57 protein-coding genes, 1 pseudogene and 2 riboswitches (1 of these 60 cut by a window edge) are annotated in these 54,525 nt (G+C 36.6%); of the genes and pseudogenes, 46 read left to right on the top strand and 12 right to left on the bottom strand.

Annotated elements, in window-relative coordinates; genetic code table 11:
* Positions 1-128 precede the first annotated feature (128 nt).
* From J2S13_RS17020 to J2S13_RS04030, 6 genes are all read left to right on the top strand, one after another.
* Positions 129-281 carry a UCP019853 family protein gene (locus J2S13_RS17020; protein ID WP_503128652.1) on the top strand — a complete coding sequence of 51 codons (153 nt, stop codon included), beginning with the start codon at positions 129-131 and terminating at the stop codon, positions 279-281.
* An 841-nt stretch (positions 282-1,122) separates the two neighbouring features.
* Positions 1,123-2,124: an ABC transporter substrate-binding protein gene (locus J2S13_RS04050; protein ID WP_307256424.1), complete on the top strand. Its 1,002-nt coding sequence runs from the start codon at positions 1,123-1,125 to the stop codon at positions 2,122-2,124.
* A 68-nt stretch (positions 2,125-2,192) separates the two neighbouring features.
* Positions 2,193-3,212 carry an ABC transporter permease gene (locus J2S13_RS04045; RefSeq protein WP_307256423.1) on the top strand — a complete coding sequence of 340 codons (1,020 nt, stop codon included), beginning with the start codon at positions 2,193-2,195 and terminating at the stop codon, positions 3,210-3,212.
* Positions 3,187-3,981, top strand: a complete 795-nt coding sequence (locus J2S13_RS04040) for an ABC transporter ATP-binding protein (RefSeq protein ID WP_307256422.1) — start codon at positions 3,187-3,189, stop codon at positions 3,979-3,981. Before J2S13_RS04045 ends, J2S13_RS04040 begins: the two co-directional genes overlap by 26 nt.
* A 122-nt stretch (positions 3,982-4,103) precedes the next feature.
* Positions 4,104-4,355, top strand: coding sequence for a DUF2535 family protein (locus tag J2S13_RS04035; protein WP_307256421.1), 252 nt, complete (start codon positions 4,104-4,106; stop codon positions 4,353-4,355).
* Between the two features lie 182 nt (positions 4,356-4,537).
* Positions 4,538-5,380 carry a DegV family protein gene (locus J2S13_RS04030; RefSeq protein WP_307256420.1) on the top strand — a complete coding sequence of 281 codons (843 nt, stop codon included), beginning with the start codon at positions 4,538-4,540 and terminating at the stop codon, positions 5,378-5,380.
* A gap of 54 nt (positions 5,381-5,434) precedes the next feature.
* Here J2S13_RS04030 and J2S13_RS04025 read toward each other — a convergent pair whose 3' ends face one another.
* Positions 5,435-5,968 (bottom strand): PCYCGC motif-containing (lipo)protein, encoded by a 534-nt coding sequence (locus tag J2S13_RS04025; protein ID WP_307256418.1) that lies wholly within the window; start codon positions 5,966-5,968, stop codon positions 5,435-5,437.
* Between the two features lie 302 nt (positions 5,969-6,270).
* Here J2S13_RS04025 and J2S13_RS04020 point away from each other — a divergent pair, with 302 nt between their 5' ends.
* Positions 6,271-7,065 carry an SGNH/GDSL hydrolase family protein gene (locus J2S13_RS04020; RefSeq protein WP_307256417.1) on the top strand — a complete coding sequence of 265 codons (795 nt, stop codon included), beginning with the start codon at positions 6,271-6,273 and terminating at the stop codon, positions 7,063-7,065.
* A 21-nt stretch (positions 7,066-7,086) separates the two neighbouring features.
* Positions 7,087-7,671, top strand: a complete 585-nt coding sequence (locus tag J2S13_RS04015) for a YpmS family protein (RefSeq protein ID WP_307256416.1) — start codon at positions 7,087-7,089, stop codon at positions 7,669-7,671.
* A 138-nt stretch (positions 7,672-7,809) separates the two neighbouring features.
* Here the strand turns inward: J2S13_RS04015 and J2S13_RS04010 are convergent, their stop codons facing one another.
* Positions 7,810-8,547 carry a DUF4397 domain-containing protein gene (locus J2S13_RS04010; protein ID WP_307256415.1) on the bottom strand — a complete coding sequence of 246 codons (738 nt, stop codon included), beginning with the start codon at positions 8,545-8,547 and terminating at the stop codon, positions 7,810-7,812.
* A gap of 232 nt (positions 8,548-8,779) precedes the next feature.
* On the opposite strand from J2S13_RS04010, the gene J2S13_RS04005 reads away from it, so the two are divergent.
* The 5 genes from J2S13_RS04005 (at position 8,780) to J2S13_RS03985 (ending at position 11,598) form a co-directional block, all read left to right on the top strand.
* On the top strand, positions 8,780-9,004 hold the full coding sequence (locus J2S13_RS04005; protein ID WP_307256414.1) for a YozE family protein: 225 nt from the start codon (positions 8,780-8,782) through the stop codon (positions 9,002-9,004).
* Between the two features lie 278 nt (positions 9,005-9,282).
* Positions 9,283-9,942 carry a germination protein YodN gene (gene yodN, locus J2S13_RS04000; RefSeq protein WP_307256413.1) on the top strand — a complete coding sequence of 220 codons (660 nt, stop codon included), beginning with the start codon at positions 9,283-9,285 and terminating at the stop codon, positions 9,940-9,942.
* Between the two features lie 60 nt (positions 9,943-10,002).
* Entirely contained in the window at positions 10,003-10,179 is a 177-nt protein-coding gene (locus J2S13_RS03995) for a YozD family protein (RefSeq protein WP_307256412.1), read from the top strand.
* 201 nt (positions 10,180-10,380) lie between these two features.
* Positions 10,381-11,151, top strand: coding sequence for a sporulation protein (locus J2S13_RS03990; RefSeq protein ID WP_307256411.1), 771 nt, complete (start codon positions 10,381-10,383; stop codon positions 11,149-11,151).
* A gap of 132 nt (positions 11,152-11,283) precedes the next feature.
* Complete coding sequence (locus J2S13_RS03985; protein ID WP_307256410.1) at positions 11,284-11,598, top strand: YodL domain-containing protein; 315 nt, start codon at positions 11,284-11,286, stop codon at positions 11,596-11,598.
* A gap of 367 nt (positions 11,599-11,965) precedes the next feature.
* Here J2S13_RS03985 and yoyE read toward each other — a convergent pair whose 3' ends face one another.
* Together yoyE and J2S13_RS03975 are read right to left on the bottom strand one after the other, a co-directional pair.
* On the bottom strand, positions 11,966-12,112 hold the full coding sequence (yoyE, locus tag J2S13_RS03980) for a protein YoyE (RefSeq protein WP_307256409.1): 147 nt from the start codon (positions 12,110-12,112) through the stop codon (positions 11,966-11,968).
* Positions 12,113-12,124: 12 nt separating this feature from the next.
* On the bottom strand, positions 12,125-12,247 hold the full coding sequence (locus J2S13_RS03975; RefSeq protein ID WP_307256408.1) for a hypothetical protein: 123 nt from the start codon (positions 12,245-12,247) through the stop codon (positions 12,125-12,127).
* 124 nt (positions 12,248-12,371) lie between these two features.
* On the opposite strand from J2S13_RS03975, the gene deoD reads away from it, so the two are divergent.
* The 13 genes from deoD (at position 12,372) to J2S13_RS03910 (ending at position 26,123) form a co-directional block, all read left to right on the top strand.
* Complete coding sequence (deoD, locus tag J2S13_RS03970) at positions 12,372-13,076, top strand: purine-nucleoside phosphorylase (RefSeq protein WP_307256407.1); 705 nt, start codon at positions 12,372-12,374, stop codon at positions 13,074-13,076.
* 143 nt (positions 13,077-13,219) lie between these two features.
* Positions 13,220-13,990, top strand: coding sequence for a M15 family metallopeptidase (locus tag J2S13_RS03965; protein WP_307256406.1), 771 nt, complete (start codon positions 13,220-13,222; stop codon positions 13,988-13,990).
* Positions 13,991-14,099: 109 nt separating this feature from the next.
* Positions 14,100-14,402 carry a metal-sensing transcriptional repressor gene (locus J2S13_RS03960; RefSeq protein WP_307256405.1) on the top strand — a complete coding sequence of 101 codons (303 nt, stop codon included), beginning with the start codon at positions 14,100-14,102 and terminating at the stop codon, positions 14,400-14,402.
* 42 nt (positions 14,403-14,444) lie between these two features.
* Complete coding sequence (locus J2S13_RS03955) at positions 14,445-16,841, top strand: heavy metal translocating P-type ATPase (RefSeq protein ID WP_307256404.1); 2,397 nt, start codon at positions 14,445-14,447, stop codon at positions 16,839-16,841.
* A gap of 30 nt (positions 16,842-16,871) precedes the next feature.
* Positions 16,872-17,075: a copper chaperone CopZ gene (copZ, locus tag J2S13_RS03950; RefSeq protein WP_307256403.1), complete on the top strand. Its 204-nt coding sequence runs from the start codon at positions 16,872-16,874 to the stop codon at positions 17,073-17,075.
* 183 nt (positions 17,076-17,258) lie between these two features.
* On the top strand, positions 17,259-18,725 hold the full coding sequence (locus J2S13_RS03945) for a lmo1851 family serine protease (protein ID WP_307256402.1): 1,467 nt from the start codon (positions 17,259-17,261) through the stop codon (positions 18,723-18,725).
* A gap of 80 nt (positions 18,726-18,805) precedes the next feature.
* On the top strand, positions 18,806-19,726 hold the full coding sequence (locus tag J2S13_RS03940; RefSeq protein WP_307256401.1) for a CobW family GTP-binding protein: 921 nt from the start codon (positions 18,806-18,808) through the stop codon (positions 19,724-19,726).
* Positions 19,727-19,842: 116 nt separating this feature from the next.
* Positions 19,843-20,259 (top strand): MarR family winged helix-turn-helix transcriptional regulator, encoded by a 417-nt coding sequence (locus tag J2S13_RS03935; protein WP_307256400.1) that lies wholly within the window; start codon positions 19,843-19,845, stop codon positions 20,257-20,259.
* An 85-nt stretch (positions 20,260-20,344) separates the two neighbouring features.
* Positions 20,345-21,955, top strand: a complete 1,611-nt coding sequence (locus J2S13_RS03930) for an MDR family MFS transporter (protein ID WP_307256399.1) — start codon at positions 20,345-20,347, stop codon at positions 21,953-21,955.
* A 101-nt stretch (positions 21,956-22,056) separates the two neighbouring features.
* Positions 22,057-22,308, top strand: a complete 252-nt coding sequence (gene yoyC / locus J2S13_RS03925) for a protein YoyC (protein ID WP_307256398.1) — start codon at positions 22,057-22,059, stop codon at positions 22,306-22,308.
* Between the two features lie 391 nt (positions 22,309-22,699).
* Complete coding sequence (locus J2S13_RS03920) at positions 22,700-23,464, top strand: CAP domain-containing protein (protein WP_307256397.1); 765 nt, start codon at positions 22,700-22,702, stop codon at positions 23,462-23,464.
* Between the two features lie 352 nt (positions 23,465-23,816).
* Entirely contained in the window at positions 23,817-24,596 is a 780-nt protein-coding gene (locus J2S13_RS03915; protein WP_307256396.1) for an SDR family oxidoreductase, read from the top strand.
* Between the two features lie 207 nt (positions 24,597-24,803).
* Positions 24,804-26,123 carry a TrkH family potassium uptake protein gene (locus J2S13_RS03910; RefSeq protein ID WP_307256427.1) on the top strand — a complete coding sequence of 440 codons (1,320 nt, stop codon included), beginning with the start codon at positions 24,804-24,806 and terminating at the stop codon, positions 26,121-26,123.
* Positions 26,124-26,187: 64 nt separating this feature from the next.
* Here J2S13_RS03910 and J2S13_RS03905 read toward each other — a convergent pair whose 3' ends face one another.
* The 4 genes from J2S13_RS03905 to J2S13_RS03890 form a co-directional block, all read right to left on the bottom strand.
* A complete protein-coding gene (locus J2S13_RS03905; RefSeq protein WP_307256395.1) occupies positions 26,188-27,546 on the bottom strand; it encodes an MATE family efflux transporter in 1,359 nt (452 codons plus the stop codon).
* Between the two features lie 259 nt (positions 27,547-27,805).
* Positions 27,806-28,363: a GNAT family N-acetyltransferase gene (locus J2S13_RS03900; protein ID WP_307256394.1), complete on the bottom strand. Its 558-nt coding sequence runs from the start codon at positions 28,361-28,363 to the stop codon at positions 27,806-27,808.
* A 363-nt stretch (positions 28,364-28,726) separates the two neighbouring features.
* The gene (gene uptA / locus J2S13_RS03895; RefSeq protein WP_307256393.1) at positions 28,727-29,323 is read right to left on the bottom strand and encodes an undecaprenyl phosphate transporter UptA; all 597 of its coding nucleotides are present in this window, start codon (positions 29,321-29,323) and stop codon (positions 28,727-28,729) included.
* Positions 29,324-29,341: 18 nt separating this feature from the next.
* Complete coding sequence (locus J2S13_RS03890; protein WP_307256392.1) at positions 29,342-30,124, bottom strand: undecaprenyl-diphosphate phosphatase; 783 nt, start codon at positions 30,122-30,124, stop codon at positions 29,342-29,344.
* Between the two features lie 143 nt (positions 30,125-30,267).
* Between J2S13_RS03890 and J2S13_RS03885 the strand changes: the two genes are divergently transcribed.
* Positions 30,268-30,603, top strand: a complete 336-nt coding sequence (locus J2S13_RS03885; protein ID WP_370873946.1) for a four-helix bundle copper-binding protein — start codon at positions 30,268-30,270, stop codon at positions 30,601-30,603.
* Between the two features lie 96 nt (positions 30,604-30,699).
* Here J2S13_RS03885 and J2S13_RS03880 read toward each other — a convergent pair whose 3' ends face one another.
* From J2S13_RS03880 to J2S13_RS03870, 3 genes and pseudogenes are all read right to left on the bottom strand, one after another.
* Positions 30,700-31,080, bottom strand: a complete 381-nt coding sequence (locus tag J2S13_RS03880; protein ID WP_307256391.1) for a YmaF family protein — start codon at positions 31,078-31,080, stop codon at positions 30,700-30,702.
* A 149-nt stretch (positions 31,081-31,229) separates the two neighbouring features.
* Positions 31,230-31,643: a type II toxin-antitoxin system HicB family antitoxin gene (locus tag J2S13_RS03875; protein ID WP_307256390.1), complete on the bottom strand. Its 414-nt coding sequence runs from the start codon at positions 31,641-31,643 to the stop codon at positions 31,230-31,232.
* 30 nt (positions 31,644-31,673) lie between these two features.
* Positions 31,674-31,859: pseudogene (locus J2S13_RS03870) on the bottom strand (type II toxin-antitoxin system HicA family toxin).
* Positions 31,860-32,299: 440 nt separating this feature from the next.
* On the opposite strand from J2S13_RS03870, the gene J2S13_RS03865 reads away from it, so the two are divergent.
* From J2S13_RS03865 to ribH, 5 genes are all read left to right on the top strand, one after another.
* The gene (locus tag J2S13_RS03865; protein ID WP_307256389.1) at positions 32,300-32,470 is read left to right on the top strand and encodes a hypothetical protein; all 171 of its coding nucleotides are present in this window, start codon (positions 32,300-32,302) and stop codon (positions 32,468-32,470) included.
* A gap of 1,102 nt (positions 32,471-33,572) precedes the next feature.
* A riboswitch (FMN riboswitch) is annotated at positions 33,573-33,718 on the top strand.
* Between the two features lie 374 nt (positions 33,719-34,092).
* Complete coding sequence (gene ribD / locus J2S13_RS03860; protein ID WP_307256388.1) at positions 34,093-35,187, top strand: bifunctional diaminohydroxyphosphoribosylaminopyrimidine deaminase/5-amino-6-(5-phosphoribosylamino)uracil reductase RibD; 1,095 nt, start codon at positions 34,093-34,095, stop codon at positions 35,185-35,187.
* Between the two features lie 6 nt (positions 35,188-35,193).
* Positions 35,194-35,841: a riboflavin synthase gene (gene ribE / locus J2S13_RS03855; protein WP_307256387.1), complete on the top strand. Its 648-nt coding sequence runs from the start codon at positions 35,194-35,196 to the stop codon at positions 35,839-35,841.
* A gap of 77 nt (positions 35,842-35,918) precedes the next feature.
* Complete coding sequence (locus J2S13_RS03850) at positions 35,919-37,112, top strand: bifunctional 3,4-dihydroxy-2-butanone-4-phosphate synthase/GTP cyclohydrolase II (RefSeq protein ID WP_307256386.1); 1,194 nt, start codon at positions 35,919-35,921, stop codon at positions 37,110-37,112.
* Between the two features lie 12 nt (positions 37,113-37,124).
* Positions 37,125-37,592 carry a 6,7-dimethyl-8-ribityllumazine synthase gene (gene ribH / locus J2S13_RS03845; RefSeq protein ID WP_307256385.1) on the top strand — a complete coding sequence of 156 codons (468 nt, stop codon included), beginning with the start codon at positions 37,125-37,127 and terminating at the stop codon, positions 37,590-37,592.
* A 34-nt stretch (positions 37,593-37,626) separates the two neighbouring features.
* On the opposite strand, the gene J2S13_RS03840 is transcribed toward ribH, so the two are convergent.
* A complete protein-coding gene (locus tag J2S13_RS03840) occupies positions 37,627-39,453 on the bottom strand; it encodes a DNA ligase D (protein WP_307256384.1) in 1,827 nt (608 codons plus the stop codon).
* Positions 39,454-39,604: 151 nt separating this feature from the next.
* Between J2S13_RS03840 and ku the strand changes: the two genes are divergently transcribed.
* From ku to J2S13_RS03770, 14 genes are all read left to right on the top strand, one after another.
* The gene (gene ku / locus J2S13_RS03835; RefSeq protein ID WP_307256383.1) at positions 39,605-40,441 is read left to right on the top strand and encodes a non-homologous end joining protein Ku; all 837 of its coding nucleotides are present in this window, start codon (positions 39,605-39,607) and stop codon (positions 40,439-40,441) included.
* A 51-nt stretch (positions 40,442-40,492) separates the two neighbouring features.
* Complete coding sequence (locus J2S13_RS03830) at positions 40,493-41,167, top strand: phosphatase PAP2 family protein (RefSeq protein ID WP_307256382.1); 675 nt, start codon at positions 40,493-40,495, stop codon at positions 41,165-41,167.
* 69 nt (positions 41,168-41,236) lie between these two features.
* Positions 41,237-41,348, top strand: a riboswitch (TPP riboswitch).
* 68 nt (positions 41,349-41,416) lie between these two features.
* Positions 41,417-41,938 (top strand): energy coupling factor transporter S component ThiW, encoded by a 522-nt coding sequence (gene thiW / locus J2S13_RS03825; protein WP_307256381.1) that lies wholly within the window; start codon positions 41,417-41,419, stop codon positions 41,936-41,938.
* On the top strand, positions 41,907-42,710 hold the full coding sequence (gene thiD, locus J2S13_RS03820; RefSeq protein WP_307256380.1) for a bifunctional hydroxymethylpyrimidine kinase/phosphomethylpyrimidine kinase: 804 nt from the start codon (positions 41,907-41,909) through the stop codon (positions 42,708-42,710). The genes thiW and thiD overlap by 32 nt, the downstream gene beginning before the upstream one ends.
* A gap of 23 nt (positions 42,711-42,733) precedes the next feature.
* Positions 42,734-43,549, top strand: a complete 816-nt coding sequence (gene thiM / locus J2S13_RS03815) for a hydroxyethylthiazole kinase (protein ID WP_307256379.1) — start codon at positions 42,734-42,736, stop codon at positions 43,547-43,549.
* Positions 43,530-44,165 (top strand): thiamine phosphate synthase, encoded by a 636-nt coding sequence (gene thiE, locus J2S13_RS03810; RefSeq protein ID WP_307256378.1) that lies wholly within the window; start codon positions 43,530-43,532, stop codon positions 44,163-44,165. Before thiM ends, thiE begins: the two co-directional genes overlap by 20 nt.
* Positions 44,166-44,580: 415 nt before the next feature.
* Positions 44,581-45,075 carry a GNAT family N-acetyltransferase gene (locus J2S13_RS03805; RefSeq protein ID WP_307256377.1) on the top strand — a complete coding sequence of 165 codons (495 nt, stop codon included), beginning with the start codon at positions 44,581-44,583 and terminating at the stop codon, positions 45,073-45,075.
* Between the two features lie 407 nt (positions 45,076-45,482).
* Positions 45,483-45,683 (top strand): cold-shock protein, encoded by a 201-nt coding sequence (locus tag J2S13_RS03800; protein WP_307256376.1) that lies wholly within the window; start codon positions 45,483-45,485, stop codon positions 45,681-45,683.
* 346 nt (positions 45,684-46,029) lie between these two features.
* On the top strand, positions 46,030-47,397 hold the full coding sequence (locus J2S13_RS03795; RefSeq protein WP_307256425.1) for an aspartate kinase: 1,368 nt from the start codon (positions 46,030-46,032) through the stop codon (positions 47,395-47,397).
* Between the two features lie 563 nt (positions 47,398-47,960).
* Positions 47,961-49,145 carry an aminotransferase-like domain-containing protein gene (locus J2S13_RS03790; protein ID WP_307256375.1) on the top strand — a complete coding sequence of 395 codons (1,185 nt, stop codon included), beginning with the start codon at positions 47,961-47,963 and terminating at the stop codon, positions 49,143-49,145.
* 393 nt (positions 49,146-49,538) lie between these two features.
* Positions 49,539-49,871 (top strand): thioredoxin family protein, encoded by a 333-nt coding sequence (locus J2S13_RS03785; RefSeq protein ID WP_307256374.1) that lies wholly within the window; start codon positions 49,539-49,541, stop codon positions 49,869-49,871.
* Between the two features lie 718 nt (positions 49,872-50,589).
* Positions 50,590-52,773 (top strand): malate synthase G, encoded by a 2,184-nt coding sequence (locus J2S13_RS03780; RefSeq protein ID WP_307256373.1) that lies wholly within the window; start codon positions 50,590-50,592, stop codon positions 52,771-52,773.
* Positions 52,774-53,009: 236 nt separating this feature from the next.
* Complete coding sequence (locus tag J2S13_RS03775; RefSeq protein WP_307256372.1) at positions 53,010-54,158, top strand: iron-containing alcohol dehydrogenase; 1,149 nt, start codon at positions 53,010-53,012, stop codon at positions 54,156-54,158.
* 2 nt (positions 54,159-54,160) lie between these two features.
* Positions 54,161-54,525, top strand: the beginning of a protein-coding gene (locus tag J2S13_RS03770; RefSeq protein WP_307256370.1) for a GAF domain-containing sensor histidine kinase. Its footprint extends 1,297 nt past the window's final position; 365 of the gene's 1,662 nt are visible here — the first part of the coding sequence; its start codon is at positions 54,161-54,163; its stop codon lies beyond the right edge, outside the window.

The raw sequence follows: 54,525 nt of genomic DNA, 5'->3' as shown, positions 1-54,525 counted from the left end.
TCTCTTTTGGCCATAGTTGATTCTCCTCCGACTTTTGTTGAATCAAGTTTATATGACCTTAACAAATCTGTCCAACTAAGTGTAACCTATTCAGATTATGCATAATCAACACGCGTGATATTAGAGGTTTGTTATATGAGGATACAATTGATGCAGGGACAGTTTTTACTGACGAAGATGAATATTTTTCTGATTATCCTGAATTAGTAGAGAAATATGTTGAGTTGAGAGTTGACAGAATCAGTATAGAATTCTTAAAGACATCTACTAATAATAATTAAAAATAGGGAATGTACAAAAGAAATAAATGAATTTTATAATCTATTTGGTATTGGTGTGTTATTAAAAATAAAAATCATAGTAGTTTACTACTATGATTTTACTAGCGAAACTAAGCTATAAGATTAAGGGTGATAACAATGAGAAATGACATTTTAAACTTTTGAAGTGCTATTACCGGTAACAAGACAAAAACAAAGAATTTAAATAGGCTTGTTGGTTTAAAAATAGAATTAGTAAATTGCTTTATCTAGCTATCTTATAAAGCACTTGATTGTCTTTTAGGCAACAAATATTTTTTTGAAATTTAAACTTTGGGAGATATTGGAAAATATTTATGAAAATTCATAACTCATGATGATTGTACCGTCATGGTATTATGTTTCAATACTTGGAAAGCATGAAAAGTACGATAAACCGGGCGAGATGACATTTTACATGACAAGGATACTTATGACAGGGCATTGGCAACAAACAAATGAGATCGTACAAGCTCGTGGCGATAAACAATGTATAAATAAAAAGGCTGTGTTTAATTTGTAAGTTAAATAAGTAAGACTTTGATGTAATTTCCCCAATCCTTAATGGGCATTAAACTCTTACTGAATGAAGTTTCACTTTATCAAAAGAGGGAATAGTCTCATCGTTTTTTAATTGGATTATAAAAAGGTATAATTTGGAATAAAATAGTGGAATGCAAGAATTGAGCCCTCTGATTCTTCATTTCCAGAAAATAATTTAGCTTCTAATTATTCAGAATATACTTGATTTTGTAGTATATTTAGCGCATAATTTTAGTACATAAAAGCGTTTAAGTATTTTGGCGTAAAAGGGGGAAATTGTATGAAAGGGAAGTTGAAGTGGTTAGTATCGTTGGGGTTAGTAAGTTCGCTCTTTCTTGCTGGATGTAATGGGGGGGAGGACTCTGGAGATTCAAAAGAGGGCAATAATGACAAAGGAAAGACATATAAAATTGGAGTTTCACAATTTGTCGAGCATCCTTCATTAGATAATGCTTATAAAGGATTTAAAAAAGCTTTAGAAGATGAAGGTCTAAATGTTGATTATGATGTTCAAATCGCACAGAATGATCAAAATAATAATCAAACCATTGCCAATAATTTTGTAGGGGATCAAGTTGATTTAATATTTGCCAACTCAACTCCAAGCGCGACTAGTGCTTTAAATGCTACAAAAGATATTCCGATTGTCTTTACTTCGGTGACAGACCCAGTTTCTGCGGGGTTAGTGAAATCAATGGATAAACCAGGCGGGAATATTACAGGAACAACGGATTTGCATCCTGACTCAATTTCCAATACGATCCAATTTATGGCCGAAAATTTTGACGGTAAACGTGTTGGGGTTATATATAACGCAGGAGAGCAAAATTCAGTCGCTCAAGTAAATGAATTAAAGAAAATAATGGATAAGAATAAATTAAAATTAGTACCAGTGACCGTCTCTACTTCGGCTGAGGTAAAACAATCAGCTGAATCTCTAATTGGAAAAGTCGATTTAATTTATATCTTTACAGATAATACGGTTGTTTCTGCTCTTGAATCTGTTATCCAAGTAGCTAATAAAGAAGATATTCCATTATTTGTAGGGGAACTAGATTCGGTTCGACGTGGAGGCTTTGCGGCTTACGGCTTTGAATACTATGATATTGGATATGAAGCTGGGCAAATGGCTGCTAAAATTTTGAAGGACGGGAAGAAACCAAGCGAACTTCCTGTACAACCTCCTCAAAAATTAAAATTATTAATTAATAAGAAAGCAGCTGGAAAAATGAAGATTGAAATCAAAGACGAATGGAAAAAAACAGCTGAATTCGTAGAATAAATAGGGTAGGAGCTGACGTAAAATGCCAGCTCCTTTCCATTCGCTGTTACTTCTAAGGAGGAAAGATCATGTTTACAGCTATGTTTGGATCTGTAGAGGTGGGAATTATTTATGCCATTATGGCATTAGGTGTATACATCTCATTTCGAATATTAGATTTCCCTGATTTAACAGTAGACGGAAGTTTCGTAACAGGGGCAGCGGTTGCAGCGATGATGATTACAACAGGATATGATCCATTTCTAGCAACGGTTATTGCCTTGTTTGCCGGATTTTTAGCTGGATGTTTAACGGGGATTTTGCATACGAAAGGGAAAATCAATCCATTATTATCAGGAATATTAATGATGATCGCTCTTTATTCCATTAATTTACGAATTATGGGGAAGCCCACTGTTCCATTACTAGCAGAAGAAACCGTGATAACGAAACTACGAACATGGTGGGATTCAACTGGAATTGATCAATGGATGAATAATATTTTAGAGAATATAGGGTTAGGGGCTTTTATCCCTGCAACTTGGGGCATTTTACTTCTTATGATTGTATTAACGGGATTCATCAAAATCATTTTGGATCAATTTTTAAAAACAGAAATTGGATTGAGTTTACGAGCTGTAGGAGACAATGATGGAATGATTCGAAGCTTTTCTGCTAATACAGATTGGCTGAAGGTTCTTGGATTAGGATTATCCAATGCGCTTGTTGCTTTTTCAGGTGCGTTAGTTGCGCAACATGGTGGCTTTAGTGATGTTGGGATGGGAATTGGAATGATTATTATCGGTCTTGCTTCTGTCATCATCGGTGAAGCTGTCATCGGCAATAAAACCATTCGAAGTGCTACATTTGCTGTGATTATAGGAGCAATTCTATATAGGATTATCGTTACGTTAGCATTAAGGGTGGAATTCTTAGAAACAGGGGATATGAAACTTATAACTGCTGTCATCGTAGTCTTTGCTCTAGTCGTACCAAAAATGATTGGACAGCAAAGAGCGAGAAAAAGAAAGAAAATAAGAATGTTAAATGAAGGAAAAAATATTCGGCAGAGTGGTGATCAAGTTGCTTCAATTAAATCAGATTTATAAAGTATTCTACGAAGGGACCCCAGATGAAAAGGTCGCAATCAACTATGTGAATTTACATTTAAAGAAAGGTGATTTTGTCACAGTCATTGGGAGCAATGGAGCAGGAAAATCAACCTTAATGAACATCATTTCGGGAAAGTTATTTCCTGACCTTGGGGATGTTCAGATAAATGGTGTAACGATGACCAATAAATCTGAACATAAACGCGCAAGAAAAATTGGTCGTGTGTTTCAAGACCCGATGGCAGGTACGGCCCCAACAATGACGATTGAAGAAAACTTAGCACTGGCCTATAATCGTACGAAAAGACGGACATTACAGTATGGCGTCACCAAAAAAAGACGTGATTTTTTTCGCGAAAAATTAAAAATGTTACATTTAGGGTTAGAAAACCGATTGCAGGCGAAAGTCGGATTGCTATCTGGAGGGGAGAGGCAGGCACTATCTTTACTGATGGCAACATTTACAGAACCAGATATTCTTTTATTAGATGAACACACGGCGGCATTAGACCCCGCTAGAGCAGAGCTTATTACAAGTTTAACTAAATCTATCGTTCGACAGTTTCAGTTAACGACCCTAATGGTCACTCATAATATGCAACAAGCACTAGATTTGGGAAATCGTTTGATCATGATGGATAAAGGGCAAATTATTTTTGAAGCTAATGAAAGTGAAAAAAAGATGCTTACTGTTGAAAAATTATTGACTGAATTTCAAAGAATCCGTGGGGAATCCCTCTCTAGTGATAAAACTATATTAGTCTAATAAGGTAGTACTGGGTTTTTACTTAGCTTAAGAAAAATTTGAATTCAACAGAAATAGACAGACTTTGCAGATGAAAATAAGGTATACTATTGATAAACGGATATAAAAAGAGGATTGATATTTTGATACTCAAAACGATTGAGTTTCACACTGCAAAAGGTCAAAGGGTAAAAATTACAGATATTCCAGTATTGGAGGAGGATAACCCGTTTCATTTTTCTGTTCAAATCCGTTTGCAAATACTAGTGAATAAGGTTTACAACCAAGGAAATGGAAAAGAAACGCATTCCTTTCGAAATTATTTGAAGAAAGTGTTAAAATGGCCTGATTATGAAAAGCTCTTCAAAATCAATGAGTTAAAAAATAATGCCTAAAGTTACATTCGGGTGAAGCAAAGTCGTAAATGAAGGAGCGACTATTTTGTTTCACCTTTGTTTTTTTTTTTTTTTTTAATTAAAAGGAAAAATAGGAAGAATTGCATAAATGTTATTTGCACCAGCGACTTTTAACGATATAATGTCAAGAGACCCGAGTAGTATAGTTAGGAAGTGAAGTTGTGAAATCAGTGAAAATAGTAACGGATTCAACTGTGGATCTACAGCAAGAGGAGCTGCAACGTTTCAATATAACGGTTGTTCCATTAACGATTTATATAGATGAAGAATCCTATTTAGATGGTGTGGAAATATCTCCGTCCACTTTCATTGAAAAAATGAAACAATCGAAAGAATTACCGAAAAGCTCTCAACCTTCCATCGGTCGGTTTGTTGAAGTTTATAATGAACTTGGAAAAGACGGGAGTGATATTCTATCGATTCATATGACGGGTGGAATGAGCGGAACAGTCCAAGCAGCAGAAGCAGCCTCCAAAATCTGTGATGCCAATGTAACGGTCGTGGATTCCCGATATATTTCAAAAGCTCTAGCTTTCCAAGTGGTGGAGGCAGCCAACATGGCAGCGGAAGGAAAACAAATAAATGAAATCATTGCAAAGCTAGAAGAAATTCGGAAACAAACAAAACTTTATGTGGTTGTTGACACTTTAGAGAATTTGGTGAAAGGTGGCCGGATTGGAAAAGGGAAGGCTTTTATCGGGTCTTTATTGAATATTAAGCCCATTGCGAATTTAGATAATGGGGAGTACAATCCTGTAACGAAAGCGCGCAGCCATTCACAAGTTGTGAAGTTTCTTTCCAAAAAATTTGTTGAAGATATAAAAAATAAAAAAATTATGTCCGTTGGTTTAGTGCATGCGGAAGGGTTAGAATTAGCACGAAAATTAAAAGAGAAAATTATTGAATTAACTGGTTTCGATAAAATTGAAATTGAAGAAACAACACCGATTATTTCCACACATACAGGAATTGGAGCGATAGGGTTTATGTATTGGTTGGAGTAATGAGGTTTGTTTGTGTAAAAATAAAAAAACAGGAGACATTCTCCTGTTTTTTTACTAGCTTGGCATCGGAGTTGGCGTCGGCTTCGCATAGCCTTCTTTATATTGTTGATCGATTTGTTGACGAATGTCTTTTAATGATTTTCCATCATTATACATTAATACAGATTGGGCAGCAATTTCCAGACAAACTCCACATCTTGTACCATGATCATCCCATACAACTTTGTCCTGATCGATCTCATGCACGAAGCAATTCAGATTACTTTTATGTCCAACAGAATCACCGCACCCACAATAGCAAGGCATATATTTTAGCACTTCCGGATGCTTAGCTGCGGCTATGTAGATGGCCTTCATATTCTCATCCTTATCCTTTAAAAAAGATGGGATTTCATCAACTGAATTCGTTGTTTCCTGAATATCTCCACTTGCCATATCTTCATGAGAGCCGTGAGATTCATGTGAACTTGCCTCTTCATTTTCCGTATGATGCTCATCGCTTTTGGATTCATTAGATGTATTGCACCCTGCAAGGAGCCCCATTAATGAAAATAAAATGGCAAAATATAAAACGCTCCACTTTTTCATATAGACACCTACTTTTGTTTTTTTCATCATACCATGTTTTGAAAGTAAATGCTTTATTTACGTCGATTAAAAACTTGGAAAGTGAATTTGACAGCTGTTAAATCCGTTTTATTTCAAGGAGTGGAGAGTCGCTAAAAATAAAGATTAAAGATGGAGAAATAAATATTTCTTGTGTGTTTTTTCATAAACTTTCATAAAATAGAAGGAAAGGAGTTTACATCAATAGATAGGAACAGTTTTCTATTTCGTATTGTTCATGTCGTGCTATAATGATAATACTTTAAAAAAGCGGGGTGAACGTCTTGAGAAAAACCATCATTTTTCTCTTCGCTTTTGTAATGGCTCTGTCGGGGTGCTCATTGTCCTTTAATGAGGATGTAACAAAGCAACCAGATGAACCAAAAAATCAAACAGCATCTAGAAATATGATTCCGAAGAATTTGCATATTGTCTCTATCGGGGATTCGCTCACTCGGGGAATTGGAGATAGTACGAATCAGGGTGGATATATTCCTTATTTGCAGAAAGATTTAGAAAATTTAAACGAAGTCAATCGTGTACAAATTGAAAACTTTGGTGTACGCGGGAATCGGACAGACCAATTATTAGATCGGTTAGAAAAGAAAGAAGTACGAAATGCGCTAAAGAAATCCGATTTTGTTGTCATTACAATTGGTGGAAATGATGTGATGAAAGTATTTCGAGAAAATATCGCAAAGCTTGAGGTGGAAGTATTTGAGAAGGAACGTACTGCTTATGAAGAACGATTAAATAAGATCTTATCAACCGTGAGAAAAATTAATTCGGAAGCTGGAATCATTTTGATTGGTCTTTATAATCCCTTCGAAAAATGGTTCTCGAACATAGAAGAAGTAGATGATATTATTGCGGACTGGAACCAAGCAAGTAGAAATATCCTGAATCAATATGAAAGATCTCAATTTGTCATGATAGCTGATATTTTTCAAGATCAAGAAGAAAATTTACTTTATAAAGATCATTTTCATCCGAATGATGAAGGATATAAACTGATTGCAGACCGGGTTTTTCATAGTATTAAAGGTAAGAAACTCGTTGATTTAGTAACGAAAAATTAGGTGTGAGGATGAATAATAAGGATGAAAACGAAATGGAAGCGAAGTTTTTTCTTATTGCTAGGGATGAACCTCTTTATTTTGGCCATGATCATTATTTTGATATTTTTACCAACGAAAAATGATCCATTACCCGTCGATGTGGCGAATCAGGGTGACGACCCCGTGCAATTCCATGTGAATACGAATAGGGAAGATTTAAATAAAATTATTAACGCTTACATTAAAAAGGAAAATCAAAAAAGCCCGATTGATTATCAAGTCATCTTAAAAGATAATGTAGAACTTCACGGGGATGTAAAAGTGTTTTCTGAAGATGTTGATTTCAAATTAACGTTCGAACCCAAAGCGTTAAATAACGGCGATTTGGTGCTAAAACAGAAGGGGATTTCATTAGGTCAATTAAAATTACCTGTTTCTTATATTCTGAAATTTGCACGGGATTCCTATAATCCACCCGACTGGATTCGAATTATGCCAAATGATAAAATGATTTATGTTTCATTGAAAAAAATGGAGTTGAAAAGCGATATGAAAATTCGCGCTGATCATTTTAATTTAAAAGAGGATGATATCCGTTTTACTTTGTTAATTCCAACTGAAAAATAATAGAGGTTTTCTGAAAAGTCCTGGCCCCTTTTTCAACCGATATTCCCATTGTCTTGTGAGATAACCGAGTTCATCGGATGAAGGGTACCAGGTTTTTTTGTATTTAAGTAATTAAAATCGAAATATCTCCTTCAGTCATCATTTTTCTAGAATGACTATTTTAAACGATGGAAGCTCATGATGTTGAATACAGCCAATGAGGATAATGGTATAACTTTTTTGTGGATTCGTTTTGAATTTTGGAAGAGAAAAAATGTGGTTTTTACTACCCGCGACTTTCAAAATAAAATTCAATGTCATGGGAGTAATGGCTAAAGGTTCTGATAATTCTTTATAAGAAAGGTCTGGGAATACAATGTCTCCGTGTGGGACGGTTACATCTATGGCTGGTGCATCAGGAGATAAATGTAGAAAACGGACACTAGCTTCGTTTTTGGCTGTTTTCACTTGTAAATCATAAGGTAATAACTGAAGTTTTTTATTCATTCCGGTTGCGCCAATTAAGTAGTTCCCGCTTTTTATGGTGATTTTTTTACTAAATATGGATGTCGTGGAATCACCAGACGGGTAAATATCAATATAATAGTTGCCGTAAGGAACAGCCAACGTTTTACTTAATTTACCGAATGCGAGTCTTTGAACGACTGGGCGATTATTCACATAAATATCGATCAGCTCCGTCTCTGGTGCCGCATTTAGAAATTGAAGTTGGCTGTTCTCTCTCCACTGTAATCTAGATGGGCTTTGAATTGCACGATTTAAATAATAAAAATGTTTTATATAATAATCTAAATGCTTTTGTGGATTTGCATATTTGTAATAATCGGCCATGACATGATATTGATAAGCCTTCTGAATATATTGCTGTTGTTTCACCTCAAATCCTCCTTCTCTATAGGTTCCTGCCTATATTGTATGCGTTTTTCAAAAGTTGGTGTCTTTTTTATTTTTTGAATGGTGGGAGTCGATTCAAAAAGGAAGTTCGCCTGTTTTCAAAAATTCTTTCTATGTTATTTTTGGTAAAATTCCACTCTTTTCCCTTTACGAAATTTGATGAATGCTTTATATTGAAAAAAACTTTTTTGAAAGTAATGAAGGGGGATTTAAGTTGCGAAAGTCATTTTATCAATATTTAATGAAGTATCGCGAAACACCTGCGAAAGACGATCTGTCCCATTTCGCCAATGAAGTATTTAATGATCACGGTTTTCCTAAATTATCGGAGGAATATGATGAGCTAAGTACGTATTTGGAAATGAATGGTCATTATCTTAAAAGCATGTCTACTTTCGATGAAAGTTGGGAGCTGTATAAACAGGATGAAAGTGATTAAACCTTATACTTCTTGTGGCCTAAGGTTTAATCAGCTTGTTTTTCCCTTCTACTCTTAGATTGTGACAGACAGTGCGGCTTTTGCATATTGCCTGTTCTGATTTAGACAAAATTCTAATATTTTCTTGTTATACATTACCAGGATTGATTAATTTTTGTATTCCTTCTCCAGCTAGCTTTCCCTTATTTCCCAATTTTTATGGATAGAAAAGAAAAATGTGAGCAGCCATGCTGTCGTCGCATATATTAATAAAAAGGACAACGAGGAGATGGGAGGCTATGGGGGAGAAGGATAATCCAAAATTTAACATCGGCGATTCAGTTGTCATTATTATTTACGGAACGGTTGGTGTCGTCACCAATATCATGAAAGTTGAAGGTGAAATTGTGTATGAAATTAATCACTGCGAAGGTCTTTTTAAAGAACATATTTTACAATTTGTTTCTGAATATCAAGGGCGCATTTTAGAAAAGGAACAAATCGATATTGAGTATAGCTTTTTTTTCGGGGATTTAGTGAAGGTGAAAGGATATGAAAAAGATCTGTTTCAAGTCGTTGGTTTAAGAACAGAAGTTTGGAGATACAAGGAAGATTCATGGGAAGATGTCATTTATGAGTTAACAAGAATTCCTGATGGTGAGTGGCTTGAGGCACATGAAGATGAATTATACTTAATTGCTGATAGTGAACATGCGAATCGTTTTCTAAAAAAATTCGAAATGTTTTTGTCATCTAGGAGTAAACTTAAGACTTTACCAGCGCCAAAATCCCCAGAGAAAATTATTGATACGTTGCTGGATGCGTTAAATGATTATCAATTACTATATCAAACCTTTCAGGACAACTATTATCATGAGCGGATCGAGGAAATTAAATTTAGATTAAGAGAAATCTTATTAAAATGGGAAAAACAAAAATTGAAAAGAAAAAAAGAATGAAAACAGTAGTTATAAAACTATTAATGAAAACATAAATTTAATGGTGAAGGGGGCGATCAGGTGCGGGAAATTGAAGTGTATATTGATACAGAAGAAATTGCTGAATTCTTTTTCCAAGAACTTATTAGACGAGGGTTTGTTCCATCTGAAATGGAACTGGATGAAATCGCTGATATTACATTTGATTACCTACTTGCTAAATGCATCATTGATGAAGAAATTGAGGAAGAAGAATAATGAAGGGATTAGAAGTTTGAAGAGTTCCCGCATCTCTTGTAAGTAAAGGATGGAATGTAGTTTTCCATCCTTTTTCTGTAACCTCTTATAAAAGAAAAAACAATCTCATCATATCAAATGATTTGATAGATTTAAAAAATGAAACTTCACTAGCGGGTTATACGTATAGAATAGTAAAACAAGTTCATGGGAGGAAATATGATGTCTTTTTTTAATAAAGTTCTTGCAAGTGTTGGAATTGGAAGTGCGAAGGTTGATACGAAGCTTGAAAAATCAAGTTTTATAGCGGGTGAATATATGAATGGGGTGGTAGAAATTAACGGAGGTCAAATAGAACAAAAGATTGATGCTATTTATATTACCATTTTGACCACTTACATCCGCGAATCAAATGATAAAAAATATACAGATCATGCCGCCATACAAAAAGTTCAAATATCAGATCCTTTTACTATTCAAGCCAATGAAATAAAAACAATTCCTTTTTCACTACAATTACCTTTGGATACCCCTATTACGTATGGACGCTCCAGAGTATGGCTAGCAACAGGATTGGACATAAAGAACGCGGTTGATCCACATGACAAGGATTTTATTGAAGTGCGTCCTAATTCTCTTACTTCTGCAATATTGGAAGAAATACAAAAACTAGGTTTTCGATTGCGTGAGGTAGAATGTGAACAAGCATCTAACCGAATAAGAAGAAGGTACCCGTTTATTCAAGAATTTGAATTTGTCCCAACGAGTGGTCCTTTTCGTGGGAAACTGGATGAGTTAGAGGTGATGTTTTTAGAACAATCTGAGCAGTCTACTGAAATATTACTTCAAGTAGACCGCCGTGCACGTGGAATTGGGAGTTTTCTTGCCGAAGCTCTAGAAATGGATGAAAGTTTTGTCAGACTTTCTGTTGCGATTGAAGATCTACCACAATTACGGTCCATTCTTCAACAAACCATTAGCAAACATTGTTAAAAATCCCTATTTACCGATCTCTCGACAAAAAAAGAAAAAACAAGTCAAAACAAGTGAAGATTTGATGAAGGATTCGACAGGTTCAAAATCTAATAGAAAAAGTAGAAAGAAATTTGGAGGGAGAGAGGGAAAATGGATAAAATTTTTTCGTTTCTTACAATGGGAATGAAGAAGAAATATGATGTGACGTTTTTTCAAACACCTCGTTACGGAGATGAACAGGGATATTCGCCCGTTTATCAGTTTCATATTGATGGAAAAAATCATGAAGAAGTATTAGAAAATTCTTTTCGCACATTTAATGTTGCCGATTTAATCCCTTTTGATTTTTCAGCACGTTTAATGACAACTGGGGATATTATTTACATAAATGAAGGGAAACAAGAACATTTTTATCGTTTGGAGTCGGGAGGATGGAAAAAGATCAAGAGGGAATATGTACGATGAATGGGGAAAAGGGAGGCCCCCTCAAGTTAGGTGAAAAACCTAAGAGAATACTTTCCTAATATAACTCGCTATGGAGGGTCTCATAGCGAGTTTTTTGTATTTGTTTAGGGAATTATAAAATTTATAGTTGGATATCGCTTTCGTTTCCTTTATCTCAGTCGAAAACTACGAAATCCGTACGCCGATGATCAAGGCGCTTTCGCTTTTAATCGTCTAGCTTCAGCGCCTATCGGCTAGCGAATTTCTCCGTTTTCTCCCTCCGATAAGTCAACATCAGCTCATGAAGGGATTCGCTGTGTTTCCTTTATCTCAGTCGAAAACTACGAAATCCGTACGCCGATGATCAAGGCGCTTTCGCTTTTGTTTATTATTGATTATTTCCTGGACCGTTTTTACGTCCGCTATTTGCTGAAAATTCTTTTCCATGAGCATTATGTTCTGCCTCTATTGCTTCTGGTGGAATATGATTATTCTTTTTTGGTGCATTTATACGATTCCGATGTTTTTTTCCCAATGGTTAAACCTCCTATAAATTTTCACGGTCACTTTTTGAAGAACTTGGTTTCGTAGTTGACCGAGACTTTGGATTGGTTTCATTTGCATGTTGAACTGCTTGCTGTAGTTTTTTACTCATATTCTTTTTTGCCATGATTCTCTCTCCTTTCGACCTTAGTTTGTCCTAACGGGGAAATAGTATGAATGTTAACGTTTGCATACGATGATAAATTGACTTAAAATGATCATGCTTATTGATTTGAAGAGGAGGAATTTGAATGAGTATACATATTGGAGCAAAAGAAAATGAAATTGCTGATACCGTTCTATTGCCAGGGGACCCATTGCGCGCAAAATATATAGCTGAGACATTTTTAGAAAATATTAGTTGCTATAATGAAATCCGGAATATGTTCGGATATACAGGTATGTATAAAGGAAAGCGGATATCTGTTCAAGGAACAGGAATGGGGGTTCCTTCGATTTCCATTTATATTAATGAATTGATGCAAAGCTACGAAGTACAGAATCTCATTAGGGTTGGAACATGTGGAGCGATCCAAAAAGATGTCAACGTTCGCGATGTGATTCTCGCGATGACGGCATCAACTGATTCACAAATGAATCGTTTCACATTTAATGGGATTGATTATTCCCCGACTGCCAACTGGGATTTATTAAAAAAAGCGTTTGATGTAGGAACAGAAAAGGGATTAAGTTTAAAGGTAGGGAATGTGTTTACCGCTGATATGTTTTATAATGATCATGCTGAACATGAAAAATGGGCCCAATATGGGATATTAGCCATTGAAATGGAAACAGCAGCATTATATACATTAGCGGCTAAATTTGGTCGTAAAGCTCTTTCTGTTCTAACCGTCAGTGACCATATTCTAACAGGTGAAGAGACAACAGCAGCGGAAAGACAATCCACTTTTAATGAAATGATTGAAGTTGCACTAGAAGCAGCTATCAAGGAATAAACAAGTTTTGCTCCTGTTTTTCACAGGAGCTTTTTGATTGTCCAGTGGGATTAAAAAAGGTACCAATTTTCCTTTCCTCTTAATGGCGAACTACGGCCTTAGGTGGTATGATAAGGACGAGAAAAAATAGAATAGGTGAGAAAATGAACAAATGGTTTATTGCATCAGCAATCGTCTTCCTTTTAGCAGGCTGTCAAAATGCAGATCCACAAAAAACGGAAGATACAGTGAAGAAAACGGTTCATCAAGAAAAGAAAACAAAAACAGGGCCACAATTAAAGGCTGTATTCTTTAATCAAATTAAAGAGGTGAATGGAAAAAAAATCATTGCAAATCCCGAAAATACGTTATCCCTTGTAAATAAACATTATTTTCTTCCTGGTGAATATACTCCAACTGATTTAGTTCGCCCTAATGTCCGATTTTCATTTGGCGATCAAGACATAGAGAAGAGCTATTTGAGAAAACAAGCAGCGAAGGCTCTCGAAGAAATGTTTTCAAATGCAAAACAACAAGGAGTCCATCTTTTTGCTGTTTCGGGCTATCGATCATATGACCGTCAAGTAGCGATCTTAAACAATGAAATTGCACGGGTTGGAGAAACAAAGGCGTCTCAAGCGGTAGCACCGCCAGGCCAAAGTGAGCATCAAACAGGTCTCTCGATGGATATCTCAGCGGAAAGTGTGAAATTTAACTTAACAGAGGATTTCGAGAATACGACAGAAGGAAAATGGCTCGCTGAAAACGCCCATCAATATGGATTTATTTTACGATATCCTAAAGGAAAAGAGTCCCTTACTGGTTATAAGTATGAACCATGGCATTTTCGTTATGTCGGGAAACAAGCAGCAAAAGAAATCTACGAAAACAAGTGGACACTGGAGGAATATTTTAATAATGTAGAGAAGATTTAAGAGAGGAGATCCCTCTCTTATTTTTTGTGAATTAAAAAAATATTCACTTGTAAAAAATACTATACAGGGGTATAGTATATATAAAGGATTAGTAAAGAGGTGAGGTTATTTGAACCATTTAGATCATTCAAAGAAAACCCATAGAAATGATGAAGAAAAGAAGCAGTTAATGAACCGGTTAAAAAGAATTGAAGGTCAAGTTCGTGGAATACAGAAAATGGTGGAAGAGGATCGCTACTGTGTCGATATTTTAGTTCAAATTACCGCTATTAATTCCGCATTGAAAAAAGTCGGAATGAATTTGCTGGAACGTCATACGAACCATTGTGTGATCGATGCCATTCAATCAGGGCAAGGGGAGGAATCTATTGCAGAATTAATGAAAGTTTTTGAGCAATTTAGTCGGACATAAAAGTGATTATAGCTAGTGAATCTACAATAAAGGGTGGGATCGATGCGTGAAAAACATGTAACACTTCATATAACAGGTATGACCTGTGCAGCGTGCTCGAACCGAATTGAAAAAGTATTGAATAAGATTGATGGTGTTGAAGCGAACGTAAACTTAGCACTAGAACAAGCTTCTATTGCGATTGATGAGGAAAAAGTTCAATATCATACAGTTGTAAAACGAATTGAAAAGTTAGGATATGGTGTTCGGCCTGAACAGATTGCTCTTGATATTAGTGGGATGACCTGTGCAGCCTGTTCGAACCGAATTGAAAAAGTCTTGAATAAAACGGACGGTATTACGGTAGCAACAGTGAATTTAGCAACGGAATCTGCAGACATCGCATACACCCCTGGGGTAATCAATGAAGCGGAAATCATACAACGTATTCAAAAATTAGGCTATGATGCAACAGAGAAACAGAGTCCAGCAGATAAAGAAGAACAAAAGGAAGAAGAATACGAAGCGAAGAAACGAAAACTTGTGATTTCTATTTTTTTATCTCTTCCACTTCTCTATACGATGTTTGCCCATTTACCGATCCAGGTGAACGTACCAGTACCGTCTTTCCTTATGAATCCTTGGGTGCAATTAGTTTTAGCTACACCAGTTCAATTTTTCATTGGATGGTCTTTTTATGTCGGAGCATATAAAGCTTTACGCAATAAAAGTGCGAATATGGATGTACTAGTAGCACTAGGGACATCTGCTGCTTATTTTTATAGTTTAGCTGAAGCCATTCGCACTTTAGGTGCAGGGGAAATGCCACATTTATACTTTGAAACAAGTGCAGTTTTAATTACATTGATTTTATTAGGGAAGTTATTTGAAGCCAAAGCAAAAGGGCGAACAACGGAAGCTATTTCTAGTCTATTAAACCTTCAAGCAAAAGAGGCAACGGTCTTGAAGGATGGAGAGGAAATCAAAGTTGCGATTGAACATGTAGCTGTAGGAGATCTTCTTCTCGTTAAACCAGGAGAAAAGGTTCCTGTCGATGGGGTGATTGTAAAAGGGGAAACTTCAATCGATGAGTCAATGATTACTGGAGAATCAATCCCGGTAGAAAAACGCCCAGAAGATACCGTGATTGGTGCCACGATGAATAAAAACGGATCCGTATTGATGAAGGCAACTCAAGTAGGGAAAGATACGGCACTAGCGAATATTATTAAAATTGTGGAGGAGGCACAGGGGAGTAAAGCCCCAATTCAAAGAGTAGCCGATCGAATCTCAGGGGTATTTGTTCCTGTTGTTGTTGGAATTTCGATCATTACTTTTCTAGCTTGGTATTTGTTTGTATCTCCTGGTAGTACTACGGAAGCACTTGAAGCTGCAATTGCGGTATTGGTTATCGCTTGCCCATGTGCTTTAGGTTTGGCGACACCGACATCTATAATGGTTGGAACAGGCAAAGGGGCAGAAAATGGAATTTTATTCAAGGGTGGAGAACATTTAGAAACTGCTCACAAAATAAATGCCATCATTCTTGACAAAACAGGGACCATTACAAATGGTCAACCGGTTGTAACAGATTTTGAAGCAAAGAATAATCAAGTGTTGCCTCTCTTAGTAGCAGCTGAAAAACATTCAGAACATCCATTAGCGGAAGCCATTGTCAAATACGGAATGGAAAGACAAGTACATGCCCATGAAGTCACTCATTTTTCAGCCATACCAGGCCATGGTATTAAGGTAGAAATCGATCAAAGAACCATTTTAGTAGGGACAAGAAAGTTGATGGAAGATCATCAAATCAATTATCATATATATGATAAAAAAATGGAGAAACTAGAACAAGAAGGAAAGACTGTGATGCTAATTGCTGTTAACCAAATTATCGCGGGACTCGTCGCCGTAGCAGATACGGTAAAAGGAAATGCGAAACAGGCCATTCGAAATTTACAGCAATTAGGTTTAGAAGTGTATATGCTGACCGGGGACAATGAGAGAACAGCTTACGCTATAGGAAACGAGGTAGGAATGGACCCTCGTCATATATTTGCTGAAGTCTTACCTGAGCAAAAAGCAACGAAGGTAAAAGAACTACAACTGCAAGGGAAGAAAGTGGCGATGGTGGGGGATGGAATTAACGATGCTCCTGCGCTTGCCCTTGCTGATATCGGAATTGCCATTGGAACCGGGACAGATATTGCTATCGAAACTGCCGATCTCACGTTACTCGGTGGGGACTTATCCTTAATCCCAAAGGCAATTGGGCTTAGTCGAAAGACGATGAAAAATATCCGGCAAAATCTATTTTGGGCACTTTTTTATAATTCAGCAGGGATCCCAATTGCTGCCATGGGGTTACTTGCCCCTTGGGTAGCCGGAGCAGCAATGGCTTTTAGCTCAGTATCAGTCGTAACCAACTCCCTTCGTTTGAAGCGAGTAAAAATTTAACTATTGACATACGAAAGGAAGGAATATGAAATGGAGAAAGTTACATTTAATGTAAAAGGGATGACATGTGGACATTGTGAAAAAGCAGTAAAGGGTGCACTCCAAGAAGTTGAAGGAGTAACCGAAGTACAAGTTCAATTATCTACTGGAACTGTGGTGGTAAATTACGAGGCAAATGCTTCAGTTGAAAAAATGAAAGAGACTATTGAAGATCAAGGCTATGATGTTCAATAAAAATTTGTTGTTGAGACTACTCCTGAATGAAACAAACAGGGGTAGTTTTTTGTAGTTTTTCCTACCACTTTAGAAAGAAGGGATGTTTTTCTTTCTTAATATAGGAAAAGCTGTTAGAATGAAATAGCTAGTGAAAATTTCGTCAAGTTTTTAAGTGTGTGGTGTATGAAAGTGGTGAAAAAAATGGAAGAAAATCAAAATCAGGAAAGTGCCAAGGAGGACAAACCTTCTCATTACATACGACTAAAAAAATTTCAATTTGTAATGCTTTTATTTTTATTAGTCTTTACTTCTGCAGCAGTTACGATGTTCGCCCTTTCATTTGGAGATGAAAAAGCAGTAAATGTTGGAACGAAGGAACGCGAAGAATTTAATAAATTATATGAGGCCTATGATAAATTAAAAGCAAATTACTATAAAAAAATTGATGATGAAAAACTAATGAATGGCGCAATCAATGGCATGATCGATTCTTTACAAGATCCATACTCCGATTATATGGATAAAGAGGAGGCGGCCAAGTTCAATGAGAGTATTACTTCTTCATTTGAAGGAATTGGTGCCGAAATTCAGGAACAAAATGGATCTATCGTCATTGTGTCCCCAATAAAAGGCTCCCCCGCGGAAAAAGCAGGGCTCAAACCGAATGATAAAGTTTTAGCTGTAGATGGAAAAAGTCTCCATGGGAAGACTTCATCTGAAGCTGTTCTGTTAATTCGAGGTGAAAAAGGAACAAAAGTTTCCTTGAAAATTCAACGCTTCGGGGCAGATGAACCAACGGAAATAACGATTGTCCGTGACAAAATTCCAATCGAAACGGTATACACAGAAATGATGGATCATGGCGTTGCCAAAATTCAAATAACAAGTTTTTCAGAAAATACAGCAAAAGAACTCCGTGAAGCGATTACTAAGATGGAAAAAGAAGGGATGAAATCGTTAGTTCTTGATTTACGTCAAAATCCCGGCGGGTTACTAGATCAAGCGTTAGAAATGACGAACATGTTTGTACCCGAAGGAAAAGTGATCTTACAAATTGAGGATAAAAATGGAAAGAAAGAGCAATATGTATCCGATAATAAGGACAAGGTAAAAGTTCCAGTGGCTGTAGTGATCGATAATGGCAGTGCAAGTGCTTCTGAAATACTAGCGGCTGCATTAAAAGAAGCAGCAGGTATTCCTGTAATCGGGGAAAAATCTTTCGGCAAAGGAACCGTTCAAACGGCGGAGCAATTTTTAGATAAATCCAATATGAAGATCACAACAGCAAAATGGTTAACTCCAAATGGGAACTGGATTCATAAAAAAGGAATCAAACCTGATTATGAAGTGAAATTACCACCTTATGCAGAACTTCCTTTTATTAATCCTGATAAAGAAATGAAGGAAAACGATCTTTCAAATGAAGTAAAATCAGCAGAACAAATGCTAGATGCTTTAGGATATCATGTTGGAAAAGTGGATGGTTATTTCGATGATAATACGAAATCAGCCGTCATAAAATTCCAACAAGATGAAGAATTAGAAGTGAACGGTGAAATTAAAGGCGAAACAACTGTACAACTCATGACAAAACTTCGTGATAAAATCGAAGAAAATGATACACAAATAAAAAAAGCGGTAGAAGTAATGAGCAAAAAGCAAAAATAGTCTTGCCCTTTCCGGCGAGGCTATTTTCCTTTTAATATTCATCTTATGAATGGCTGCTATTTTTGAAAGGATAAAATCATATGAATAAAAAACATGTATACGTATTATCTGGGTTTCTAGGAAGTGGGAAAACCACTTTGTTAAAAAGAATGATCACCTTTTTTCAAGAAAATGGTCGTCGTCCAGCTATATTAATGAATGAACTTGGAGAGGTGTCGATTGATTCCAATGAGGTTGAAGAGGGAACACCGTTGAGGGAATTATTAAATGGTTGTATTTGCTGTACAATTCAGGGGCAACTGGAATCACAGCTTCAAGAACTATTAGGAACGGAATGCTTTGATGATTTAATTATTGAAACTACAGGGGTAGCCCATCCTGTTGAGGCGATTGATGCGATTATGACCCCTTTATTTGCGGATCAATTAGAATGGAAGGGAATTATTACGGTTATTGACAGTTTGTTATGGAAAAGAAAAGGAGATCTTGATATTCAGTTGCGTCAACTTCTTCATGAACAAGTGAAACATGCTGATTTAATTATATTGAATAAAACAGATTCTCTTTCGGAAATGGAACGTGGGATCATTACATATGATGTTCAAGATTTAAATCAAATAGCACAAATTTTCATAACCAACTATTCGGAAATCCCGATGAAAAGAATCGCTCAATTACAGATGGGAGAAAAGAAATCCATCATGAAAACAACGGTCAATGAACATTTACATTTATCTGTCTACGTCCATACATTTACAAAGTCGGTTGACAAAAGACAGTTTGAAAACTGGTTAAAAAAATATGTCGATCATCTTTACCGCATGAAAGGCTATATCCCGTTTACCCACACAACTTACCCAGTCCTTTTTCAATATTCATATGGGATGCCCATCTATATACCTGAAGATATGAATATGCCGACAAACCTTGTGATAATTGGGGACAATCTAGATAAAGAGATCATAGAGAATGAATTAAAGGAACTTGAGTATTCTTCTTAATATGGAATGGTTTAAACTACATTTGTTAAATGATTGACATGAAACCACAATGGCTATAAAATAAAAAAGTTCACTTAGAAGAATGGGTTATAAAGTGAGTGAAAGGTCTGCTTAAATTGAGAAAAGAAAAGTTATTTATACTTGAGCAATTGTTTCGACAAGTATTCCGAACAATGAGATATGAGTTGCGTCATATAACAGGGGAGTATTTAAGTAATAATGAGTTTTTTGTTTTAAAAACCGTTCATGAAAATGGCGCAATAAAGGCATCTGATGTTTCGAAGGCATTAGATGTGTCAGCAAGCCATATTACCTCTGTGACAGATTCGCTTGTTGAAAAGAATTTCATTACAAGAAGCCGATCAGCTACAGATAGAAGAATTGTTGAATTGATGATAACAGAAAAAGGCGAAGGAATTTTGGCGGAAATGGGGAATGTAAAATCCTTATACTTTCAAGGAAAATTTAACAATTTTAACGATGAGGAGATTCAACTTCTCATTGAGTTATTCAAAAAAATAGATACAAACTAACTACCATCTATTGGTGGTATTTTTTCTCACATATACTTCACTAAGTTAATTTTTCGCAATACGAAATAATAAAGGAGGAGAATGAATGGAACATCTGGAATATAGAAAGAAAATAATGATCATGATTGCTATTATGTCTGCGATGTTATTCGCATCCATTAATCAAACGATCATTGGTACGGCCATGCCAAGAATTATTTCTGCACTTGGAGGAATGGAGTATTACAGTTGGATTTTCACTATTTATATGTTGACTAGCTCGATTATGTCTATTTTAGTAGGAAAGCTTTCAGACTTATATGGAAGAAAACCGTTCATACTATTCGGGATTGCTGTATTTACGATCGGTTCATTTATGTCAGGATTATCACAGGATATTTTTCAACTCATTATTTATCGTGGAATTCAAGGTATTGGGGCTGGAATGATTATGTCGACCTCTTTTACAGCTGTTGGTGACCTCTTCTCACCACGTGAACGAGGAAAATGGCAAGGGTTAATGAGTGGAGTATTTGGCCTTGCAAGTGTTTTCGGTCCAACATTAGGAGGGTGGATTGTCGATAATGCTGATTGGCATTGGGTATTCTGGATATTCCTACCATTTGGTGTGATAGCCTTTTTGATGATTTGGAGACTGTTTCCATCCCAACAGAAAAAAGAAGCGTATAAAATTGATTACCTCGGTTCACTTATGTTAACTTTAACGATTGTTCCGTTATTACTTGCCTTTTCATGGGGTGGGAAAGATTATGATTGGGCTTCGTCGCAAATCATTGGATTATTTGCAACAACCTTGATTGCTTTACTCATTTTTATCCTCATTGAGAGAAAGGCGCAAAATCCTGTATTACCCCTTGACTTATTTAAAAACAAGATTTTTTCTCTTTCAAACGGGATTGGTCTCATTTTAGGTGCAGGAATGTTTGGGGCAATCATGTATATGCCGATTTTTATCCAGGGAGTCATCGGGGCTTCTGCAACAAAATCAGGATTTGTGATGATGCCATTAACACTTTCTATGGTGGTTGCAAGTGCAATAGGTGGCCAAATCATGACAAAAACAGGAAAGTATAAATTTTTAGCTCTGCTCGGTTTAGCCACAATGGCAAGTGGATTGTATTCCATTTCCTTTATGGATCCAGATACAACGATTATGAGAGCTACAGCGAGTATGATTGTCGTCGGTTTTGGGTTAGGCTTGAGTTTTCCAGTTTTTACGTTAACGGTCCAAAATGCAGTCGAACACCAACAACTCGGAGTGGCTACCGCATCCACACAATTATTCCGTTCAATCGGTGGTACGATTGGAGTTTCATTATTAGGTACGGTGATGAATCGCTCGATGCAGTCAGAAATGGAAGAGAATATGAAATCTTTGGGTGGATCACAAGCCAATGCATTACCACCTGAAATAGTGGAGAAAATGGCAAATCCACAAGTGCTAATGGATGTTGGACAGATGAAAAAGATGGCTTCAGAATTACCTGCAGATATGTTAGGGATGTTCGAACAAATCATCGGAATCGTCAGAAGTTCACTAAGTTATGCAATTACTCATGTGTTTTTAGTAGGTGCCATCATGATCTTCTTCGGATTTTTACTCACTTTCTTTATTAAAGAAATTCCATTAAGAACGTCAAATCAATCCAATGAAAACGAGACTAGATTTAATCAGCACCAAAAAGAATCAATATAATTATGATTTGTGGGGAAAACTCCCTTTTTTTTTTTTTTTAATAGAACGAGTGAACAAATATAAGATAGAACGGAGGGATTTATTTGGGTGAGGATTGTAAGATGCTAGAAGCATATAGACAAGTATGGAATAATCGAAAACTTCCAGCAACGGAAAGTCTTGATGAAGATGTATTAAGAATGGCTATTGAAAGAGAATTGCTTGATGAAAATAGTCATCCACGAGTTCGACGTACAAAAGAAGAAAAATTTTTTTTTGCCATACAAAGATTATGTCAATCTGATCTATCAGAACATGAAAAAATTTCGTTAATTGAATTACATGTACAAATTATGGAGAAATTAAAGGGATAAGTAGATTTTGTTTTAATGAAAGAAAAGCCTAAACTTAGGCTTTTTTTCTTTAGTTTTATCATGAAATAGATGTTAATCATTGTAATATTCCTGTAAAGAATGTTAAGAAGGTGGCTGTCCTAAAAAGCTGTCAAGATTTGATTAATAGAAATATATAGTAGTAGGTCCATGTAATGGGGTAGATGGAAGTATCCCCTATTTTCCTATTCGATCTATGATTCTATTTATACCAATTATTTTCCCTACATTGATGGAAAATATTAACTATTATTCTGTAAAAATATGACACAATGAGAAAATCACCAATATTATCCTCCAATATTACAAAAAACTCATGTTACGATTTGTACGTAAGTTATTCACATTTCGTATCTAGGAGGAGAAAATTTAAATGAATAAAAAAATAGTATTTTCAGTAGCAGCATCATTAACTTTATTAACAGCTCCATTTACTTCAAAAGCTGACGCGGCAGAACCGGTTCAATATAAAAATGTAAAAGTATATCAAGCTCAATGTAATACAAATAATACTACTGATTTAAATAAATGGATTCAAAATTGGTTGAAAAATAATGTAAAAGTTCAAGTGAATAAACAAGTAGTCAATCCAACTATTCAAAAGCCTGAAGCTCAAAAACCTGAAGCTCAAAAACCAGTAGTTCAGAAACCAGTAGTTCAGAAACCAGTACAAAATACGCAAAAACCAACAACAAATGTAACAAAACCAGCCCCTGCACCTACAAAACCAACAGGGAACCAAGAACAAGTAAAAACAGGTTTAAATGCTTATGAACAACAAGTGGTGGATTTAACGAATAAAGAGCGTGCGAAATATGGTCTTAAAGCATTAAAAGTAGATTCAACCTTAAGTAAAGTGGCACGTGAAAAATCAAAAGATATGGCGACAAATCACTATTTCTCTCATAACAGCCCAACTTATGGATCTCCATTCGAAATGATGAAGAAATTCGGTATTTCTTACAAATCAGCAGGAGAAAACATTGCCCAAGGCCAGCGGACACCTCAAGAGGTAGTGACAGCATGGATGAATAGTGAAGGTCATCGTGCAAATATTTTAAGTAAAAACTTCACACATATCGGAGTAGGATATGTTGAAAATGGAAATTACTGGACACAACAATTTATTGGAAAATAAGAACTAGATTGAAGGAAGAAACATCACCGATGAAAAAAGCGGTGATGTTTTTTTTGCAGATATGATCGATTCTGTTCATTTTTTGAATAAAATTCAAATCCAGGCAGGAAATAAGAAAAGAAATAGAGAAGTGTTAATGGAAGAAAAAGGATCATTAATCCAGTTACGGTTCCTAGGGGCTCGAGGTCAAAAGTCAATCCCTTTTAGAAGGAAAAGAACACCTTCTTGCAGGTCTTGTCTTTTGCTAGTCTCCCCTTTACAGTTACATCCGCTTTTGTTCAATCGGAATATTTGCATAAAATGGAGTTGATGAATACTATTAAAATAGAAATATAATATTGGAGAGGATCAAATGGGAAAGAAGACGGTGTTAATAACCGGTGGTGCCAAAGGGATTGGAAAAAGGATCGCCTATCATCTTGCTGAACAAGGTTTCAATATCCTCGTCAATTATCGGACAAGCCAAAAGGAAGCGGAAGTTTTAGTAAGTGAACTAGAGAGTCGTTTTGGAGTCCAAGCATTCTCAGTGAAAGGCGATATTTCATCTCCAACAGAAAGTGAACAATTAATGATCAAATGTTGTACTTTTGTTGATGGTATTGATATTTTAATTCATAACGCAGGTCCGTATATAAAAGAACGAAAAAAATCAGATGATTATTCAATTGAAGAATGGCAATATATTATGAATGGGAATTTAAATAGTGTGTTTTACTTAACAAGACTAGCTCTTCCATATATGAGAAAGAAAAAATGGGGGAGAATCATAACGTTAGGCTTTGATCGCGTTGAGACCGCCCCAGGGTGGATCTATCGTTCCGCATTTGCTGCGGCTAAAACAGGGGTGGCCTCCTTGACCCGAACCATTGCGATTGAGGAAGTGAACAATGGAATTACCGCTAATATGGTGTGCCCAGGTGATATTATTGGGGATTGGAAAGAGTGCAAGATTGAAGATGGCATAAAGGCTGTGGATGGATCAACACCTGTTGGTCGACCTGGTACTGGGGAAGATATAGCTCGAGTTATATCCTTCCTTTGTTCCCAACAATCCGATTTTATTACGGGAAGTATTATTCCGGTTACGGGTGGTAAAGATGTGTTAGGGAAGGTATTTCGAGTCGAGGAGTAGAAGACGGGGATGCACCTGTCTTTTTTTTATCTTACAATAACTTTACAACTAAAAATTCGAAGAGTAAAATAATATCACATTATACAAGAATCATTTCTACCAATAGGTTCATTCAATAATCATTCCAAAATGGATGAAACTTATGTATTTCATTGACTTATTTTTGTAAGAAAAAGGATTGTGTAGTTTAGTTAAAGAAATGAGGATATTAAAATGAAATCACTCAAAATCTCTCCATCATATTTACTTTTTATCATATATGCTTCCTTTATTACGATAGGAGCGGTATTGCTAAAATTGCCGATTTCGACGAATACCCCCATTTCTTGGATGGATGCCCTTTTTACTTCCACATCTGCCATGACCGTTACTGGACTTGGAGTAGTGGATGTGTCGAAGGAATTTACAACATTCGGTCAAGTAATCATTGCTTTATTAATTCAAACAGGTGGACTTGGTATTATGTCTTTCGCTGTTCTCATTTTTATCATGCTAGGGAAAAAAATTGGATTAAAAGAAAGATTAATCATCCAACAAGCTTTAAACCAAATTCAAATTGGGGGAGTCATCCGATTAGTAAAATATATTTTCATTTTTTCACTTTCCATTGAAGTTTCAATCATGATCTTTCTTGCTGCTCAGTGGATTCCAGAGTTTGGGTGGGGCAGAGGAAGTTTTTATAGTTTTTTTCATGCGATTTCTGCTTTTAATAATGCAGGATTTGCCCTCTGGTCGGATGGACTTTCTCGTTATATCGGAAATCCTATCATTAATATAGGAATTACGACATTGATTATTTTGGGTGGACTTGGTTATACCGTACTAATTGAGGTATGGAATAAGCAAAAATGGCGACAGTTTTCATTACATACAAAAATTATGCTGTCAGCGACCCTAGTCATCAATCTTGTTGCGTTTCTAATTATTTTTTTATTAGAGTATACGAATGAAAAGACGATAGGGTTACTTCCACTTTCAGATAAATTATGGGCTTCTTATTTTCAAGCTGTTACAACTAGAACAGCTGGGTTTAATACGATTGAGATTGGGTCATTAGATGAGTCTACCCTCTTTGTGTTTTTAATCCTTATGTTCATTGGAGCGGGAAGTGGTTCAACAGGTGGGGGAATTAAGCTTACGACTTTTATTGTCATTAGCCTTGCGGTTATTACCTTTATTCGAGGCAAGCATGATATCCACATTTTTAAACGAAGTATACAACCACTCTATATTCTTAAAGTACTAGCCATTGCTTCCATCAGCATTTTTGTGATTGCGATTGCGGTCTTTATTTTGAACATCACAGAAGATGCTGAGTTCTTGCCGATCCTCTTTGAAGTTATTTCCGCTTTTTCTACGGTAGGATTGTCGATGGGGATTACCTCTTCCTTAACCTTCATAGGGAAATTTATCATCATTTTTGTCATGTTAATGGGGAAATTAGGCCCCCTTACAGTGGCATTTATGTTAGCGAAAAAAGAGAAGGCTAGATTTCGTTATCCAAGTGAGGATATATTAACAGGTTAATTAGAAATAAGAGAGACATTTTCTCTGAGGATTGAAATATCCAGAGAGTGAATCTCTCGTTTTTTTATGCTTTCAAAGCTTGATATTTTTTTCTTTGAATATAAAATAGGCGTAATGATAAGGTGACTGCACCTGCAGCTAGACCAACGATTAGGCCGATCCAATAACCGAATGCAGCCATACTTGTTGTCCTTGCTAGTATTATTCCCAAAGGTAGACCGATGATCCAATAACTGACCATTGCCATGACAAACGTCACATTTACATCTTTATATCCACGTAAAGCACCTTGCACGGGTGCTTGAATTGCATCAGAAAGTTGGAAAAAGACAGCAAACATTAAAAATTGGGCAGTAAGATGAACAACTTCTTGCTGATCCGTATAGATCATAGCGATTGACTCCCGAAAAATAAACAATAGAATTCCTAAAATACTAGAAAAAACGATGGCAATTGAAACCCCTAGCCAACTGTATTCGATTGCATCGTTAAATCGTTTTGCTCCCACTTCATGTCCAACGACAATCGTTAATGACATCGATATACTTAAAGGAAGCATATAAAGTAATGATGAAAAATTTAGAGCTGCCTGATGAGAGGCGATTACGGTCGTGCTATATTCACTCATGAGCAAAGTAACCGCAGAAAAGATACTCGTTTCGAAGAAAATAGATAGACCAATGGGAACTCCAATTGTGAATATTTCCTTCCATTTTTTGAAAGAAGGGAGATAGAATGTCCGGAAAACATGGAAATTTGAAAATGGTCGATTTCTATAAATAACAAATATAGCGATAATGGTAATGAACCAATAAGTCATTGCAGACGCATATCCAGCCCCAACTCCGCCCAATCTTGGGAAACCAAACTTTCCGAAAATTAATAAATAGTTTAAAACGAAGTTAATGGGTAAAGTAAGCAGTGTAATCATCATCGAAGTTCGTGTCATTCCTAACGCATCGATAAATGAGCGTAACACTGTATACATAAATAACGGGATCATTCCAAATGACAACGCTATTAAATAGTTCTTAGCAATCATATGGACTGTTGGTTCCAAGTTCATGCGACTTAAAATCGGTTCTAGTACAAATCCACCGATAATTAATACAAATGAAGCAAGCGTGATCGCTGCATAAAGACCTTGTATCACTGAAAAAGGAACTTCTTTTTTGTTATTTGCCCCAATTAACTGTGCAACAATCGGTGTAATCGATAGGAGGATGCCACTTAATCCAGTAAAAATAGGCACCCATAAAGAAGATCCAATAGCAACGCCTGCTAGGTCATTAGGTGAAAACTGTCCTGACATCATCGTATCGAAAAAATTCATTGAATACATTCCAATTTGTGTAATGAAAATGGGAATAAAGATGACGAGAAATTGTTGTAATTTTTCTTTTTTGTTCCATGTTTGCTTCATAATTTCCATCCTTCATTTTGTATGTTACCATCAATTATCCAAAATTATAGTTTACTATGACTGGACCTAAAAGGGAAACTTTTTTGCTAGAATTGAAAATTATAGTTTGAAAAGAGATCCTCAGTCTAGACATCTAATATGAAGTGGAAAACCGAGAAGGGCAACTAGACCTTTCTCGGTTTATCATGGGTTTGCATCTCATTTGAAGATAAGCAAAAGGAATAGATGGTGTAGAAATGGTGAGAGGCATTTCTTTCAATTACGCTTCTAGTACTTGTTCGTTAGTTTGTTCACTTTGAACTTTTGCTAAATGGAAGGTGTATAAATCTTTTGGAATTTCATAAAGATCATATTTCTTACCGTTGCGATTTAATTCTGCAAAAATGGTCGGACGTGTTTCATTGGCAAATAAAACATAAGGCAATTTCTCTGCTGCTTTTCTAGATCGAATATTTTCTGTTCTAATCCGCATAAATACAGTTTCTATTTCCAACTCATAGAACAACTCCTGAAAAAAAGCTTCTTTTGCCATCGTATTATAGCCTTTTCCATGAAATGGCTTTCCTAACCATGTGCCGAGAAAGCCAGCTTGATTGTTGATATCGTATAAATTAATCGTTCCAATCGGGTTTTGCCATTCATCTAAAATCGTGCGGGAAATTAACTCTCCACGCTCTTCAGCTTCCATTGTTTGTTTTGTCAAGAATAAATACTCTTCATGTGAATAGGCTTTATGACGCACAAAAGGGAAGACATCCTTGTGCGACATCAAGTCATATAATACATGACTTTCCGTTAACTCACGTTTCTTAATCATTGTGATCCCTCCATTTTTTAGAGGGCAGTATGGTCCTAACAGAATACCGATCCCGCCCTCGAAATTTTTCATAAAGTACATAAAAAATTTCGGGGTGGGAATCGAACCCACTAGAACCAGTTAAGAAACTGGTGGCGCACCATTTGCCTTCCCTAAACATTTTCTAGCTAATTAGAAATGTTTAACCATTGTTGAACACCCTCAAAAAAACGATGAGGAAGATAAAAAATAAAGATTTCTCTTGTATCATACACAAATTATTTCAATTTGGAAATAGGTTTTTTGTTAAAATTTTATGTCTAAAAATATGAAGAAATTGTAAACATAGTGCTATATAAGGATAATAAAAAATGACAAAAAAAGTTATTCTTTCTGCTTTTTATTTCGAAATGAAAAAAGTAAATAGGCTAAGAGTAATAGAAAGGCAATAAGGGCAATAGGAGTAATATACCGACCAGCTATTTCTTCCACTGTATCCCAATGTTCGCTTAGTTCAATTCCTAGTAACAGAAATAAAATCGTCCAAGGAATCATGGCACAAAAGGTATAGACGAAAAATAGTTTCAGTGGCATTTTAGCAAAACCAGCTGGAATGGAAATTGCATGGCGAACAACAGGAATAAAACGAGCCGTGAAGATGACAAACGGCCCATATGTTTCAAACCATTTTTCGGAGGCAAGGATTTGTTTTTCAGAAATGAGTAACCACTTCCCATATTTACGAAAAAACGGTCTTCCCCCGTACTGACCAAGCCAATATAGAAAAACTTGGGCTAATGTTCCCCCGACAACCCCTGCTGTGAGGGCGCCTATAAAGCCTATCTCTCCCTTGGCTATCAAATATCCTCCGTAACTTAACACAATTTCACTTGGAATTACTTCAATCATTAAAGCAAGAGCGATCCCTATGTAACCTAGAGAACCAAGGTATTCAAGAACTGGATAAACCGTTTGTTCCATATCGTTTTTCCCCCTGTATCAAAAAATTCCTGTCCATTGCAAAACTAAAATAAGGATTCCAAGAGTCCAAACATAATAGGCAAATATTTTCAATGACCGTTTTTTTAGAAAATTAATCATCCCAACAATAGCAAAATAGCCGAAAAGGGCAGACGAAATGGTACCGATCATCAAACTAGTCAATGAAATGGATTCTACTGTTCCAGTGAATATCTCCTTTGCTTGAAAAACGACTCCTCCCGCAATGGCTGGAGTGGATAATAGGAAGGAAAAATAGGCCGCTTCTCTCCGATCTAATTGGCGAAATAACCCGGCGGCAATCGTTAGACCTGAACGTGAAAGTGCTGGAAAGATGGCTGCAGCTTGGAAACTCCCAATAAATAAGGCATCACGATACGTCATTTCCTCCAACGATTTTGATCCTCTCTTTGCTCCATCCGCAAAATATAAAATGCCCCCCGTAATTAAAAACTCCCATCCAATGGTCGCACCTGATTTTGAAATGGAGTCAAAAAAATCTTCGAAAAGAACCCCAACTATAACGGCAGGAATTGTTCCTATGATCATGATTTTACTTAATTTACTAAAAGGGTGCCGGATTATTGAAAAGAGTTCTTTTTGATAGACAACGAAAACTGCAAGCAATGTCCCAACGTGTAGCATCGTATCAAGAAATAACCCCGCTTCATCTAAGCCGAAGGAATGTCTAGCGAGGTATAAATGACCTGTACTTGAAATTGGTAAGAATTCCGTGAGCCCTTGAATCATCCCTAAAATCCATGCTTCGAATTTTGATAGCAAGAATATCCCTCCTTAAATGGACAAGATTCCTTTTATCACTTTATTCAGTGAAGGGAGTATTCATGAGTCATTTTAAAAAGGGATTAGTAGGATGAAGAAATAAGATTAGGGGAAATTATGACTAGTGTGAGGAGGGATGAACCGTGGATGCACAATTGAATAACATGATCAAGGCCTGTTTTCGCTGTATGGAAGCATGTAATATTAGCTTTCATGCTTGTAAAAAGGCAGAAGCAAACCTAGCAGGTTGTATGGATTTACAAAGGGAATGTGCTGATATTTGCAATCTTGCAATCCAGTCCATGCAAAGAAGCAGCCCATTTGTTGGGGAGATATGTGGACTCTGTGCTCAAATTTGCGAAGCGTGTGCAATCGAGTGCAAGAAACATGGATATCAACACTGCCGTGATTGTGCCCAAGCTTGTGATGAATGTGTGGAAATATGGAGGAAAGTGGCCGTAAAGATGATATGTAAGTGAAAAAATCGAAGGAACGATAAACAGGTGGAGAAAAATGGCTGTTTTGTCCACCTGTTTCATTTTACACAATCTTATGAAAAGGTCAGCTAAGAAGAATTACCGACTAGTCCTACCATTATAGCGATGTCTATGAGGAGTTCTCCCTTGTATGGTTGTAACCCCTCTAAATTCATGATAATGATTGCCACCTGGAAGGGGAATGGCAGGACCTGTCACTCCTTTCACTTGATGTCTGTGGCCATCATTAAAAGAAGTAAAAGTAAAATATCTATGAGTATGTTGAACACCACTTGGTGCCGGTTCAGTTGTTCCAGCATATCTATGATCATGTCCATCGTCATAAGAGGTAACTCCTTTAAATTCATGAACATGAATAGGTCTTCCATCCCAAGAAGTGATATAAAGATGATGAGAGTGAAGTGGATTTTGATTCCGATCACTTGAATGGCACATAAAACCAGAAATAGGTATTTCCAATTGGTAAACCTCCCAAATCTCTTTTTGATAATGTATGAAAGTTTCCTGAAATTTGGAACCATTTTTTGGAAAAGAACAATTAGAAGAGGCATTCAATTAGTTGGGTGCTTTTTATAATGCACAAAAAAGAACCAAGCGTAACACCTGGTTCAAATGTTCTTTCTAATACCTAAACGTTCTTTAATAGCGAACTGCAGAAGGTGGGAAAAATTAATTCCTTCTGATTCGGCTGCATCATTCAGCCATTTGGGAATGGTTAATGTTTTTTTAACCGCCTTCTTTTCCATTTCGTCACGTATGAAATTAGTCGATGCTTCAACGACGGCGATAAACCCACCAGAGGGAACCGAGATCATATGAGGTGTAGAAGGAGAAGGGATTGTTTCATTATCTTCTTCCATACCATACAAGAAACCTTCTAACGCATCTTTTGCCATGTGCATAGCTTCTGCCATGTTAGATCCTTCGGTAATACATCCTGGTAAATCAGGAAATGTGACGGTGTAACCATCGCTTCCATCTGTGCCTGGATCGAAAATCGCAGGAAATAAATACTTTGCCATTTATATAAAACCTCCTTTACAGGAGGGCTTTTATTTAAGCCCTACCTGCTTGAGTATTGAATTAAGTGTGTCAATCTTTAAATCTTTTCTTGGGTGTGGGACTGTGACTGTTCCTTCCTTGGTAGGATGTTTGAAATGATGATGACTTCCAACAATCCTATGTCAGTACCAACCGTCTTTCTTAAGTAACTGTAAGATTTCCCTTGAAGATATTATGCCCTCCTCCATTCTATATTTTATTATAACACGTACTAATTATACGTGTTTTTTATCAGTACTTTAATTTACAAAAGGAGCTGTTAACCGTGAGAGATAAGCCGTTGTTAATTATCGAATTAGAAAAAGAAACGTAAATCGGCTTGTTAAACTAGGAGGCAGGATGGGGGGCGGAATACCCGTACCTGGTTGGTATACCCATATATTTGATTGCGCCATCCTTGCGGTGATGTTTTTATATTCTACTTGATCAGGGTTATTCGGAAATAGAATGTTCCATTGTTAATCTAGATGACCAACAGGAAAAAGCACTTAAAATTAGCTTGAATAAAATTTCAGAGGAATCGAACATAGAACTTTTAAAGGATCTATTGCTCGAGTTAGATGTGGGGACAGTGGACGTTGAACTTTCAGGGTTCAATTTGCCGGAGATTGTGAACATGATGACAAGAACTTATCAAGAGTTTGAACAAGAAAAAATAGATTTAGATGAATTTGAGAATGAAAACTTTGATTGTCTATGCCCTGAATGTGGATTTTTGTTCAATGAAATAGTGAAGGAGGAAAATATTCCATGGTTAGTTTGTTGTGGAAGTCAGTGCAAGAGTTAACTGAAAAGGCGAATTTTTTGGTAGAAAAAATATCGAATTTGAATGAACCATAAGAAGGTTCTTTTTTATTCACTCGGAAAGATGGGGTGACATAAGTGGAATGTGAACTGGATCAATGGAAACAGGATATTACAAATGAAGTTGAGGGATTAAAAGAGATACTGAATTAATCAAAACAGATATTAGGATTCTCCAGGATAAACAACTATTACAGGATCATAAAATCTAGGGAAAACAGTAATCATTAAAGGAGATTAAAGAAAATACAAAATGGCCTAGAATGGCAATCACAAATGCAAGCATTGGTACGTTAATTAGTACTATTGTGGGCGGTGCGTTGCTCCTTTTTATGCCATGTTTCAAAAGTAGGGAGGTAAAATGAATGATTAACTGGAAAGTACGATTTAAAAATTGAAATTGGGTAGCAGGGTTTATTTCTAAATATGAGTTTTTGCAGTAACATTCCGCTCTCCTGTTGGAGGGGGAATTATCTTTTATTAGAGGGTGCAGGTCTTATTCAACTTCATTTCAATTTCTTTCATCGCCTTAGGATCAATACATCTTATCTTTTTTAAATTGGCATTTTGTAGTTTGTCAATAGAATCAATGTGGGCCCTCATTAATAAATTTTCAGTCCAAATATAAAGAGTTAAAAGGGATATACTTTTATCTGTGTACATGTTATTTTCAAGGCTATTAATCCATATTTCCCCAATATCAATATTTAGGCAATCATTTTATAAGGAGCAAAAAATCAGGCAATTTTGTTCCTCATATTAATCGTTTAGATGAACTTTACGTATTCTTAAAGAGTCGGTAAATTTATTAGGAATAAAGATCAAAAAGATATAATTGCAGGTTGCATCTTAAACCATGAGAAATTTCAATAGGTTGTTTTTCGGTCATTATGCTACTCCTCTAATCATCTTTTTTAGAATATTTTACCATATTTTAAAAAGATGATTGTTGACGAGTTGTTGACGAATTGTTGACGAAACTGGTCAACAACGTCCATTTTCAATCCGAATTAAACCTAAATAGATTTGCAAAAACCTTGACATAATAAGATTGTAACAGCGATAATAAGATTACAATCGAATAGATATTCCTTCGGGGCCGGGTGAAAATCCCGACCGGCGGTGATGAACAATCGTTCTTAGCCCGTGACCCGTATACCGGCTTTGGTTTACGGTGGATTTGGTGTAATTCCAAAGCCGACAGTGAAAGTCTGGATGGGAGAAGGAGAGTTGCGTTTTAAAAAATAGTTTTTAACGCATATTTAGTCATGCTGGAAAAGTAAAAAGCTGTTGCTGTCTTTTTGGGAAAAAGGACAAGCTTACTTACAGTGCAAAAATAGATAGATGACATTCATTCCTTTCTATTTTGCCTTCTAATGTCTGTAAAACGCCCCGTACAATAGTTGATTGTACGGGATTTTTTGTTTTTAAATTAAGGGGAGTTTAAATCACATTTTCATGATATAGATAGGTCTTGAACCATGAGGGATTCGGCTTTTTTCACTATTCCGGAATCCTTACCTCAAACCGAATCTAACTAGTTTGAAGAACATTCAAAAAATAAGGCTTTATTTTATGCCTACAAAATAGGAGGGATGCTTTTTCATGCTTGCTGAAGATTACATGGACCTTGCCCTTCGTCTTGCCAAAAGCGTTGATGGTCAAACGTCACCAAATCCCCCAGTAGGCGCCGTCGTTGTAAAGGATGGCCGAATTATTGGAATGGGGGCTCATTTGAAGGCAGGTACAGCTCATGCAGAAGTACATGCATTAGAGATGGCTGGAGATGAGGCGATGGGTTCTGATTTATATGTGACTCTTGAACCTTGCTCACATTTCGGAAAGACACCACCTTGTGCAGATCTTGTAGTTGAAAAAGGGATCAAGAAAGTATGGATTGCAACAACCGACCCTAATCCGCTTGTTGCTGGAAAAGGCATCGAAAAAATGCGGAAAGCGGGAATAGAAGTAGAGGTCGGAATTGGTGGGCAAGAAGCGAAAAACCTATACAACGTATTTTTTCACTATATTCAAACAAAAACCCCTTATGTAACGATTAAAACAGCGATAACAGCAGATGGAAAAACAGCGACTTTTACAGGTTCTAGTAAATGGATCACGAGTGAACAAGCACGTTTGGATGTGCATAAATTACGCCATCAAAATGACGCTATTCTAGTTGGTATTAATACCATTTTAAAGGACAACCCTCTTCTTACCACCAGATTGCCCCAAGGTGGAAAAAATCCCATTCGAATTGTGCTTGACACCCATCTTCGAATTCCAGAAGATGTTCACGTAGTGGCAGATTCGTCTGTAAAAACAATTATTGTCTGCGGAAAGAATGCTTCAAATGAAAAAGAGGCCTTATTGCAGAATAGAAATAATCTGACCATTATGAGACAAAATACAGAAACAATCCATATTCCAACCTTGTTAGAAGAATTGGGTCAACTTGGAATGATGACATTATTTGTTGAAGGAGGAGCCGAAGTAAATGCTTCTTTCTTAAAAGAGCAAGCTTTTCAAAAGCTGATTGTTTATACGGCACCCAAATTGGTTGGCGGAAAAACTTCCCCTGGACCATTTGGCGGTGAAGGAATGGAACTAATGGAATCTGCCCTTCCGCTACAATTTACCAATGTTGAAATGATTGGCCCAGATATCAAAATAACAGCCATATTAAAAAAAGGAACGTGATATCGATTGTTTACAGGTATAGTAGAAGAAATTGGAACAATAAAAAGGATTCAATCAGGACAGCAATCATTAAAACTTGTGATTGGAGCAAACAACATTCTTAATGATGTTCATTTAGGGGATAGTATTGCCGTCAATGGGGTTTGTTTAACGGTGACTGAGTTTACAGCAAATGAGTTTCATGTGGATGTCATGCCAGAAACATTTCATTCCACATCGCTAAAGCAACTTAAAATGGGCTCAAAAGTCAATTTAGAACGAGCCATGTCGGCAAATGGCCGCTTTGGAGGTCATTTTGTGACGGGACATGTCGATGGACTTGGACAAATTCTCTCCAAGAAAACGGTGGATAATGCCTTATATATAAAAATTTCTATTCCTAATGATTTTGCTCACTTTCTTATGTATAAAGGATCTATTGCGGTAGATGGTACGTCGTTAACCATTTTTGAAACAGAGCAAAATTTTTTCACTATTTCGCTCATTCCACACACACAGGAAACCACGATTCTTTCTCAAAAAAATGTGGGGGATGTTGTGAATTTTGAATGTGATTTACTTGCAAAATATGTTCAAAGAATGACCCAAAAACAGGAAGAAAAAAAGAAGAGCACATTATCCATGTCGATGTTACGTGAGAATGGCTTTATTTAATAAAAGAAATTATCTATTCGTTCTCATTAACGATAAATTTCAAGAAACAGCCATGAATTAAAAGGGGTGAATGTTTGATGTTTGATCAAATTGAAGCAGCAATTGAAGATTTAAAAGCAGGTAAAGTGGTCATTGTGGTGGATGATGAAGACCGTGAAAATGAGGGAGATTTTATTGGGTTAGCTGAAAAAGTTTCACCTGAGATGATCAACTTTATGGCGAAAGAAGGACGAGGACTTATTTGTGTCCCCATTACGGAAGAAAAAGCGGAACAATTAGGTTTAAAAATGATGACAAACCAAAATACCGACTCACACGGAACGGCTTTTACGATTAGTATTGATCATCAATCAACACATACAGGAATTAGTGCCTTTGAACGGTCGAGAACGATTGAAGAAATGATGACAAAAGAAGCAAAACCACAAGATTTTAATCAACCTGGTCATATTTTCCCTCTTATTGCGAAAAAAGGAGGAGTCCTAAAAAGAACGGGACATACAGAGGCGGCTGTCGATTTAGCTAAATTAGCTGGGTCAGAACCTGCTGGCGTTATTTGTGAAATCATGAATGAAGATGGAACAATGGCACGAGTACCTGATTTACGAAAAATAGCTGATCATTTTCAAATCAAAATGATTACTATAGAAGATTTAATTGAATATAGAAGAAAAAAAGAAAAACTCGTCGTTCGTGAGGTGGAAATTGACTTGCCGACTGATTTCGGTCATTTCAGAGCAATTGGGTTTACAGATATTGTGAATCACCAAGAGCATGTTGCACTCGTCAAAGGAGATATTACGACACCTGAACCTGTCTTGTTGCGTGTTCATTCAGAATGCTTAACAGGTGATGTGTTTGGTTCTTGTCGATGTGATTGTGGACCACAATTAGCTGCTGCCTTAAAGCAAATTGAAGAAGAAGGAAGAGGGGTTCTTCTTTATATGAGACAAGAAGGGCGCGGAATTGGGTTGATGAATAAATTAAAAGCCTATAAATTGCAAGAAGAAGGGCTAGATACAGTAGAAGCAAACCATAAGTTGGGCTTTGCTGCTGATTTACGAGATTACGGAATTGGGGCGCAAATTCTTCAAGATCTAGGCATTACAAAAATGCGATTATTAACAAATAATCCGCGAAAAATCGCTGGTTTAAAAGGATATGGTTTAGAAGTCGTTGAAAGAGTACCTATACAAATGCCAGTGAAGGCGGAAAATGAACGATACTTACGGACAAAAGCACAAAAATTAGGACATATGCTTAAAATATAGGGGGAATAGAGAATGAAGACGATTTATGAAGGAAACTTAGTCGGAACAGGATTGAAAATTGGGATTGTAGTGGCAAGATTTAATGATTTTATTACAGGAAAACTATTAAGTGGGGCAGAAGATGCACTGATTCGCCATGGCGTACAAGAGGATGATATTGAAATTGCTTGGGTACCAGGCGCATTTGAAATTCCTTTAATCGCCAAAAAAATGGCTGAATCCAAAAAATATGATGCCGTTATCACATTAGGAACTGTCATTCGTGGATCAACAGCTCATTTTGAGTATGTGAGCAATGAAGCGACAAAAGGAGTTGCCCAAGCAAGTTTACAATCAGGAATTCCAGTGATCTTTGGTGTATTAACGACAGAAACAATCGAACAAGCCATCGAAAGAGCTGGAACAAAAGCAGGAAATAAAGGATGGGAAGCAGCGGTAACCGCTATTGAGATGGCGAACCTTTCCAAAAGCTTTGAGTAATGAATAATTCTTTAAACAAGGATTGAACGTTGGTTCAATCCTTGTTTTTGAACATGTGCAAAACCTGAGCAAAGGGCTGGTTTTTTTTTATTTTAAAATAGGATGAAAAAGGGCATCCGTATAATGTGAGCCTTTCAATGACATGATTCATCGTCAATACTTGAGCATCAAATGTTTCGACTTCCTCCCAAAATAAGGGAGCTGCCACTAACCCATCCTCATTTCCTCTTAAGGAATAAGGCGCAATGATGGTTTTTCCTTCCCGATGTTGTATATAATCAATGTATAAGCGGTTTTTTCGATTTTTTTTCAGACGTTCTAACGTATATAATTCGGGTCTTTTTGCCTTCAGAAAATGGGCAATGGTTTCTGTAAAGGTCTGGGTATCTTTCCATAAAAATTGCTCGTCAGGCAATGGAATATAGACTTGAAGTCCTTTATTACCGGAAAACTTGACAAAAGAGGTTAGCCCTAGTGCATCTAATAATTCTTTAATGTCCAATGCGGCTCTTTTGGCCAATTCTAATTGATTTCGTGAAGGTGGATCTAAGTCAAATACAATTTCACTTACAAAAGGTGAATGTATGGTTTGAAATGGAATATGAAATTCAATGGCTAATTGATTTCCTAACCAAAGAAACGTTTTTAAAGAATCGCAAACAATATAGTCGATATCTCCTGTAGTTGTCCGGTTAATAAAGGAGGGAGCATAGTCAGGACAATTTTTTTGGAAAAATGCTTCTGCTCCAAAACCATGTGGATATCTGATCACGGTAAGGGCTCGACTTTGTAAAAAAGGCATCATAAAGGGTGCGATTCTTCTTAAATAAGAAATATAATCTAATTTGTTGATAGAAAGACTGGACCATAAAGGTTTTTCAGGATGAGTGATTTCTACTACTTCGGGCAGAGATAGAGCATCTAGTTGCATTTGTTCCCATGTACAATCTTCAGCTGAGTGATCAAATAAAAAATAATGGAAATGCGGCTCCCTTAACCCATCTTCATACCACTCTAGATAAAGAATTTGCACACATATAGAAGGGTGGATATAATACATAGATTTTTCTTTACGATTAGAATTCTTCTTGATGATCTCATTTAACACTTGTTTTTCTTGTGGGGTAATCCCAAAATAAAACGCCCCAATCGGATAAATTTCTTTCTCTTTAAAGACTGCAATATGATAATAGCCATTTTGTTCATCAAAGGCTGTAATAAAACAATTGACGTTCTTCCAATTTTTCGTTTTGATCCATTTCTCTGTACGTTTATTTTCCCAGTTTGATAATGCATGTTTTGTTACAATTCCTTCGCCGTCATAAAAATCAACCATCTGCATTACCTCATCCTTACTTTGAAAAGTAGGAACGAGCTGGACCCGATTTTCTTCAGTTAATTCGGGGGATAGAGGGAATTGACAGGTTTCAAAGAGTGAAAATAATTTCTTCTTTCGTTCTCGATAAGTTAAATTCTTGAGATCCTTTCCTTTTAATTGAAGAACATCAAAAACTAATAAAGTGGCAGGCTTTTCTTCAGACGCTTCTTCAATTCTAACTTGTGAACGCATTCGCCCACGCGTTTGTATTTGCGAAAAATTTGCTTTTCCTTGAGAGAATAGAATTACTAATTCACCATCTAATGTGAACGGATAAAAAGGTTCAAGTTCCGCTTTTTTTAAATGTAAAAATTGGCGAATTTCGGGAAAAAGAGGGAGCAAATCTTTTCCGTTTCGACTGATTAGTTGGAGCTCATTTTGGTCGCATTTAAGGATAGCGCGAAATCCATCGTATTTTATTTCATATAACCAATTAGTATCATTTGGACATTCCATTTTTAATGTCGGTAACATTAAATTCATTTGGTTCCCCTTTTCTTTTTTTGTAAACTTTTCTTATTATCTCCCTTCTTTTCGAATGTTATTTCCAAATCTTCATTAGTATGATTCGATGTTGAATTGGTGCAAAATAAGTTCAGAATCACTTATTTTTATTCGGGAAGAGGTGAGATATTTGCATACCATTTGGAAAGGGAGCATCAGTTTTGGTTTGGTGAATATTCCGATCAAACTACATGCAGCAACAGAAGATAAAGATATATCTTTACGAACCCTTCATAAAAAATGCCATACACCAATTAAATATGAGAAAGTATGTCCTGTTTGTGAAGAAGAATTAAAAAGTGAAGATATGGTAAAAGGGTATGAAATCACAAAAGGGAAATTCGTGGTCATTGACCAACAAGAACTGGAAGAATTAAAAAAACAAAATGAAGAGAAAGCAGTAGAGATTATTGATTTCATTAAAATAAACGAAATTGACCCCATCTATTTTAATCGCAGCTATTTCATGTCTCCTAATGAAGGAGGGTCTAAAGCCTATTCCCTGTTACGAACCGCTTTAAATGAGTCCGAAAAAGTGGGACTTGCGAAGATTATGATGCGTTCAAAGGAACAATTGGCTGTGATCCGTGTGTATGAAAATACATTATTAATGGAGACCATCCATTATCCTGATGAGGTAAGAAAAGCAGCCGATGTGCCCAATGTTCCGGTTGAAAACGAACTAACGAAAAAAGAATTGGACACAGCCATTCTTTTAATTGATCAATTAACGACTCCATTTGTACCAGAAAAATTTGAAGACGAATATCGTAAACATTTAATGGAATTAATTGAGTCCAAACGACATGGAAAAAATTTAGTGACTGCCAAGGAAAAGGAAACGAAAACAAATGTGACCGATTTAATGGCTGCCTTACAAGCGTCCATTGATCGAACAAAACCGTCGACGGAAAAGAAAGAACCGGCAAAAAGAAGAAAAACGATTACGAAGAAAAAAGCACAGTGATGAAAAAAATGGGTGACTCTGGTTGCCCAATACATAAATAGGATGAGAACAATGAATGAAAAAGAAATGAAACGAACCGCGAGGTATTTTATCTTGCTCCTCTTATCCGTCATTGTTTTCACGATAGGATTTATGGTCGTGATTCAAATGTGGAAAGGGAATGAAGTTGTTTATTTTGACAAGGTTGTCATTGATTTTATTCAAGCAAGAATTTCCCCTAATTTAACGAAAGGGATGGAGTGGATCACGTTTTTTGGATCCTTTAAATGGATTTCCATCGGCAGTATCGTCGTGATCATTTGGTTAATGATTTATAAAAGAGGGAAGTACAGTATATTTTTTATATTCACAATTGTTTCTGGTGTCATGCTAAATCGTGTTCTGAAGGAGATTTTTCAAAGGGAACGACCAGATATTCACCCTTTAATACACCAAGGTGGATACAGCTTTCCAAGCGGACACTCAATGAATTCATTTGTTTTTTATGGATTGATCGCATTTTTATTATTTGAACTTCTAAAACATAAATTTTCCAGAATTTTGGGAATCAGTCTGGCAATGCTTTCGGTTTTATTAATTGGGATTTCAAGAATTTATTTAGGGGTTCATTATCCAACGGATGTGATTGGGGGATATTTTATAGGAGCTGTTTGGTTGTTTATTTCTATCTTTTTATATCAAGATGTTTGGCATCTTATCAAGAAAAAGAGGCAAAAGTCGGGATGAATTGGCTCTTCAAGCGGAACATTTACAAAAAAAGAAGTGGTATGATATATTGATGGAGGAAAAGTGAATAACGCGCACTGGGGGAGCTGGATATGGCCAGTTGAGAGTAAGAATCCACTATTCTTTGACCCTAGAACCTGATCTGGTTAACACCAGCGTAGGAAAGTGTGAAATTGATTTTTAATAAACTTTTTTACGTTTTTTGTAAACACCAATCCCCCAGTGCATAAGGCATTGGGGGATTATTCATTGAATCAAACGCGTAAGTTAACGATCACCGCATTGCTCGTGGCGATCACAACGGTCACAAGTCATTTAATTTATATACCGGTTGGATTTGCTAAAGTGTTTCCCATCCAGCATGTTGTAAATATTCTTTCAGCCGTTCTATTAGGTCCAAGTTACGCCGTGTTGCAAGCCTTTACGACTTCATTATTGCGAAATTTATTTGGAACAGGCTCACTGTTAGCATTTCCAGGTAGTATGATCGGAGCTTTGCTTGCTAGTTTACTATTTTTATATAGCAAAAAACTTTCCTGGGCTTTTTTTGGTGAAGTCATTGGGACAGGAATGATTGGGGCGATTTGCTCTTATCCTATAGCCCTTTTGTTTCTCGGAAAAGAAGTGGCTTTATTTGGGTTTATTCCATCTTTCATCATTAGTTCCCTTGGTGGAGCAATCATTGGAATAGTTTTAGTCAAGGCTCTTTTAAAAACACCACAGGTAGGAGGAATTTTATATGAAAACAGCACTAACTATCGCCGGTTCTGATTCAGGTGGAGGAGCAGGAATTCAAGCTGATTTAAAAACCTTTTCAGCACATGGAGTATTTGGAATGTCTGTTATAACAGCTGTCACAGCGCAAAATACAAAGGAAGTAAGGGGCGTTCAAAATATTGATGTCGATATCATTCGGCAGCAGATTGAGGCGATTTACGATGATCTTCCAGTCAATGCCGTGAAAATTGGCATGCTTTCATCTGTTGAAATTATTGACACTGTTTCAAGTAGTTTAAAGGAAAGAAAATCTCAGCCAATTGTATTAGACCCGGTGATGATTTCAAAAAGCGGGCATTCTCTTCTATTGCCAAATGCGGTGAAAGCATTAATTGAAAAACTAGTTCCGTTAGCAGATATCATCACTCCAAATGTTCCAGAAGCAGAGGAATTAACAGGAATAAAAATCCAGACAGAGGAAGACATGGTAACAGCCTGTAAAAAAATTTGTGAATTAGGAGCAGCCAATGTGTTATTAAAAGGGGGACATCTTGAGGGGGAACCCCATGATCTTTTCTTTAATGGTGAAAATATTCATTGGTTTAAAGGAAAGAGAGTTCACACAAAAAATACTCATGGAACAGGATGCACTCTTTCTTCAGCGATTGCCGCAAACTTAGCGAAAGAGAATGATTTATATACTGCCGTAAAAAAGGCAAAACAATATATTTCAATGGCCATTACCCATAGTTTAGATATCGGAAAAGGACATGGCCCAACCCATCATTTTTATGAATTATATCAAAAAGCGGGTTATCAACAGTAGACAAAAGGAGACGATCGGATCTTATGAAAGACGAAATTTTACGTTTATTTTCTTCAATTCAATCCAAACACCCGCTCGTACACCATATCACGAATAATGTCACAATCAATGATTGTGCCAATGTGACATTGGCCATTGGGGGGTCACCAGTTATGGCGGATGCGAAACAGGAAGCGGCCAATATGACAAAACTAGCCCAAAGTCTAGTTTTAAACTTCGGTACTTTAGGAGAACCTTCATTTGAATCGATGATCCTGTCAGGAAAGATGGCAAATCATATAGAGATACCGGTTATTTTTGACCCAGTCGGAGTGGGAGCGACTGAATATCGAACAAAAAGGGCGCAAGAACTTCTAGACCAAGTAGAAGTCTCCGTTGTTCGAGGCAATCAATCGGAAATTGCTGCTTTAATCGGTGAAGAGGGTTCTACAAGAGGAGTGGATGCTGGAGACATACAGATTGACCCAGCTAAACTTGCGATCCATGCAAGTCAGAAGCTTGGAGCGATTATAGCCGTAACGGGAGCAACGGATATTATAACCGATGGTGAACGTATGGTCGAAATACATAATGGACACCCCATGATGACAAAAGTAACGGGGACTGGTTGTATGTCTACTTCCTTAATCGGTAGTTTTAGTGGATGTACCAAACATCTATTTGCTGCAGCTGTTGCTGGAACTTCAGTTATGAGCATAGCCGGTGAGAGAGCCTATCGATTCTTGCAAAAGCCGGTAGGGACAGCTACTTTTCGGATGAAAATTATTGATGAAATTTCACTTATGACAGGCGATATATGGAGAGAAGAGGTCAAGATCATTGAAAACAAATGTAGCTGATTTATTAACCCTCTATTTAGTTACCGATGAATCAATGCCAATTGAGAGCTTATTAAGCAAAGTGGAATCAGCAATCAAAGGTGGAGTGACCTTGGTTCAACTGCGGGAAAAAAACACGGATGGAAAAGAGTTCTTTGAAAAAGCGAAAAAATTAAAGGAATTATTGAGAAGATATCAAATTCCACTGATCATTAACGACAGAATTGACATTGCATTAGCTGTGGAGGCAGATGGTGTTCATATTGGTCAGAAGGATCTACCAGTAGAAGCGGTAAGAAAAATTGTTCCGGAAAATATGATAGTAGGCGTTTCTGCCAAAACAGTGGAAGAAGCAAAACAAGCAGAACAAATGGGGGCAGATTATTTAGGGGTAGGGGCTGTTTTCCCGACAAATAGTAAAAAAGATGCCGAAGTGTTAGCAGAAGGGATGCTAAGAAAAATTACTCAATCGGTCTCCATCCCTGCCGTTGCGATTGGTGGAATCCATGAAGGTAATATCGTTAAGCTTACAGATCAGGGGATTGATGGGGTTGCAGTTGTTTCAGCCATTTTATCTGCCGAAAATGGTTACCAATCTACCAAACAGTTGCATCAATATTGTCGTTTCTTTAAATGAAAAGCTGTGTAAAAGGTCAATGTTGATTGGAGCAGAAGGGGCTTAAGCACTGACGAGTCTCGCTGTAATATAAGCGGAAAATAGGCGCCTGGAGCGGATATTAACCGAGCAAAACTAATTCCCAACCAAAAGCTCTTGCACTGACAAAATTCCACTTTGTCCCACCTTAACGGGCAGTAAAACCTCCACAACAAAATGATTTGGAGGCTGATAAGAGGTGAAGTTCATTAAACCTAAGAATGTCAATGCAGATAAGGTTGATTGACTGATTTTCGAAAGGTCTCAAGCCATCGTGAAATATTATGCCGAATACATACAGTATTTCAGATAAAGTGTTTGAACTAAACGATATTATCTATTTCAGATAATTGCCTTTTGAATTATGGCAAAATGTGGAAAACAAAGGGGAACTACAATGATAATTAGACCGATTGCAGTAAGTGATGCAGAAAATTTTGTAGAGTTAAATAAAAAAATAGATGAGTCTGGATTTATGATGTATGAGCCTGGGGAAAAACAAACGACTGTTGAACAACAAAGAAAATCAATAGAAAGAATCCTATCTGAAAAGAAATCAATCTTCTTTGTAGCCGAAATAGAAAACAAAATAGTTGGGTTTATCGAAGCGTTAGGTGGTAATCTAAAACGAAACCAACATTCTGCATATCTTGTTTTAGGTGTCCTTGAAGAATATCAAGGACAAGGGATAGCAACTAAACTATTCAATCAAGTTTTTGACTGGGCAAAAGAAGTTGAAATTTCAAGATTAGAGCTTACTGTTATCAAAGATAATACAAAAGCATTCAACTTATATAGAAAAATGGGCTTTACTTTAGAGGGCGAAAAAGTACATTCGTTAATAATAAACGGAAATCCTGTTAATGAATACTATCTATATAAGTTGTTATAAACTCAATAATGTCTAAAATGGTTGCTAATTTGATTGTCGTTTTACATACCAAAATGCTGTTATTTCTGTGTATTTTTCTAACATCATTTCTGTTTCTCTACTCCAAAACTGAACTGCTTAGTGGAGGATCACTGCTCTTAAAGGCCCGATAAGTTCAACTAACATTCAGTGGGGGATGAAGAAAATCCTTACTGAATGTTAGTTGAACTTTATAAAAAATTATGGATGTTTGCCTGATTTTCCTCATTAGTTTCGGTAACAATTCGTGATTAAGTTTTTGAATTGGCAAAATTTCATGGTTTTTTTTGTTTTTATGTTTTAATTTCCTCATTTTAAGGCATATTAACAATATAGTAATTCAATAATCTGGAATTACGTTTATTTTAAAGGAAATTAGGAGGATTAAAATGGCAACAGGCAAAGTAAAATGGTTTAACTCGGAGAAAGGCTTTGGATTTATTGAAGTGGAAGGTGGGGACGATGTATTTGTCCATTATAGCGCGATTCAAGGTGAGGGATATAAGTCTTTAGATGAGGGGCAAGATGTAACCTTCGATATTGTTGAAGGAAGTCGTGGCCCACAAGCTGAAAATGTTCAAAAAGTCTAAGAAATAAGTCAAGTGTAGCACATTGTATTGTGCTACACTTTTTGATTTTTTAAAATGGTTCTAGGTAAAGCTTGAATCTAAGAACAAAGGTCGTCACAAAATTCACAAGTAACTACGGATCATTAATGTTCACCGAGAACAAGCACTTTTTGAATAGAGAAACCGTTTGGAAAGGGCAATTATTTGTCGGAATCTCCATTTTTCTAAATTTTTAATACATACAGATTGAAATAATATTGCTATAATGGTAACTAAAGATTTTGAATTGACTGAAAGGAATTCATTATTCTCATTTTTTTGAGAAAGACGTGTATCGTAAAAACAAGTAGGAAAGGGTTTAATGATTATGAAAGTGTCAAAATTCGGTGGAACATCAGTAGCAAGTGCAGAGCAAATTAAGAAAGTTGCTAATATTATTCAAAATGATCCAAAGAGAAAGATTATTGTGGTCTCTGCTCCTGGAAAAAGATTTGAATCAGATATTAAAGTAACCGATTTACTCATCCGTTTAGCTGAGGCTGCACTAAATACTGGTGAGGCGGAAGAAGAACTACAAGTCGTTCTTGCACGTTATGAAGAAATTGCAATTGGCTTAGGGCTGGACAATGAAATTGTGGAAGTAATAGAGGCTGATTTAAGAGAACGCCTCCAACTAAATCGGGAACATCACGAACTATTTTTAGATCAACTAAAAGCAAGTGGGGAAGATAATAATGCGAAATTGATCGCTGCTTATTTAAAAAGTATTGGGCTAAATGGAAAATATGTCAATCCAAAGGAAGCGGGTCTATGGGTAAGTGATGAACCTGGAAGAGCACGCATTTTACCAGAAGCCTATGAAAATTTAAAAAATCTACGGGCAGTGGACGGGGTCATCGTATTCCCTGGCTTTTTTGGATATTCAAAGGAAGGGACCATTGTGACGTTTGCACGTGGGGGATCAGATATTACAGGTTCCATTTTAGCAGCGGCTACTCATGCAGAGCTTTATGAGAACTTCACAGATGTTGATTCTGTCTTTGCTGCCAACCCTAAAATCGTTGAGAATCCTGCGAAAATTAAACGGATGACTTACCGAGAAATGCGCGAACTATCTTATGCAGGTTTTTCAGTATTTCATGATGAAGCCTTAATGCCAGCTTTTAGACATTCTGTACCTGTATGTATAAAAAACACGAATAATCCATCTGCTCCAGGTACGATGATAATTGCTGAACGGGAATATATTCAAAATCCGGTGATTGGTATTGCGGCTGATAAAGGATTTTCCACCATTTATGTTCGAAAATATTTAATGAACCGTGAGTTAGGTTTTGGACGGCGACTATTACAAATCCTTGAAGAAGAAGAAGTTTCTTATGAGCATATGCCATCTGGAATTGATGACACTTCAGTTATCATTCGGAATCACCAACTGACAGAAGAAAAAGAAAAGCAAATTATTCAAAAAATTCGTGAACAATTAGAAGTGGATGATGTATTTATCGAAAAAGGATTTGCAATGGTTGTCCTTGTTGGAGAGGGGATGCATAATACTCTAGGGATTTCTGCTAGAGCTACAACGGCCTTAACAAAAGCTGGAGTCAATATTGAAATGATTAACCAAGGTTCATCTGAAGTCAGTCTAGGCTTTGGAATTCACGAAGAAGATACAGATAAAGCATTACGTTCGCTATACGAAGAATTTTTTAGTATGAAAACCATTATGCAATAAAAAATAATAGAATCATAGAAAAGCAAGCCTATCATTAAGGTTTGCTTTTAATTTGCGCTAAAATATGACAAAGGGTGAGATCATTGTAAAAAGATTGCGGAAAAATAGCCGATTCGTGTTAAGGAGAAATGAAATTTATATCGTTTTGCAAGTTGGCGGTCTTATAGGATCCCTCCGTGTCATTTCTCCAAAAAAACTGTTTACATAATATTATTATGTAAACAAATGTAGTTCTCACACATCATGTCAAATCCTTTGTGTTGTATTCGTTTTTTAGAGATGGCAATTTGAAATCTCGGAAATCCAATGTTACATCTTGAGCTTTTTATGGGACGGTCAGCAAGAATTTGAAGCCGTAAGCAATGTTTAAATTCCTCAATTTTTAATATCGTGATGTTCTTTTCCCCTTTCTACCAAAAATGAAGTGACTACGGGAAGTAGGCGTTTGTGTCGAAAAATCTTGAATTTTGTAAAATACATCTTTATAAATTGGCATCAGAGTGGTAAGCTATTTAATATCGTAAATATTTAGAATTTTTAAAATTAAAAAGGTGGGACCTACAGTGAATTATCGGTTAGCAGCACGTACAAAACATTTGACTTCATCAGCTGTTCGTGACATTTTAAAGGTGATTAATGAAGGAAATGTGATTTCTTTTGCAGGAGGGCTTCCAGATGACGCGCTTTTTCCAGTGGAGCCACTTCGAGTAGCCTTTGAAAAAACGTTGCAGTCAGGTCACCAAGCATTGCAATATGGAGTAACAGAGGGGTTTGTCCCTCTTCGGGAAGTATTAGTCGATCGTTTGGCTAGAAAAGGAATTGTTACAAATGTCGATCGTATTCTATTGACGACTGGATCCCAGCAAGCAATTGATTTATTTTCCCGAGTAATGTTTGACCCTGGTGATGTCGTTTTGACAGAGGATCCAACATATCTTGCTGCTCTTCAAGTGTTTAAATCATACGAAGCGAAGGTCATCTCTGTACAATCAGATGATTTTGGGATGATCCTAGACGACTTAGAGGAAAAAATAAGAACATATCATCCAAAAGCGATTTATATTGTTCCCACTTTTTCAAATCCAGTAGGAAAAGTTTGGACATTAGAAAGAAGACAAGCATTATTACAACTAGCAAAGGAGCATGATGTCATTATATTTGAAGATGATCCATACGGAGAAATTCAATTTCATGAGGAGGAAATTACCCCAATCGCTGCTCTTGATGATGGCACAACCGTTCTATATACAAGTACATTTTCAAAAACGGTCGTTCCTGCTCTACGCTCAGGTTGGATATCAGGACCTATTGAGATTATGAAAGTCATTGCTCAGGCAAAACAAGGGGCAGACTTACATTCCAGCCTGATTGATCAGGAAGCTCTCTATTATTTGTTGCAGGACTTTGATATAGAGGCACACATTCAAAAGATTCGCTCAGAATATAAATTCCGAATGAATTTAATGCTAGATGAACTGAAAAAAATAAATATGGACGGATTAAGTTATGGCGTTCCTAGAGGCGGAATGTTTTTCTGGGTTCGGATGCCAGAGGAAATCAGCACTACAAAAATGTTAGATAAGGCGATTGGGCAAGGATTTGCCTATGTACCAGGTGCACCATTTTATGTAAATGATCCAAAAGAGAATACGTTGCGATTAAATTTTTCACATCCAACTCCCGTACAAATTAGAGAGGGAATGAAATCCTTCGTCAATGTTTTTTCCGAGGCATTACAAGTTTATTAAAACAAGATGATGAAAGTGAATAGATCCATTTTTAAGGAGCTCTTGATGATTAGTGCTCCTTTTTCTTGCTGTTTAGGAGACTGTAAAATTTAGAATTTTGGATATCCTTTAAATTACGTTTTGCGTAACATATATAAGGTTATTACCGTTACGAATAGGCGTTATAACTCTTTATTTATCTGTGCAATAAAATTGTTTCACATAGATGTTTTTGATATCTTAAACATAAATCCATTATCTTTTTGCATGGGAGAACTTCGATCGATGGGAGACTGTAAATTGGTGCATCTCTACCCTTTTGTCGAAGTGGAAATGAACAATGCGAGAAGATCAATGGTTGGTATAATAATTTCATCATTAACTTATCAAAAACACTAGAAAGTAGGAAATCATATGAATTCCGTTCGTACATTAGAAGACTTGCAATCCACTATTGAAAAAAGTAAGTTATCCATTATTTATATTTCAAGACCTGATTGTTCCGTCTGCCATGGGTTATTACCTCAAATAGAGAAGGTTTTAGTGGAGGATTTCCCTCAAGTTGTATCCCTTCATGTAAATGCAGATGAAATTCCAGAAATTGCTGGGGTTTACTCTATCTTTACAGTTCCGGTTGTAATCGTTTTCGTTGAAGGAAAAGAAATGTTTAGAAAAGCAAGATTCGTCCCAATCGAAGAATTCCGCTCACAGCTTTCTCGATTGGTTACTTTCATGGAGGATGAATAAAAAGGATGTCTAGAGGTTATCCAAGCGAGTAATGGATTGATTGTTTTGGGGAAAATTTAGAACTGTCGATAACCCTTTATCCTGCCTTAATGAGCAGTAAAACCTCCAGATCAAAATGATTTGGAAACAAAGAGTAGGTGGAGGATCACGGCCCCTAAAGGACCGACAAGTTCAACAAACATTCAGTGGGGGATGAAGGAAACCCCTACTAAATGTTTGTTGAACTTTATAAATGTTGTTTCGCTCCGTCTTTTCCTTACGTTAAGTCAATATCAGCTCGAGAACAACCTCATTGTGTTCCCTTTATCTCGCCTGCGACTACGAAATCCGTACGTCGATGATCAAGGCGCTTACGCATTTTTTCTGTTAAATAAATCTTAAGATAAAAAGTATCCAAATATTCAAAATGGTTTTGCTATAGGAAAAATTATCTGTTATAATACAGTTAGGAATAAATTGAAATATGGAAAATCCTAGATTCAACTTTTGTTTACAACATTTGGTTATTAATAGCGTTATTAATGCAAAATAACAAAATAGGGAAAGTCTAACCGCTATATTTATTTAAAGAATATATTTTTGAGAAAAATCCGATTTAAATATCGGAAAATTCAAAAACTATTTGTTATAATGGAAATAACCTGTTGTAATACAGAAAAGGATTTTCCATTTATCGTAGAAAACCCATTCTATTATCTAACGTGAGGAGAGATCGTTTATGCAAAAATATGTGAAAATTGCCAATATTCAAGTGGCTGAAATGCTTTACGATTTTATTAACACTGAAGCCCTACCTGGAAGCAATGTAGACCGTGAAAAATTTTGGGCTGATTTTGATCAGTTGATTCATGATTTGGAGCCAGAAAATAAAGCATTATTGAATCGACGTGTTGAGTTACAAAAAGCGATTAACGCTTGGCATAAAGAAAATCCAAACTATTCATTTGATCAATATAAATCGTTTTTGGAGGAAATTGGTTATCTAGAAGGACAGGTAGAAGACTTCGAAGTGTCAACCCAAAATGTGGATGAAGAAGTAGCTGTTCAAGCTGGTCCGCAATTAGTAGTGCCAATAAACAATGCTCGTTATGCGATCAATGCGGCAAATGCTAGATGGGGAAGTCTTTATGATGCTCTTTATGGAACGGATGCCATCAGTGAGGAAAATGGTGCTGAGCGTGGAAAGTCCTATAACCCTGTTCGTGGAAATAAAGTCATCGAGTTTGCACGAAATTTCCTAGACCAATCAGTGCCATTAGCAGAAGGATCTCATAAAGATGCAGAAAAATATGTCGTCAATAATGGGCAATTGGTTGTCACACTTAAAGGTGGGAAAACAGCTGGCCTACAAGATCCTTCTAAACTACTAGGCTATCAAGGAGAACCAGAAGCTCCAACAGCCATCTTGTTAAAAAATAATGGATTACATATCGAAATCCAAATCGATGCGGATCATCCAATTGGAAAAACAGATGCTGCTGGTGTGAAGGACGTTTATATAGAATCTGCTGTTACAACGATTATGGACTGTGAAGATTCTGTTGCTGCCGTGGATGCAGATGATAAAGTGTTAGTGTACCGCAACTGGCTTGGATTAATGAAAGGTGATTTATCTGCTACCTTCAAAAAGGGAGGCAAAACGGTTACTCGTACATTAAATCCAGATCGTACCTATACATCTACAACAGGAGAAATGATTACATTATCAGGACGTTCTCTTATGTTTGTCCGTAATGTCGGCCATTTGATGACAAGTGATGCCATTTTAGATAAAGATGGTCAAGAAATACATGAAGGAATTCTAGATGGAGTGATTACGAGTTTAATCGCCAAGCACAATTTGTTAAGTAAAGGTGAAATGATCAACTCCAAAGAAGGATCGATCTATATTGTCAAACCAAAAATGCATGGATCAAAAGAAGTAGCATTCGCTAATACTTTATTTAACCGTATTGAAGAGATGTTAGGTTTAGAGCGCAACACATTAAAAATCGGTGTTATGGATGAAGAACGCCGCACATCTTTAAACTTAAAAGCTTGTATCCGTGAAGTAAAAGAAAGAATTGCTTTCATTAACACTGGATTCCTTGATCGTACAGGGGATGAAATGCATACTTCTATGGAAGCGGGTCCAATGATTCGAAAAAATGAAATGAAATCTGCCACATGGTTGCAATCATACGAAAAATCGAATGTGGCAAATGGTTTAAATTGCAGTTTACCAGGTCATGCTCAAATTGGTAAAGGAATGTGGGCAATGCCTGACCTAATGGCAGAAATGTTAAAGCAAAAAATCGGCCACCTTCAAGCTGGTGCGAACACAGCATGGGTTCCATCACCTACGGCCGCTACATTACACGCACTTCATTACCATCAAGTGAATGTACAGGAAGTTCAGAAAGAATTGGTAGCTAGCATTAAAGATTACACAGATGAAATCCTACAAGTTCCAGTGGCAGAAAATCCAAACTGGAGTCCTGAGGAGATCCAACAAGAACTTGATAATAATTCACAAGGAATTCTTGGTTATGTTGTTCGTTGGATTGATCAAGGGGTCGGTTGTTCAAAAGTTCCGGATATTAACAACATTGGGTTAATGGAAGACCGTGCTACTCTTCGTATTTCCAGTCAACATGTTGCTAACTGGCTACATCATGGGATTTGTACAGAGGAACAAGTATTAGAAACAATGAAACGTATGGCAAAAGTTGTAGATAAACAAAATGCTGGAGATGTTGCTTATCGTCCAATGGCTCCAAACTTTGATGATTCCGTTGCTTTCCAAGCTGCATGCGATTTAGTATTCAAGGCGTATGACCAACCAAATGGTTACACTGAGCCAATTTTACACCGTCGTCGTCAAGAAGCAAAAGCAAAATATGGAACAGCTATTACTCAGTAATGTGAAAAGAAGGGTTCCCGTCCGATCTCGGGAGCTCTTTTTTTATTGGTATTTAGCGTACTATAAAATTTAGAACTGTGGTTACCCTTTAAATATGTTGATCACGGCAAGCCTTCAGCACCTACTGGGATAAAATTTCGAAATGGGAATAAGTTCTACGCTTAAATCACCTAGAATTGCAGGAATTTCTTTAAGAAAGAAGAAATAGTATAAAAAATCTGTCGATAGGTGATGAAATGAATATTCATAAATTTGTGATGCCAGAGGTAATTTTTGGTGCGGGTTCCCTCAAACAGGTTGGGGAGAGCTGCATACGATTAGGAGCTACAAATGTATTTATTGTGAGTGATTCTGGTGTGATAGAGACTGGGTGGTTAGAAGTTGTTATGGATGATTGTAAAAAAGCGGGGTTGAAAGTTCATACATTTTCTGATATAACGGTGAATCCGAAAGATCATGAAGTTGAAAAGGGATGTCAACTGTATGTAGAGAAAGAATGTGACGCTATCATTGGGATTGGGGGAGGGAGTGCGATGGACGCTGCAAAAGCGATTGCGATCCTTTCCACAAATGGCGGGGAGATTGAAGATTATGAAGGAGTGGATAAAATTAATAGACCACTTCCCCCATTGATCATGATCCCAACAACAGCAGGTTCGGGTTCGGAAGTTTCACAATTTTCCGTTATCGTCCATACGAAATGGAAGAAAAAAATGACAATCGTTTCAAAATCACTCGTCCCGGATATTGCCATCGTGGATCCCGATACCCTTGCAACGAAAAGTGCGTTGCTAACCGCTGCTACCGGAATAGACGTATTAACACATGGGATTGAAGCCTATGTCAGTTTGGCCGCAACCCCTTTAACAGACGTACATGCACAAAATGCGATTAAGTTAGTGGCAAATTATTTGCGTCCATCTGTCGCCTCAAAAATGAACAAGGAAGCAAAACTCCAAATGGCCATCGCTAGTTTACAGGCGGGATTAGCTTTTTCTAATGCCATTCTAGGTGCGGTCCATGCGATGTCACATACCATTGGAGGTAGGTATCCGATGCTCCATGGTGAAGTCAATTCGATTCTACTTCCACATGTAATGGAATTTAATTTACTTGCAAATCCAAAGAAGTTTTCCGAGATTGCTTACCTTTTAGGGGTTAATACCCATGGAATACCAGAAGTAGAAGCGGGAAAACAAGGAATAGAATCAATTAAACAATTACTAAAAGATATCGATGCCCCAGACAGTCTTTCGAAAATGGGGATAGAGGAAGAGGTAATTCCATTGATGAGTCAAATGGCGATTAAAGATGCATGTATGATCACAAATCCACGTGATATGACAATAAATGAACTTGAGAACTTATTCAAAAGGGCGTGGTAAAGATGCGGACGAATGACCAAGTAGAGATGATTCATCGTTTAACAGGTGTACAATCATCGAAAAAGAGTTATTATACGGAACTGAAAAAAACCGTTCGTGAATTAAAAAAAAGGAATATGCAGTTAGAAATTATTAATGATGTGACCAAAAGTTTTAATATTGACATGTCAATGGATGAGATGTTGAAAAATATTTTCGGAAAACTGAATAAAATTTTTTCTGTAAAGCGAATTAGTCTCTTTAGCTATGAAGAGGGCAATTTGACTTTATCGAATGTATACCCCTCTCATTCTACTTATTTTCAAAAAGGATACGCTCCCCCAAAGGAACATTCTATTTATTGGCGGGCGTTTGAATCAAGGAACTA

Source organism: Oikeobacillus pervagus (assembly GCF_030813365.1).
Taxonomy (GTDB): Bacteria; Bacillota; Bacilli; order Bacillales; family DSM-23947; genus Oikeobacillus; species Oikeobacillus pervagus.
Note: the sequence above shows the minus strand (reverse complement) of the source record. Positions and strands in the feature narration are given on the sequence as shown.

Bases quoted from the DNA above. Each gene is read 5' to 3' on its own strand.
- J2S13_RS04050 (WP_307256424.1), top strand. From the start codon at position 1,123: ATGAAAGGGAAGTTGAAGTGGTTAGTATCGTTGGGGTTAGTAAGTTCG.
- J2S13_RS04045 (WP_307256423.1), top strand. From the start codon at position 2,193: ATGTTTACAGCTATGTTTGGATCTGTAGAGGTGGGAATTATTTATGCC.
- J2S13_RS04025 (WP_307256418.1), bottom strand. From the start codon at position 5,968: ATGAAAAAGTGGAGCGTTTTATATTTTGCCATTTTATTTTCATTAATG.
- J2S13_RS04015 (WP_307256416.1), top strand. From the start codon at position 7,087: ATGAAAACGAAATGGAAGCGAAGTTTTTTCTTATTGCTAGGGATGAAC.
- yodN (WP_307256413.1), top strand. From the start codon at position 9,283: ATGGGGGAGAAGGATAATCCAAAATTTAACATCGGCGATTCAGTTGTC.
- J2S13_RS03990 (WP_307256411.1), top strand. From the start codon at position 10,381: ATGTCTTTTTTTAATAAAGTTCTTGCAAGTGTTGGAATTGGAAGTGCG.
- J2S13_RS03985 (WP_307256410.1), top strand. From the start codon at position 11,284: ATGGATAAAATTTTTTCGTTTCTTACAATGGGAATGAAGAAGAAATAT.
- J2S13_RS03975 (WP_307256408.1), bottom strand. From the start codon at position 12,247: ATGGCAAAAAAGAATATGAGTAAAAAACTACAGCAAGCAGTTCAACAT.
- deoD (WP_307256407.1), top strand. From the start codon at position 12,372: ATGAGTATACATATTGGAGCAAAAGAAAATGAAATTGCTGATACCGTT.
- J2S13_RS03965 (WP_307256406.1), top strand. From the start codon at position 13,220: ATGAACAAATGGTTTATTGCATCAGCAATCGTCTTCCTTTTAGCAGGC.
- J2S13_RS03955 (WP_307256404.1), top strand. From the start codon at position 14,445: ATGCGTGAAAAACATGTAACACTTCATATAACAGGTATGACCTGTGCA.
- copZ (WP_307256403.1), top strand. From the start codon at position 16,872: ATGGAGAAAGTTACATTTAATGTAAAAGGGATGACATGTGGACATTGT.
- J2S13_RS03945 (WP_307256402.1), top strand. From the start codon at position 17,259: ATGGAAGAAAATCAAAATCAGGAAAGTGCCAAGGAGGACAAACCTTCT.
- J2S13_RS03940 (WP_307256401.1), top strand. From the start codon at position 18,806: ATGAATAAAAAACATGTATACGTATTATCTGGGTTTCTAGGAAGTGGG.
- J2S13_RS03930 (WP_307256399.1), top strand. From the start codon at position 20,345: ATGGAACATCTGGAATATAGAAAGAAAATAATGATCATGATTGCTATT.
- yoyC (WP_307256398.1), top strand. From the start codon at position 22,057: ATGCTAGAAGCATATAGACAAGTATGGAATAATCGAAAACTTCCAGCA.
- J2S13_RS03920 (WP_307256397.1), top strand. From the start codon at position 22,700: ATGAATAAAAAAATAGTATTTTCAGTAGCAGCATCATTAACTTTATTA.
- J2S13_RS03915 (WP_307256396.1), top strand. From the start codon at position 23,817: ATGGGAAAGAAGACGGTGTTAATAACCGGTGGTGCCAAAGGGATTGGA.
- J2S13_RS03905 (WP_307256395.1), bottom strand. From the start codon at position 27,546: ATGAAGCAAACATGGAACAAAAAAGAAAAATTACAACAATTTCTCGTC.
- J2S13_RS03900 (WP_307256394.1), bottom strand. From the start codon at position 28,363: ATGATTAAGAAACGTGAGTTAACGGAAAGTCATGTATTATATGACTTG.
- uptA (WP_307256393.1), bottom strand. From the start codon at position 29,323: ATGGAACAAACGGTTTATCCAGTTCTTGAATACCTTGGTTCTCTAGGT.
- J2S13_RS03875 (WP_307256390.1), bottom strand. From the start codon at position 31,643: ATGGCAAAGTATTTATTTCCTGCGATTTTCGATCCAGGCACAGATGGA.
- J2S13_RS03865 (WP_307256389.1), top strand. From the start codon at position 32,300: ATGATGACAAGAACTTATCAAGAGTTTGAACAAGAAAAAATAGATTTA.
- ribD (WP_307256388.1), top strand. From the start codon at position 34,093: ATGCTTGCTGAAGATTACATGGACCTTGCCCTTCGTCTTGCCAAAAGC.
- J2S13_RS03850 (WP_307256386.1), top strand. From the start codon at position 35,919: ATGTTTGATCAAATTGAAGCAGCAATTGAAGATTTAAAAGCAGGTAAA.
- ribH (WP_307256385.1), top strand. From the start codon at position 37,125: ATGAAGACGATTTATGAAGGAAACTTAGTCGGAACAGGATTGAAAATT.
- J2S13_RS03840 (WP_307256384.1), bottom strand. From the start codon at position 39,453: ATGAATTTAATGTTACCGACATTAAAAATGGAATGTCCAAATGATACT.
- J2S13_RS03830 (WP_307256382.1), top strand. From the start codon at position 40,493: ATGAATGAAAAAGAAATGAAACGAACCGCGAGGTATTTTATCTTGCTC.
- thiD (WP_307256380.1), top strand. From the start codon at position 41,907: ATGAAAACAGCACTAACTATCGCCGGTTCTGATTCAGGTGGAGGAGCA.
- thiM (WP_307256379.1), top strand. From the start codon at position 42,734: ATGAAAGACGAAATTTTACGTTTATTTTCTTCAATTCAATCCAAACAC.
- J2S13_RS03805 (WP_307256377.1), top strand. From the start codon at position 44,581: ATGATAATTAGACCGATTGCAGTAAGTGATGCAGAAAATTTTGTAGAG.
- J2S13_RS03800 (WP_307256376.1), top strand. From the start codon at position 45,483: ATGGCAACAGGCAAAGTAAAATGGTTTAACTCGGAGAAAGGCTTTGGA.
- J2S13_RS03795 (WP_307256425.1), top strand. From the start codon at position 46,030: ATGAAAGTGTCAAAATTCGGTGGAACATCAGTAGCAAGTGCAGAGCAA.
- J2S13_RS03785 (WP_307256374.1), top strand. From the start codon at position 49,539: ATGAATTCCGTTCGTACATTAGAAGACTTGCAATCCACTATTGAAAAA.
- J2S13_RS03780 (WP_307256373.1), top strand. From the start codon at position 50,590: ATGCAAAAATATGTGAAAATTGCCAATATTCAAGTGGCTGAAATGCTT.
- J2S13_RS03775 (WP_307256372.1), top strand. From the start codon at position 53,010: ATGAATATTCATAAATTTGTGATGCCAGAGGTAATTTTTGGTGCGGGT.